50 protein-coding genes, 2 tRNA genes and 2 pseudogenes (1 of these 54 cut by a window edge) are annotated in these 56860 nt (G+C 68.6%); 26 read left to right on the top strand and 28 right to left on the bottom strand.

Translation table 11 applies throughout. The annotated features are described in order from the left end of the window. The 4 genes in view from rsmA to FH610_RS24885 are tightly spaced (at most 59 nt apart) and all read right to left on the bottom strand, a layout consistent with a single transcriptional unit that may run on beyond the window. A protein-coding gene (rsmA, locus tag FH610_RS24900; RefSeq protein ID WP_139577256.1) for a 16S rRNA (adenine(1518)-N(6)/adenine(1519)-N(6))-dimethyltransferase RsmA crosses the window boundary here: on the bottom strand, window positions 1-637 show its 5' portion. It extends 251 nt beyond the left edge of the window; only the first 637 of its 888 coding nucleotides appear in the window; its start codon is at window positions 635-637; the stop codon falls past the left edge of the window. A gap of 19 nt (window positions 638-656) precedes the next feature. After that, the gene (locus FH610_RS24895; protein ID WP_139577255.1) at window positions 657-1514 is read right to left on the bottom strand and encodes a TatD family hydrolase; all 858 of its coding nucleotides are present in this window, start codon (window positions 1512-1514) and stop codon (window positions 657-659) included. Between the two features lie 2 nt (window positions 1515-1516). After that, window positions 1517-3103, bottom strand: a complete 1587-nt coding sequence (gene metG / locus FH610_RS24890; protein WP_139577254.1) for a methionine--tRNA ligase — start codon at window positions 3101-3103, stop codon at window positions 1517-1519. A gap of 59 nt (window positions 3104-3162) precedes the next feature. Next, window positions 3163-4401, bottom strand: a complete 1239-nt coding sequence (locus tag FH610_RS24885; protein WP_205826036.1) for a glycosyltransferase family 2 protein — start codon at window positions 4399-4401, stop codon at window positions 3163-3165. Window positions 4402-4796: 395 nt separating this feature from the next. On the opposite strand from FH610_RS24885, the gene FH610_RS24880 reads away from it, so the two are divergent. Further along, window positions 4797-6305, top strand: a complete 1509-nt coding sequence (locus FH610_RS24880; protein ID WP_205826035.1) for a hypothetical protein — start codon at window positions 4797-4799, stop codon at window positions 6303-6305. A gap of 96 nt (window positions 6306-6401) precedes the next feature. Here the strand turns inward: FH610_RS24880 and rsmI are convergent, their stop codons facing one another. Beyond that, window positions 6402-7223 (bottom strand): 16S rRNA (cytidine(1402)-2'-O)-methyltransferase, encoded by an 822-nt coding sequence (rsmI, locus tag FH610_RS24875; RefSeq protein WP_139577252.1) that lies wholly within the window; start codon window positions 7221-7223, stop codon window positions 6402-6404. A 106-nt stretch (window positions 7224-7329) separates the two neighbouring features. Between rsmI and FH610_RS24870 the strand changes: the two genes are divergently transcribed. Together FH610_RS24870 and FH610_RS24865 are read left to right on the top strand one after the other, a co-directional pair. Next, the gene (locus FH610_RS24870; protein WP_139577251.1) at window positions 7330-8937 is read left to right on the top strand and encodes a dolichyl-phosphate-mannose--protein mannosyltransferase; all 1608 of its coding nucleotides are present in this window, start codon (window positions 7330-7332) and stop codon (window positions 8935-8937) included. Window positions 8938-9053: 116 nt separating this feature from the next. Further along, window positions 9054-10427 carry a hypothetical protein gene (locus FH610_RS24865; RefSeq protein ID WP_139577250.1) on the top strand — a complete coding sequence of 458 codons (1374 nt, stop codon included), beginning with the start codon at window positions 9054-9056 and terminating at the stop codon, window positions 10425-10427. A 70-nt stretch (window positions 10428-10497) separates the two neighbouring features. Here FH610_RS24865 and FH610_RS24860 read toward each other — a convergent pair whose 3' ends face one another. Continuing rightward, complete coding sequence (locus FH610_RS24860; protein WP_338104579.1) at window positions 10498-10896, bottom strand: VOC family protein; 399 nt, start codon at window positions 10894-10896, stop codon at window positions 10498-10500. A 91-nt stretch (window positions 10897-10987) separates the two neighbouring features. On the opposite strand from FH610_RS24860, the gene FH610_RS24855 reads away from it, so the two are divergent. Continuing rightward, window positions 10988-11944, top strand: a complete 957-nt coding sequence (locus FH610_RS24855; RefSeq protein ID WP_139577248.1) for a helix-turn-helix transcriptional regulator — start codon at window positions 10988-10990, stop codon at window positions 11942-11944. Window positions 11945-11955: 11 nt separating this feature from the next. Next, window positions 11956-12873, top strand: a complete 918-nt coding sequence (locus tag FH610_RS24850; RefSeq protein ID WP_139577247.1) for an amidohydrolase family protein — start codon at window positions 11956-11958, stop codon at window positions 12871-12873. Window positions 12874-12892: 19 nt separating this feature from the next. Here the strand turns inward: FH610_RS24850 and FH610_RS24845 are convergent, their stop codons facing one another. Continuing rightward, on the bottom strand, window positions 12893-14335 hold the full coding sequence (locus FH610_RS24845; protein ID WP_240809173.1) for a sensor histidine kinase: 1443 nt from the start codon (window positions 14333-14335) through the stop codon (window positions 12893-12895). Window positions 14336-15038: 703 nt separating this feature from the next. On the opposite strand from FH610_RS24845, the gene FH610_RS24840 reads away from it, so the two are divergent. Then, window positions 15039-15344, top strand: a complete 306-nt coding sequence (locus tag FH610_RS24840) for a hypothetical protein (RefSeq protein ID WP_139577246.1) — start codon at window positions 15039-15041, stop codon at window positions 15342-15344. Between the two features lie 2 nt (window positions 15345-15346). Beyond that, on the top strand, window positions 15347-15637 hold the full coding sequence (locus FH610_RS24835; protein ID WP_139577245.1) for a hypothetical protein: 291 nt from the start codon (window positions 15347-15349) through the stop codon (window positions 15635-15637). Window positions 15638-15863: 226 nt separating this feature from the next. On the opposite strand, the gene FH610_RS24830 is transcribed toward FH610_RS24835, so the two are convergent. Continuing rightward, the gene (locus FH610_RS24830; RefSeq protein ID WP_205826034.1) at window positions 15864-16385 is read right to left on the bottom strand and encodes a DUF5958 family protein; all 522 of its coding nucleotides are present in this window, start codon (window positions 16383-16385) and stop codon (window positions 15864-15866) included. A 1941-nt stretch (window positions 16386-18326) separates the two neighbouring features. Here FH610_RS24830 and FH610_RS45295 point away from each other — a divergent pair. Further along, a complete protein-coding gene (locus FH610_RS45295; RefSeq protein WP_276607701.1) occupies window positions 18327-18668 on the top strand; it encodes a tyrosine-type recombinase/integrase in 342 nt (113 codons plus the stop codon). Between the two features lie 40 nt (window positions 18669-18708). Next, window positions 18709-19101, top strand: a complete 393-nt coding sequence (locus tag FH610_RS24820) for a ribonuclease E inhibitor RraB (RefSeq protein WP_139577244.1) — start codon at window positions 18709-18711, stop codon at window positions 19099-19101. Between the two features lie 72 nt (window positions 19102-19173). Here the strand turns inward: FH610_RS24820 and FH610_RS24815 are convergent. The 7 genes from FH610_RS24815 to galU form a co-directional block, all read right to left on the bottom strand. Further along, window positions 19174-19250: transfer RNA gene (locus tag FH610_RS24815), tRNA-Ala, on the bottom strand. Window positions 19251-19300: 50 nt separating this feature from the next. Then, window positions 19301-20014 carry a divisome protein SepX/GlpR gene (gene sepX / locus FH610_RS24810; RefSeq protein ID WP_139577243.1) on the bottom strand — a complete coding sequence of 238 codons (714 nt, stop codon included), beginning with the start codon at window positions 20012-20014 and terminating at the stop codon, window positions 19301-19303. 387 nt (window positions 20015-20401) lie between these two features. After that, window positions 20402-21043, bottom strand: coding sequence for a GNAT family N-acetyltransferase (locus tag FH610_RS24805; RefSeq protein ID WP_139577242.1), 642 nt, complete (start codon window positions 21041-21043; stop codon window positions 20402-20404). Window positions 21044-21110: 67 nt separating this feature from the next. Further along, a complete protein-coding gene (locus FH610_RS24800; protein WP_240809172.1) occupies window positions 21111-21587 on the bottom strand; it encodes a MogA/MoaB family molybdenum cofactor biosynthesis protein in 477 nt (158 codons plus the stop codon). Window positions 21588-21591: 4 nt separating this feature from the next. Beyond that, window positions 21592-22068, bottom strand: coding sequence for a cyclic pyranopterin monophosphate synthase MoaC (gene moaC, locus FH610_RS24795; protein ID WP_139577240.1), 477 nt, complete (start codon window positions 22066-22068; stop codon window positions 21592-21594). After that, window positions 22065-23249: a molybdotransferase-like divisome protein Glp gene (gene glp, locus FH610_RS24790; protein WP_139577239.1), complete on the bottom strand. Its 1185-nt coding sequence runs from the start codon at window positions 23247-23249 to the stop codon at window positions 22065-22067. Before glp ends, moaC begins: the two co-directional genes overlap by 4 nt. A 4-nt stretch (window positions 23250-23253) precedes the next feature. Beyond that, window positions 23254-24159, bottom strand: coding sequence for a UTP--glucose-1-phosphate uridylyltransferase GalU (galU, locus tag FH610_RS24785; protein ID WP_139577238.1), 906 nt, complete (start codon window positions 24157-24159; stop codon window positions 23254-23256). Window positions 24160-24192: 33 nt separating this feature from the next. Between galU and FH610_RS24780 the strand changes: the two genes are divergently transcribed. The 3 genes and pseudogenes from FH610_RS24780 to FH610_RS45500 all read left to right on the top strand — a co-directional run. Next, entirely contained in the window at window positions 24193-24759 is a 567-nt protein-coding gene (locus FH610_RS24780) for a 5-formyltetrahydrofolate cyclo-ligase (RefSeq protein WP_139577401.1), read from the top strand. A 33-nt stretch (window positions 24760-24792) separates the two neighbouring features. Then, on the top strand, window positions 24793-26298 hold the full coding sequence (locus tag FH610_RS24775; protein ID WP_139577237.1) for a potassium/proton antiporter: 1506 nt from the start codon (window positions 24793-24795) through the stop codon (window positions 26296-26298). Between the two features lie 122 nt (window positions 26299-26420). After that, window positions 26421-26618: pseudogene (locus FH610_RS45500) on the top strand (FmdB family zinc ribbon protein); the annotation flags it as partial. Window positions 26619-26680: 62 nt separating this feature from the next. On the opposite strand, the gene FH610_RS45495 reads toward FH610_RS45500, so the two are convergent. Next, entirely contained in the window at window positions 26681-26851 is a 171-nt protein-coding gene (locus FH610_RS45495; RefSeq protein WP_338104582.1) for a hypothetical protein, read from the bottom strand. 75 nt (window positions 26852-26926) lie between these two features. Between FH610_RS45495 and FH610_RS24765 the strand changes: the two genes are divergently transcribed. Both FH610_RS24765 and FH610_RS24760 read left to right on the top strand, forming a co-directional pair. Beyond that, window positions 26927-27733, top strand: a complete 807-nt coding sequence (locus tag FH610_RS24765; protein ID WP_139577235.1) for an S-methyl-5'-thioadenosine phosphorylase — start codon at window positions 26927-26929, stop codon at window positions 27731-27733. Between the two features lie 12 nt (window positions 27734-27745). After that, window positions 27746-28471: an SAF domain-containing protein gene (locus FH610_RS24760; protein ID WP_139577234.1), complete on the top strand. Its 726-nt coding sequence runs from the start codon at window positions 27746-27748 to the stop codon at window positions 28469-28471. Window positions 28472-28591: 120 nt separating this feature from the next. Here the strand turns inward: FH610_RS24760 and FH610_RS24755 are convergent, their stop codons facing one another. Both FH610_RS24755 and FH610_RS24750 read right to left on the bottom strand, forming a co-directional pair. Next, complete coding sequence (locus FH610_RS24755; RefSeq protein ID WP_139577233.1) at window positions 28592-29728, bottom strand: D-alanyl-D-alanine carboxypeptidase family protein; 1137 nt, start codon at window positions 29726-29728, stop codon at window positions 28592-28594. A 129-nt stretch (window positions 29729-29857) separates the two neighbouring features. After that, entirely contained in the window at window positions 29858-30445 is a 588-nt protein-coding gene (locus tag FH610_RS24750) for a hypothetical protein (RefSeq protein ID WP_139577232.1), read from the bottom strand. A gap of 160 nt (window positions 30446-30605) precedes the next feature. Between FH610_RS24750 and FH610_RS24745 the strand changes: the two genes are divergently transcribed. Together FH610_RS24745 and FH610_RS24740 are read left to right on the top strand one after the other, a co-directional pair. Continuing rightward, a tRNA-Arg gene (locus FH610_RS24745) sits at window positions 30606-30678 on the top strand. 532 nt (window positions 30679-31210) lie between these two features. Continuing rightward, the gene (locus FH610_RS24740) at window positions 31211-36154 is read left to right on the top strand and encodes an RCC1 domain-containing protein (RefSeq protein ID WP_161628073.1); all 4944 of its coding nucleotides are present in this window, start codon (window positions 31211-31213) and stop codon (window positions 36152-36154) included. A gap of 261 nt (window positions 36155-36415) precedes the next feature. Here FH610_RS24740 and FH610_RS24735 read toward each other — a convergent pair whose 3' ends face one another. Both FH610_RS24735 and FH610_RS24730 read right to left on the bottom strand, forming a co-directional pair. Next, window positions 36416-38383: a DUF4132 domain-containing protein gene (locus FH610_RS24735; RefSeq protein ID WP_139577230.1), complete on the bottom strand. Its 1968-nt coding sequence runs from the start codon at window positions 38381-38383 to the stop codon at window positions 36416-36418. Further along, entirely contained in the window at window positions 38380-38823 is a 444-nt protein-coding gene (locus tag FH610_RS24730) for a hypothetical protein (RefSeq protein WP_139577229.1), read from the bottom strand. Before FH610_RS24730 ends, FH610_RS24735 begins: the two co-directional genes overlap by 4 nt. A gap of 939 nt (window positions 38824-39762) precedes the next feature. Between FH610_RS24730 and FH610_RS24725 the strand changes: the two genes are divergently transcribed. From FH610_RS24725 to FH610_RS24715, 3 genes are all read left to right on the top strand, one after another. Beyond that, window positions 39763-40305, top strand: a complete 543-nt coding sequence (locus FH610_RS24725; protein ID WP_139577228.1) for a DUF4396 domain-containing protein — start codon at window positions 39763-39765, stop codon at window positions 40303-40305. 323 nt (window positions 40306-40628) lie between these two features. Further along, window positions 40629-41009, top strand: coding sequence for a BlaI/MecI/CopY family transcriptional regulator (locus FH610_RS24720; RefSeq protein ID WP_139577227.1), 381 nt, complete (start codon window positions 40629-40631; stop codon window positions 41007-41009). 868 nt (window positions 41010-41877) lie between these two features. Further along, window positions 41878-42447 (top strand): MarR family winged helix-turn-helix transcriptional regulator, encoded by a 570-nt coding sequence (locus tag FH610_RS24715; protein WP_240809171.1) that lies wholly within the window; start codon window positions 41878-41880, stop codon window positions 42445-42447. 88 nt (window positions 42448-42535) lie between these two features. On the opposite strand, the gene FH610_RS24710 is transcribed toward FH610_RS24715, so the two are convergent. The 6 genes and pseudogenes from FH610_RS24710 to FH610_RS24685 all read right to left on the bottom strand — a co-directional run bounded on the left by FH610_RS24710 (window position 42536) and on the right by FH610_RS24685 (window position 49811). Beyond that, window positions 42536-43789: an MDR family MFS transporter gene (locus FH610_RS24710; RefSeq protein WP_139577226.1), complete on the bottom strand. Its 1254-nt coding sequence runs from the start codon at window positions 43787-43789 to the stop codon at window positions 42536-42538. After that, window positions 43786-44838, bottom strand: coding sequence for a PLP-dependent cysteine synthase family protein (locus tag FH610_RS24705; RefSeq protein ID WP_276607704.1), 1053 nt, complete (start codon window positions 44836-44838; stop codon window positions 43786-43788). The genes FH610_RS24710 and FH610_RS24705 overlap by 4 nt, the downstream gene beginning before the upstream one ends. 740 nt (window positions 44839-45578) lie before the next feature. After that, window positions 45579-46622 carry an aminotransferase class V-fold PLP-dependent enzyme gene (locus FH610_RS24700; protein WP_240809170.1) on the bottom strand — a complete coding sequence of 348 codons (1044 nt, stop codon included), beginning with the start codon at window positions 46620-46622 and terminating at the stop codon, window positions 45579-45581. Window positions 46623-46795: 173 nt separating this feature from the next. Next, window positions 46796-47785, bottom strand: coding sequence for a C40 family peptidase (locus tag FH610_RS24695; protein WP_139577399.1), 990 nt, complete (start codon window positions 47783-47785; stop codon window positions 46796-46798). 387 nt (window positions 47786-48172) lie between these two features. After that, window positions 48173-48951 (bottom strand): annotated as a pseudogene (locus FH610_RS24690) (HAD-IC family P-type ATPase); the annotation flags it as partial. A 23-nt stretch (window positions 48952-48974) separates the two neighbouring features. Continuing rightward, window positions 48975-49811, bottom strand: a complete 837-nt coding sequence (locus FH610_RS24685) for a methyltransferase domain-containing protein (RefSeq protein ID WP_205826031.1) — start codon at window positions 49809-49811, stop codon at window positions 48975-48977. On the opposite strand from FH610_RS24685, the gene FH610_RS24680 reads away from it, so the two are divergent. After that, window positions 49804-50208 (top strand): MerR family transcriptional regulator, encoded by a 405-nt coding sequence (locus FH610_RS24680; protein ID WP_205826030.1) that lies wholly within the window; start codon window positions 49804-49806, stop codon window positions 50206-50208. The genes FH610_RS24685 and FH610_RS24680 overlap by 8 nt on opposite strands. A 51-nt stretch (window positions 50209-50259) precedes the next feature. On the opposite strand, the gene FH610_RS24675 is transcribed toward FH610_RS24680, so the two are convergent. Then, window positions 50260-50619, bottom strand: a complete 360-nt coding sequence (locus FH610_RS24675) for a BlaI/MecI/CopY family transcriptional regulator (protein WP_139577224.1) — start codon at window positions 50617-50619, stop codon at window positions 50260-50262. 380 nt (window positions 50620-50999) lie between these two features. Here FH610_RS24675 and FH610_RS45665 point away from each other — a divergent pair, with 380 nt between their 5' ends. The 6 genes from FH610_RS45665 to FH610_RS24650 all read left to right on the top strand — a co-directional run bounded on the left by FH610_RS45665 (window position 51000) and on the right by FH610_RS24650 (window position 55230). Further along, a complete protein-coding gene (locus FH610_RS45665) occupies window positions 51000-51458 on the top strand; it encodes a DUF6153 family protein (RefSeq protein WP_420813737.1) in 459 nt (152 codons plus the stop codon). A 74-nt stretch (window positions 51459-51532) separates the two neighbouring features. Next, window positions 51533-52144, top strand: coding sequence for a DUF305 domain-containing protein (locus FH610_RS24670; RefSeq protein WP_139577223.1), 612 nt, complete (start codon window positions 51533-51535; stop codon window positions 52142-52144). A 455-nt stretch (window positions 52145-52599) separates the two neighbouring features. Further along, window positions 52600-53169, top strand: coding sequence for a M56 family metallopeptidase (locus FH610_RS42945; RefSeq protein WP_161628072.1), 570 nt, complete (start codon window positions 52600-52602; stop codon window positions 53167-53169). 369 nt (window positions 53170-53538) lie between these two features. After that, the gene (locus tag FH610_RS24660; RefSeq protein ID WP_139577221.1) at window positions 53539-53754 is read left to right on the top strand and encodes a DUF2933 domain-containing protein; all 216 of its coding nucleotides are present in this window, start codon (window positions 53539-53541) and stop codon (window positions 53752-53754) included. 56 nt (window positions 53755-53810) lie between these two features. Next, the gene (locus FH610_RS42940) at window positions 53811-54071 is read left to right on the top strand and encodes a transposase (RefSeq protein WP_161628071.1); all 261 of its coding nucleotides are present in this window, start codon (window positions 53811-53813) and stop codon (window positions 54069-54071) included. A 265-nt stretch (window positions 54072-54336) separates the two neighbouring features. Then, window positions 54337-55230 (top strand): F510_1955 family glycosylhydrolase, encoded by an 894-nt coding sequence (locus FH610_RS24650; protein WP_139577219.1) that lies wholly within the window; start codon window positions 54337-54339, stop codon window positions 55228-55230. A gap of 441 nt (window positions 55231-55671) precedes the next feature. On the opposite strand, the gene FH610_RS24640 is transcribed toward FH610_RS24650, so the two are convergent. Continuing rightward, on the bottom strand, window positions 55672-56860 hold a 1189-nt coding region (locus FH610_RS24640; RefSeq protein ID WP_139577218.1), incomplete at its 5' end, for a multicopper oxidase family protein.

Below are 56860 nucleotides of genomic sequence, written 5' to 3'. Positions count from 1 at the left end.
TCGCCGGCGGCTCCCGCCGTACGAGCGAGACCAGGCCGGAGTCGACGTTCGGCGCGGGCCAGAAGACGTTGCGCCCGACCGGACCGACCCGGCGCACGTCGGCATACCAAGCGGCCTTGACCGAGGGAACGCCGTAGATGCGCGACCCCGGCGCCGCGGCGAGCCGGTCGGCGACCTCCGACTGCACCATCACCAGCCCGCGCCGCAGCGACGGCAGCACCTCCAGCAGGTGCAGCACGACCGGCACTGACACGTTGTACGGCAGGTTGGCGACCAGCGCGGTCGGCTCGGTCCCGAGCTCGGCGGGCCCGACCTTGAGCGCGTCGGCGTGCACCACGGTCAGCCGGCCGGCCACCTCGGGGGCCCGCTCGGCGACCGTCAGCGGCAGCTGCTCCGCCAGCACCGGGTCGATCTCCACGGCGACGACCTCGGCGACCTCCGGGAGCAGGGCGAGGGTGAGCGAGCCGAGCCCCGGCCCGACCTCGATCGCCACGTCGTGCGGTGCGACCTCGGCGAGCCGGACGATCCGGCGGACGGTGCCGCCGTCGATCACGAAGTTCTGCCCCAGCTTCTTCGTCGGCCGGATGTTCAGCTTCTCCGCGAGTGCACGCACTTCGACCGGCCCGAGCAGACTCATGCCTCCAGTGTCCCCCGCGCTACCAGGCGCCGAAGACGGTCTCGCCGTTGGCCGTGATCCGGGCGGCGAGGTCGGCGACGTCCATGCCCTTGACCTCCGCGAGACAGCGGAGCGTGAGCGGGATCAGGTAGGGCGCGTTGGGCTTGCCCCGGTGCGGCGTCGGGGGCAGGTAGGGGGCGTCGGTCTCGACCAGCATCAGCTCGGGCGGGGCCACCGCCGCCGCCTCGCGCAGATATCCGGCGTTCTTGTAGGTCACCGGGCCGGAGAACGACATGAAGTAACCGGCGTCCACGCACCGCTTGGCCATCTCGGCGTCGCCGGAGAAGCTGTGGAAGACCACCACGTCGGGGGCGCCCTGGTCGGCGAGCACGGCGAGCACGTCGTCGTGCGCGTCGCGGTCGTGGATGACCAGGGCCCTGCCGGTCCGCTTGGCGATCTCGATGTGCGCGCGGAAGCTGGCGTGCTGGTCGTCCTTCGACGCCCAGTCGCGGAAGTAGTCGAGTCCGGTCTCCCCCACCGCCCGCACGTGCGGCCGCCGCGCGAGGTCCTCGATCTCGGCGAGGACCTCGGGCGTGGAGGCGTGCGCCTCGTTCGGGTGGATGGCCACGGCCGCGTAGACGTCCCGGTGCTCGCCCGCCACCTCGGCGTTCCACCGCGAGGAGGGCAGGTCGTATCCCACCGTCACCAGGCGCGTCACGCCGACCGACCTCGCCTCGGCGAGGATCGACGCGACGCTCGCCCCGGCCGCCTGGGCCGCCAGCGCGACGGGATCGCCCGAGGACGCCTGCCGGTTGCCGACCATGATGTCCAGGTGGCAGTGGCTGTCGAACACCTCCGCCGGCAGCGCCTCGGGCGGCGCGGGACGCTCACGCGACATGGTCAGGCGTTCTCCAGCCGCGGGAAGAGGATCTCGCCCTTGACGACCTGCGCCCCGGCGGGCAGCCTGCCCCAGGTGGCGACGTCGGCGATCCGCTGGTCGGCGAGCACGCCCAGGTGCGGCTCCGCCCCGAGGGACGCCCACAGCTTGGCGCTCGTGGCCGGCATGATCGGGTGGAGCAGGACCGCGATCGCGCGCAGCGACTCGGCCGCCGTGTAGAGGATCGTGGCGAGCCGCGCCTGCCCCTCGGGCGAGTCGTCCTTGGCCACCTTCCACGGCGCCTGGTCGCTCAGATAACCGTTGACCTGCTTGACGAAGTCGAAGACGGCGCCGATGCCGCCGGCGAAGTCCAGGTTGTCACCGATCATGGTGTCCGCCTGGGCCGCCGCCGCGGCCAGGCCGTCCGCGATCGCCTGCTCCGCGGGACCCGCGTCCTTCGCCTCGGGAAGGGTTCCGTCGAAATATTTGCCGATCATCGCCGCGACCCGGGATGCCAGGTTGCCGAAGTCGTTGGCGAGTTCGGAGGTGTAGCGGGCGGAGAAGTCCTCCCAGGAGAACGAGCCGTCCTGGCCGAACGGGATCGCCCGCAGGAAGTAGTAGCGGTAGGCGTCCACGCCGAAGTGGCTCGTCAGATCGCGGGGCGAGATGCCGGTGAGGTTGGACTTGCTCATCTTCTCGCCGCCGACCATGAGCCAGCCGTTGGCGAACACGCGCCCCGGCAGCGGCAGGCCGTTCGCCATGAGCATGGCGGGCCAGATGATCGCGTGGAACCGGAGGATGTCCTTGCCGACCAGGTGCACGTTCGCCGGCCAGGTGGCGTCGAACTTCGCCTGGTCGGAGCCGTATCCGACGGCCGTGGCGTAGTTGAGCAGCGCATCGATCCACACGTAGATGACGTGCTTGGAGTCCCAGGGGATCGGGACGCCCCAGTCGAAGGTCGACCGCGAGATCGACAGGTCCTGCAGGCCCTGCTTCACGAACTGCACGACCTCGTTGCGCGCCGAGGCGGGCTGGACGAAGTCGGGGTTCTGCTCGTAGAACTCGAGCAGGCGCGGGCCGTACGCCGAGAGCCTGAAGAAGTAGTTCTCCTCCTTCAGCCACTCCACCGGGCGCTTGTGGATCGGGCACAGGTCGCCCTCCAGCAGGTCGCCGGGGGACTTGTACTCCTCGCAGCCGACGCAGTAGGGCCCCTCGTAGCCGCCCTTGTAGATCTCGCCCTTGTCGTACAGGTCCTGCACGAACTCCTGGACGCGGTCGGTGTGACGCGGCTCGGTGGTGCGGATGAAGTCGTCGTTGGCGATCTGGAGGTGCTCCCAGAGCGGCTTCCAGGCGTCCTCGACGAGCTTGTCGCACCATTCCTGGGGTGACACGCCGTTCGCCTCGGCCGTACGCATGATCTTCTGACCGTGCTCGTCCGTGCCCGTGAGGTACCACACCTTCTCGCCGCGCTGGCGGTGCCAGCGGGTGAGCACGTCGCCCGCGACGGTCGTGTAGGCGTGGCCCAGGTGCGGGGCGTCGTTGACGTAGTAGATCGGCGTCGTCACGTAGAACGCCGACTCCCCGGATGCAGTCGTTCCTGTAGCCGCCATGTGCGAATCCTATCGGCCCCGGGGAGATGACTCCCCGGGTTAAAACGCCGGTGGCGTCCCTAGGCCACGGACTCGCGACCGGCGGTCTCGGACTCGCGGCTGACGGCCTCGGCGGCCTCCTCGGCGGCGGACGCCGCGATGTCGACCGGGTTCTCCCGCGTACGGCGAATGCCGAGGATGCTGATGAACAGCGACGCGAAGATCGTCTGGAAGCTCATGACGAACGCGGTCGCCGAGGGCACGACGAGGCGCAGCGACTCGGCCGGGATCAGCTCGCCGAAGCCGCGGCCGCCCCAGTGGGCGAGCGAGGCCACGAGGCCGACGAGACCGGCCACGGCCAGGGCGCCACCCGCGAGCAGGCCCTTCTCCAGCGTGACGACGTCCACCAGCCTGCGGATGCGCCGGTCCTCGGGGAGGAAGCCCTCCTCGGCCGCGTACACCTTGGTGAACAACGCGAACAGCACGGCCTGGAAACCGCTGACCACCATCGCGGACGCGCCGACCAGCGTGTCGACGTCGAAGGCGAGCTTGCCGATGTAGACCGGGCCGAACGTCAGCGCGGCCCCGGCGACGAGACCGAGGCTCATGAGCACCAGGCCCGGGATGAAGAACAGCCAGCGCGGGCTGTAGAGCAGCAGGAAGCGCAGGTGGCGCCAGCCGTCCCGCCAGGAGCGCAGGTGCGGCGGGCGGGAGCGGCCGTCGGGCGACAGCGTGGTCGGCACCTCGCGGACGTCGAGCCCCTGCAGGGTCGCCTTCACGACCATCTCGGAGGCGAACTCCATGCCGCCGGTCTGGAGCCCCAGCCGCAGGATCGAGTCACGGCGGAAGCCGCGCAGTCCGCAGTGGAAGTCGCCGATCGCGCTGGGGAAGAACAGCCGGCCGATGAACGACAGGACCGGGTTGCCCAGGTAGCGGTGGAGCGGGGGCATGGCCCCCGGGGCGATGCCGCCGCGGAACCGGTTGCCCATGACCAGCTCGGCGCCGTCCCGGAGCTGCTCGACGAAGGGCATCAGGCTGGTGAAGTCGTAGGAGTCGTCGGCGTCGCCCATGATGACGTACTTGCCTCGGGCGGCGCGGATGCCGCCGATCAGGGCGTTGCCGTAGCCCTTCTCGTCAATATGGACAACCCGGGCGCCCGCGTCACGGGCCAGCTGTTGCGAGCCGTCGGTGCTGCCGTTGTCGGCGATGACCACTTCGCCGTCGATTCCGTTCTCGCGCATGCAGGTGAGAGCCTTGCGAACACAGATCTCAACGGTCTCGGCCTCATTGAGGCATGGCATGACAACGGTAAGTTCCACGTCGCAACTCCTCGCATATGACGGCAGGACACCAATGATGCCCGCTTCCCAGTAGCGTCCGAGTCAAGTCCGCGAAACGGCTGGCATTCTGTAACCGTGACTCCACCCACCGCTGGAGCGGCGGGCTCCCCGCGTCGCCGGCCAAGCGGCGTCGCAGAGGACGAGCCCGGCCCGGAGAATTCTCAGCGCGCCGGCCACGTCGGCGTGCGCGGTATGCCCGCAGGTGAAGTGCCGGAACTCCGGCCGGGTGGCGTGGTTTTCCGCCACATGCCCGCGGGTGTCCATTCGAAGGAACCGGCGAAATTCGAGGGGAGGAAGCGCGGACGCACCCGCCGGCTGAAGCAGGCGGTCGGCTCCGCGCGACTTTGATGGTCGCGATCGCGGATCCTCCGTCGGTGAACGCCTCCCCGGTCGGCGGCTGGGGCCGTCCGCTCGCCCTGCTGCGCCGCCACCGGGTCTTCGCGGTCACGCTCGGCGTCGCCTTCGTGCTGCGGATCGTCACGATGCTGGGTTTCGGCCCGGCCATGTGGTTCAACGACTCCTACGACTACGTGTCCGTGGCGCTGCGCCCGCGTCCGCACCCGATCCGCCCCGACGGGTACAGCTTCTGGCTGCTGCTGCTCAAGCCGTTCCACAGTTTCTCGCTCGTGGTGTTGACCCAGCACCTCATGGGCCTGGCGGCGGCGTTCCTTATCTATGCGCTGCTGACCAGAAAATTTGGGATGCCAGGCTGGGGGGCGACGCTGGCCGCCGCCCCCGTGATGTTCGACGCCTACCAGATCCAGCTCGAACAGCTGATCATGTCGGACACCATGTTCATCCTGCTCGTCGTGGGCGTGGTGACGCTCGTGCTGTGGCGGGAGCGGATGACCTGGCAGGGCGGGACCGTGGTCGGCCTGCTGCTCGCGCTGACGGCGCTGACCCGGAGCATCGGCCTGCCCATCCTCGCCCTGGTCGTGGCCTATCTGGTGATCAAGCGGGCGGGCTGGAAGCCGATCGCCGCCATGATCGCCGCGTGCGCGCTGCCCGTGCTCGCCTACATGGGCTGGTTCAAGGCGGTGAACGGCCAGTTCGCGATGACCAACAGCGACGGGGTGATCCTCTACATGAGGACGTCGCTGTTCGCCGACTGCCACAAGATGAACATCGACGAGCGCCGCGAGCTCGAGCTGGCGCTGCTCTGCATCAACGTCGCGCCCAAGGACCGCGGCCTGTCCGCGCAGGCGTACCTGTGGTGGGACGACCAGAACCAGCTCCACGTCTTCGGCTCGGGCATGAAGTTCACCCCGGAGATCAACGCGAACGCCAGCGCGTTCGCGAAGAAGGCGATCCTGTCCCAGCCGGGCGACTACCTGGCCGCGGTGGCCAAGGACTTCTTCCGCGCCTTCCAGTGGGGCCGCCCGCGGTTCCCCGACGCCAAGACCTTCCTGCAGTACGAGTTCGACAACGAGTACACCCGCAAGCTGCCCAAGTGGAGCTCCTACCACAGCACCACGGACAAGGACGCCGAGGCGTACGAGAACGGCCCGGCCGCGACGCACGTGGTCTCGCCGTGGTCGGACATCATGATCGGCTACCAGAAGGTCGTACGGCTGCCGGGCATCGTGCTGGGCCTGCTGCTGTTGTTCGGCCTGTACGGCGTGGCGCGACGCTGGCGCGACCTCGGCGGGCCCGAACTGCTGCCCTGGCTGGGGGCGGTGGGACTGATCCTGGCCCCGGCGGCGACTGCCGAGTTCGACTACCGCTACCTGCTGCCCGCGGTGCCGCTCGCCTGCCTCGCCGCCGGCATCACCGCCGCCGGTCTGCTGGGCCGCCCCTCGCCGCGGCTGTCCTCCCTGCGCCTGTCGCCACTGCGCCCGTCTTCACTGCGCCCGTCATCGCGGCGCCGCCCCTCGCTCCGCTGACCCGGCACGCGGCGCCCGGCCCCCGTCCGGGGGTCAGGCGCCGCGGATCGCGTTTCCCGGGGTCGGGCGTTTTCCCGGGGTCGGCGTTTCCCTGGGTCAGACGCCGTGGACGGCGTTGTAGAGGTCGCGCTTGGGGACGCCGGCCGACTTGGCCACCTCGACGATGGCCTGCTTGCGTGGCACGCCCGCGCCCTCGCGCCTGGCCACCTCCTCGACCAGTTCCTCGATGCCCGGCGCGGCCTCCTCGGCGGTCCGTCCCGCCACCACCAGCGTGATCTCGCCCCTGACCTCGCCCGCGGCCCATTCGGCCAGCTCGCCGAGGCCGCCGCGCCGCACCTCCTCGTAGGTCTTGGTGAGCTCCCGGCAGACGGCGGCGGGCCGCTGCGCGCCGAAGGCCTCCGCCATCGCCTCCAAGGTCGCGTGCAGGCGGTGCGGCGCCTCGAAGAACACCATCGTGCGCTCCTCGGCCGCCAGCGCCGCCAGCCGCCTGGCCCGCTCCCCCGGCTTTCGCGGAGGGAACCCCTCGAAGCAGAACCGGTCGCTCGGCAGGCCGGAGACGGCGAGGGCGGTCGTCACCGCCGACGGGCCGGGCAGCGCCGTCACGGGCAGACCGGCCTCGACCGCGAGGCGGGTGAGCCGATAGCCGGGGTCGGAGACGCCCGGCATCCCCGCGTCGGTGATCACGACGACGGTCCGTCCCTCGCGCAGCGCCTCCAGCAACTCGGCGGCCCTGGCACTCTCGTTGGCGTCGTAGTAGGACACCACGCGGCCCCCGATGGCGATCTCCAGGTCGGCCGCGAGCCGCCGCAGCCGGCGGGTGTCCTCCGCAGCGATCACGTCGGCCGCGGCGAGCACCTCGCGCAGCCGTGGGGACGCGTCTTTGGGCTGGCCGATCGGGGCTGCGGCGAGAACGAGCACGCATCCACCCTATGGCGGGCGTGAAACATTCATCGACGAGCGGCCGGTTGGCCCAATCCACGCGCGACCCGTGTCCTTGGCGGGGACTCACCAGTAATCTGTCGGCGTGGCCGTGACCGACTATTCTCACAAGGCGTTCGAGCAGCCGGAAGAGGGACCACAGGACAACGCTCCCGCGGTTTCCCTGCGCGACCGGCTCGTGCCGCCCATGCCCGGCAGCGCCATGTGGGGCTGGCTCGGCCCCATCCTGGTCGCCCTCTTTGGCGGGTTCCTCCGGTTCTACCGGCTGGGCACACCGCATTCGGTCGTCTTCGACGAGACGTACTACGCCAAGGACGCCTTCGCCACCGTCAAGTACGGCGTCGAACGGCAGTTCGTGGACGGCGCGGACAAGCTCCTGCTCGCCGGCAACGAGCACATCTTCAAGCAGTGCGGCTCGGTGGGCGAGTGCGCCTCCTACGTGGTGCACCCGCCGGTCGGCAAGTGGCTGATCGGCTTCGGCGAGATGATCTTCGGAGCGAACCCGTTCGGCTGGCGCTTCACCGCCGCGCTGCTCGGCACGCTGTCCATCCTGATCCTCGCCCGCACCGCCCGCAGGATGACCCGCTCGACGCTGCTCGGCTGCGCGGCGGGCCTGCTGCTGTCCCTCGACGCCCTCCACTTCGTGCTGTCCCGTACGGCGCTGCTGGACATCTTCCTGATGTTCTGGGTGCTCGCCGGTTTCGCCTGCCTCGTGGCCGACCGGGACTGGTCCCGCGGCCGGCTCGCGGACTGGCGCGAGGCGGGGTCGCCCGCGGACGGTCCGCGGCTGGGCCTGCGGCCTTGGCGCCTGGCCGCCGGGGTGTGCCTCGGCCTGGCCATGGCCACCAAGTGGACCGGCGGCTTCTACATCGCCGCCTTCGCGATCATGTCGCTGCTGTGGGACGCGGGCGCCCGGCGGGCCGTCGGAACGCCCCGGCCGTACGGCGTGGTCGTCCGACGCGACCTGCCCCTCGCCGCCGCGTGGATGGCGGTCGTCCCGATCGTCACCTACGTCCTGTCGTTCACGGGGTGGTTCGTCACCGACAAGGGATACGGCCGCAACTGGGACCAGGCCACTTCGAGCGGCCCGGTCTACTTCGTCATCGACTCGCTCCGCTCGTGGTTCGACTACCAGAAGCAGGTGCTCACCTTCCACACCGGTCTGGAGACGAGCCACCCGTACCAGTCCGAGCCGTGGCAGTGGCCGCTGCTGCTGCGCCCGGTGGCGTTCTTCTACGAGTCGCCGAAGAACTGCGGCGCCGCCTCCTGCTCCTGGGCGGTCCTCGGCACCGGAACGCCGGTCATCTGGTTCGCCGGTGTGCTCGCGCTGATCGGCATGATCGCCTGGTACGTCGCGACCCGCGACTGGCGGGCGGGCGCGGTGCTGCTCGGCTACGCCGCCGGATGGCTGCCGTGGTTCTACTTCGCCATCGCGGACAACCGGACGATGTTCATGTTCTACGCGATGCCGATGGTGCCGTTCATGATCCTGGCACTCGTGCTGGCCTGCGGGCTGATCATCGGCAGGGAGAATCCGGCCCAGCCCAACCGGCGTGTGACCGGCACGGCCGTGGTCGGCGCGTTCGTGCTCCTGGCTCTGGTGAACTTCGGGTGGCTCTATCCCGTGATCGCCGCCGAGTCCATCCCGTACGACTCCTGGCACGCGAGGATGCTGTTCGACTCGTGGATCTGACACCCCCGTATGGTTGGGCGCGTACGTCGCGCCCTAAGGTGCACCCAGAGGGGGGGTGGTCGCGAGTGATGCCGGGTCGTCGTCAACGATGGGGTCGATACGGCAGACTGCGGGTCATGCCCGCACCTGACGTCGCCGCGCTCCTCGCCCAACTGGAGCGCTCCGAGCCGGACATCGCCGAGCCCGCCCGCGTCGCGGTCGAGTGGCTCGCCGGCGGCGAGGCGCTGGAGACCATCAGCCAGTTCGACGTGTGCGAGTTCCTCTGGTACACGCTGCCGATCAAGGTGCCGGGCGACCAGGCGACCATCGCCAGGGCCCTCGGCCGGCTGCTCAGGCTCGCGGGCATGGAGCGTTACGCCGCCCTGTGCGACTCCCCGGCCACCGCCCGGATCCTGCTGACGTACGCCAGGGAGGGCGAGGAGGCCGGGGCCGCGGCCTACCACCGTGAGCTCGAGGCCACCGGGGTGCTGCCCCCGGACGTCGCCGAGCTGTCGTGGAGCTCGATCATGGGGCCTGAGGAGCTCGGGGCGCACGTCGCGTGCGCGGCCGCCCTGGAGCTGGCCATCGTCACCGGCGACCCGGTGGACCGTGAGGAGCTGACCCGCCGCTGGCTCACCGCGCCCCGCGCCGAGCTGGGCGGCGACTGCTGGCTGCACCGGGTCCACGGCGAGCGGCTGAACCGCTGGGTGCTCGGACGCGGCACCGCCCGCCGCGAGCTCGCCCAGCCCTTCGAGGTGCGGCTGCACGCCCCCATCGCGGCTCCGGACGAGCCGCACCTTGAACCGCTGCGCTGGCTGCTCGGCCTGGCCCGCACCGGGGTCCGCCTGACCGAGCGGCTCAACGTCGGGCGTGCCGTGGCCGCCGAGGCGGCCGACCGGTTCGGCTGGGGCAATCGGACCAGGTCCGGGGTGGTGCGCGGCGAGGCCGACGTACCCGCTCTCACCGAGCTGCGGCAGATCGCCGTACACGATCTCGGGGCGCTGCGGCGCAGCGGCCGGAGGCTGGTGCTCACCACCACGGGCAGGAACCTGCTGGACGACCGCGCCGCGATGTGGGAGGCGGCCGCGCCCACGCTGCTCGTCCCCGCCCCCGGGGAGCACGACTTCGAGGTCTCCATCCGCGAGTCGGCACTGATGATCCTGGTGGACCGCGACGTGGTGCGGGACGGCGAGCTGCGCGACCGGGTCGCCGAGGTGGTCAACGGCGAGGGCTGGCGCGCCACGGACGGCGGCCGGGTCGGCGGCGCCGACCTCACCGGCCCGCTCGCCCGGCTCCGGCACCGCCTCGACGCCCTCGGGCTGGAGGCCGCGGCCCACACGCCGGAGGCGACGGGCCCAGCCCTGGAGACGGCGGTGGGCCGAGCGTCCGAGAGCGCGAGGCGTGCGGCGGGCGCCGTGCCGTGGCGGCTCACGGACGCCGGGCGGCGCGCCGCGCTCGCCGCGCTGCGCGCCCAGGCCCTGCGCCCCCGCCAGTACGCCGGCCTCGGCTGAACCCGGCCGGGCACCCCGCGTTCTGCGATGGCCGTATGCGCCTCGTGGGCGGCGCACGGTGCTGCGACTTTCAGGCGCGGCCGTCGAGGACCTCCAGGTAGTGGGCGTTGTACATGATCCCCACGATGTTGCCGAACGGGTCGGCGACCGAGGCGGTGACGAACCCGGGGCCGCGCTCCGTCGGCGCCTCGTGCTGGGCGGCGCCCATCGACAGCAGCCTGGCCAGGCTCGCCGTCACGTCGTCGACGTGCCAGTAGACGACGGCCCCGCCCGGCCCGCCCGCGTCGTGCGGCGCGTAGCGGCGGTCGATCAGTCCCAGTTCGTGCTGGTAATCACCGAGGCGGAACTCGGCGTAGGCGAGCCGCCCGTCCGGTCCCCGGCGCTCGAAGTACGCCTCCACACCGAGCAGCTCCGCGTACCACCTCTTCGCCTGCTCGACGTCGTCCGCCCGGAAACTCACGGTCGTCATTCCGCGCAACATTCGTGCTCCCTTCGTCGGAGATGAACGCTAGGAGGCCTTGAGGAACGTGCGGTTCCGCAACGCGCGGGAGACTGTGGCCATGCTGGAAACCTCCGTACGGCTGCTGCGGTTGCTGGCGCTGCTCCAGGCGCGGCCCGGCTGGTCCGGCGCCGAGCTGGCGGACCGGCTCGCGGTGACCACCAGAACTGTGCGCAACGACGTCGAGCGGCTGCGCATCATGGGCTACGAGATCCACTCGACGACCGGCACGGCCGGCGGTTACCGGCTGGGCGCGGGGTCCGCCCTGCCCCCGCTGCTGCTAAACGACGAGGAGGTCGTCGCGGTGGTCGTCAGCCTGCAGGCCGCCGCGGGCAGCACCGTGACCGGCATCGAGGAGACCTCGCTGCGCGCGCTCACCAAGCTCCAGCGCATGCTGCCGTCGCGGCTGCGGCACCGGATCGAGGCCGTACGCGCCGCCACGGTCGCGGTGCCGGGCCACGGCCCCACCGTGGATCCGGAGACGCTGACATCGATCGCCGCGGCCGTCCGCGACCACGAGACCCTGCGCTTCGACTACCTCGACCACCGGGGCGACGAGGGGCGCCGCACGGCCGAGCCGCACCGGCTCGTGTTCACCGGGCGGCGCTGGTATCTGCTGGCCTGGGACGTCGACCGGCGCGACTGGCGGACCTTCCGCGCCGACCGCGTGCGGCTCCGCACCCCCAACGGCCCCCGCTTCACCCCGCGCGAACCACCCGAGGGCGACGCCGCCGCCCACGTCGTACGCGGGGCGGGCTCGGCCGCCTGGAGGCACCCTGCCGTCGTGAGGCTGCACGCGCCCGTCGAGGTCATGGGCGCGAGGCTCACCGCCGCGGCCGGCCTGCTGCGCGCCGACGGCGCGGACGCCTGCGTGCTGGAGACAGGCGGCGACTCACTTCACAATCTGACGGCCTTCCTCACCGCGCTCGACGTGCCCTTCACCGTGCTCGACCCGCCCGAGCTGCGCGCCCACCTGCGTGCGCTCGCCGAGCGCTACCGGGCGGCGGGGGGCGGGTAGCGTCTGAGGTCATGCCGGACGAGACACTTGCCGCGGACGACGACATCCGACACGTGAACGCGTTCTGGCGGAGGCTGGGCCTGCCCGGTCTGATCGACGTCCACACCCATTTCATGCCGGAACGCGTCCTGACCAAGGTGTGGGCGTACTTCGACTCCGCCGGGCCGCTCGTCGGCCGGACCTGGCCGATCACCTACCGGCTGCCCGAGGACGACCGCGTCGAACGGCTCAGGGCGTTCGGCGTGCGGGCGTTCACCTCCATGCTCTACCCCCACAAGCCCGGCATGGCGGAGTGGCTGAACGACTGGGCCGCCGGCTTCGCCGCCCGGGTGCCCGGCTGCCTGCACACGGCGACGTTCTTCCCCGAACCCGGCGCCGCGCGATACGTCGCGCGGGCGGTCGAGGCGGGTGCCCGGGTGTTCAAGGCGCACCTCCAGGTCGGCGGGTACGACCCGAACGATCCGCTGCTCGACGAGGTCTGGGGGCTGCTGGAGGATCACGGCGTCCCGGTGGTGACACACTGCGGATCAGGCCCGGCCCCCGGCCCGCACACCGGGCCGGAGCCGATCGCGGCCCTGCTCGCCCGGCATCCCCGGCTGCCGCTCGTGATCGCCCACATGGGCACTCCCGAGTACGCCGAGTTCCTCGCCCTGGCCCTGCGTCATCCGGCGGTCTGCCTGGACACGACGATGGCCTTCACCGGCTTCACCGAGGAGACCGCGCCCTTCCCCCGGGATGCCGTCCCGCTGCTGCTGGAGCTTCAGGACCGCGTCCTGCTCGGCACCGACTTCCCCAACATCCCCTACCCGTACGCGGAGGCGCTGTCGGCCCTCGCCGGCCTGGAGCTCGGGGACGGGTGGCTGCGCGCGGTCTGTCACGACAACGCCGCCAGGATCTTCGGTCTGTCCGAGGTGGAAGGCCGAAGGTGATTCTCGCGGACCGGGGGGTTCAGGAAGACAGGCTGTCGTCGGCCGGTGCCGTCGTCACCTCGGCAGGGGCGGACGGGAGGCACAGGACGAAGCGGGCGCCGACGGGGCTGTCCTCGATCGTCAGGCTGCCGTCGTGGGTCTGCGCGATCTGCCTGGCGATCGGCAGTCCCAGCCCCGCGCCCCCGGCGTCCCTGCTGCGAGCCGCGTCCAACCGGGTGAACCGGTCGAACACCATCTCGCGCTTGTCCCGTTCGATGCCCGGCCCGTCGTCGACGACTTCCAGCACCGCCCTCCCCTGGGGGAAGCGGCGATCGCCGCCGTCGCCGCCGGGCTCGTGCCGTACGGACACGGTGATCGTCGAGGAGGCGTGCCGTTCGGCGTTGTCGAGAAGGTTGGTCAGCAGGCGGGCCAGACCCACCCTGTCGCCCAGCACGAGCGCCCCGGGCTGGAGGGCGGATTCGATCCGCTTGGCCGGGTGACGGCGGTTGCGCAGCTCAGCGGCCACGACCTCGGCCAGATCGAGCCGGTGCTGATCTCCGCGCATGCCGTGGTCGAGTCGTTCGAGGGTGAGCAGGTCGTGCACGATCGCCTGCAGCCGGTCGAGGCTGGGCAGGAGGACCGAACCCAGCTCGGGCACGCTGGTCTCCTGCGGCGCGAGAAGCCCGTCCTCCACCTCCGCGCGCATGGCCGCTATCGGAGTGCGCAGGTCGTGGGAGGCGTTGGAGACGAACTCACGCTGTTGCCGCAGCGCGCTCTGGACCTGCCGCAGCGCGGTGTCCAACCGGCCGAGCGTGTGGTTGACGCTCTCGGCCATCCCCTGGATCTCGTCGTCCGTGGCCGGCACCGGCACACGGCGACTGGGGCAGTCCCCGTTGATCTCGTCGAGCTCCGCCCGAATGGCGTTCACCGGCCTGAGCGATGCCCGTACGTTCCGGTAGCCGAGGTAGGTGATCGCCGCGGCCAGCGCCGCCGCGCCCACTCCCACCAGCCCGGCCAAGCGGGGGTCGACCCACGGGGGCACCTCCGGGGAAGCGCTGTAGACCATCCACCTCTCGCCCGCGCGGTGCGCCCACTGCGCCACGACGATGTTGCAGTCGGCAGCCGCGAAGATGCCGCCGCACACGACGCAGGTCGCGCTGTTCCTGCTGTCCCGCGGAATGAAGCGCGCCATCCTCGGCATGCCCCGCACATCGGGGGTCGAAGCGACCACGCGGCCGGACGGGTCGACCACCTGAAGGTGGCGGAACTCGCGCTCGGCAAGGGGGTAGGCCAGCTGTCCCCGCTCCATCTGGACGGCCACGCGGCCGCCCGCCGCCGCGACCTCCCTGGTGACGGTGTCGCTGGCGTAGCGGTGCACGGCCGTCATGAGGAGCAGGGCCAGCAGCGCGCACAGCAGGGTCGCCACCACCCCGGTGAACAGGGTGATGCGGCTGGTGATGGAGAAGCGGCCCTGCAGGTTCATCCTGTCCCCTCCGGCCAGTGGACCACATGGGGCGGAAAGGGCCGGGAAAGAGGCGACCCCTCAATCTCCACGGAGCGTCAAGGCCCTGCCCGCATCTCCTGTGGAACACCAAGGGTTCCTCCGCGTCTCCTCCACGTGACTCCACGGGAGACAGCCGCCGACCGCGGCCCTGCTCTCCTCGGCCTCCAGCCGGCGCCGGCCGACCAAGGCGCGGGAAACCAGGCTTCCCACTCACCTTCAGGGGCGTTGACAGAGCGCTAGCCGCAGGTGGCATCCGGCTCCCGAGCAGCGAAAAGGCCCGCCAGGTGGATCACCTGACGGGCCTTCGTCGTGGTGGAGCTATGGGGATTTGAACCCCAGACCCCTTCGATGCGAAGCCAATTCGCGGGTGATGCGATCTGGAGGAAGGTGCTGCCTGAGCTGCCAAGACCGTTCATTGTCGTTCGCGTAAGGCCGTGGTTGTTCGTGCCGGTCGTCACCCAGTTAGTCACCTTCCCTCGCGTGCCTGGAGATCGGGGGGCTTGCCTTGCTCGACGCTACGACTGGTTAGGGATCTTCGCCCGGGCGGAACCAGGCTGGACCGGCTCCGCCAGCGGAGCACTGGGAGGTCGCCGAATCTTGCCAATTTGGTTGTCCCGCCCCGATCATGCAGCGCGTCCCCTTATGGTGAGCGAGAGCCGTTAGTCGTCACGGGGAGATCAATGTGGCAGATGTAAATATCCCTCTGGGTGCCGAGAGTGAAGATTTGGACATCTCTCGCGCATTAATGGTCTATGACGAATTGAGTGACGCGGAGCGCCGTGAGGTCTTCCGTAACCTCTACAGTGCAATAGCCGCCTTCAGACAAACATCTAACGTTGACCACCTCATCACATTCGCGGACAGTGTTGAGCTGATGGTCAACCTCAAGCCGGAGGATCGGCAGGCTCTACGCATCGCCGCCTCAACGCCGGTGCGGCCTGAGGAGTTGATCGACCTAGACGAGGTGCGGAAGATCCTCAAGGAGTAACGATGGCGAAGCTGCTGCGGGTCACTCCACAAAGTCTGCGTGTGATCACAGAGTGGAGGGAGCGAGCCGCAGTAAGCGATCGGGGATTGATCGATGAACTTCTCTCGACACTGGACGACGAGAAGACTTGGGAAAAACGCTGGCATAGCGCGGATTATCCTGCTGATCGGTCGATCAAAGTAGTTTCGCCTCGTAAGGGCTTATGGGTATACCTCCGCTTTCCCATTGGTGCCGTCGATATCATCACTATCAGTTATGGCAACGGAGATGAATTTGATGGTGACTTCGACTAGCTAGCAGTCCTAATCTGCGCTATGCCGTCATTTTGCCTCGGCCTTCGGTCCAACTTCTGTAGGGCCCTGTCCCTCTGCTGCCTGGTTGCAAACGGGAGCCAGTCATGACGTGGTGGGCTCGTCGCCCTACTGAAGAGGCAGTTACGGGCCGGTGGTGTGTGGTCGTGTGAGGCGGCCTTGCTGTAGCGGTTGCTGTACAGCACCAGGTCGACCAGGTTCATCTCACTCAGGGGTCCACACCCCTTTTACGATTGGGCAGTGGCCGTTCCGTTTCGCGCCGGTTCCTCAGTTGGTGCCATGCGTGGCTGCATCCGCCTGCGCAGTAGCGCTCACGTCGGCGCCCGTCCGCGACAGCCAGAAGCGCGACCAGAAGACGGAATGCCTTGACGCGCTCGTCCTGTGGCAAATTGATGATCTTCGCCAGTTGCTCAGCCAGTCGCCCCCGCGTTATCAGCACCGCCGGAGTGTGGGTGACCCGTATCCCCGCCAAGAGGACACTCTCCGGCCCATCCTCGACGACGGCACCAGCCTGAATGCAGTAGTAGGCGAGATCGCGTAGCACGACCAACTGGTCCTCAGCTGTTAGCCCCTCGAACCAGACGACACCCCACGACACCGGACGAATGTCCTGCGCCAACTCATTCAGAATGACCGCATGCTCATGCACGTCACCCTGACTATCATGACCAGCCGGATTGCTGTACGCGGCCCCCTCGCTGAGCACCGGTTTGGGCACGCAGTTGGTCACGCATCCAAGGTAGGCGGAGCGCGGTGATGCGGACCAGTCGATCTGTAGGCCGGGTTCGATTTCCGCGCGCTCTCTACCTGCGGCGAATCGCTTCGCATGACAGGTGACCTGCGTTAGCGCTTCCGTTCGCTGCCATCGCTTGACAGCGTTTTCCGAGAGCGTGTGCCCCCGCTCGGCGGAGGCAGTGCCCAACTTAGACCTCTCGATCGGGCTTCCCGAGCAACGAGTGGTAGTCATATCCGAGCTCGTCAAGACGGGTGCGGACCCATTGAGTATGTGCGTCGTCTGCTCCTTGCAGAAGGAGTCTCAGGCTCTCACTGGCCCTTCGCTCCCGTTGCCGCTTGCTGCGCGATCCAAGACTTCCGGGCAAGTTGTGGCATATGTCGGCGATCACCCGTATCTGCTCGTGGTAATCCTCCGGGCCGTCAATCCACTCCAGGAGCGTCGGATCGCGACGGTAACTCACGGTGCGGATCTCTATGAATGCCAAGCTCATCAGACCTATGACGGCCTCCTGCGCCGAAATTCGCATTCGAACCACCGGGTTCTCCCACGCTCGTGCGGACCCGCACATTATCCGCTGGCCTGATCTCTCGTCTGCCGTCGACCCATCGCGAAACGACAGCGGGCCGGGGACGGAGGGTCAAGCCCTGCCTTGCGTGTACCTGCCTCCCGGTGACCTTCCTCGCGCGCTGGTTGTCCTGCTGGCACGGCTGGGCTTGACCTGGAGGAGCCGGGCTGCTGGGCTCTGCCTGGGTCGATGGCGGGCGAGCGATCAGGACTTCCAGCCCAGCCACCTACGGCGCCAGCTCTGCGCGGCCCCCTCTCGGAGTCGGAGGCCCCGGGGTTTGGGGCAGCGCCCCAAGGCCCTTTCTCCTGCACCTTCCGCCCCGCCCCCTCTTCCCGCTCCTTCTTCCTCTCTCCTTCCGTCTGCCAGCGTCGCCCTTGTGGTCTCCGGGTTCTTCGGCGTCGTGGTGCCGCTCGTGGCCAACGACCCGTTCACCTTTTGGGGAGAGAGATCACTTTTCGCACATTGCCGCTTTGCCGCCATCGGTTGAACACCGCGCCGCTTGTCGGCGCAGGGTGCGCGCCGCCTGCCGGCGGGACCGGCCGGAGAGCCGCAGCCCGCCGGCGGGGCGGGCGCGCGGCCCAGCGGTAGACACAACCTGTGTCCGCGTGCTTTCCCCTTCGGGAGTGCGGGCCGTGATGGCTTCTTGGCTGCGCTGTGCCTCCCACCGTCGTTCGACCCCCTCACGGTGTCACTGGAAGACAGCTCTGGAAACAGCCCTCTCCTCTGCCGATTCCTTCCCCGGCGGGTCCTCCCCCTGGTGGCCCGCCTTCTGCTCTGGATCGTCGAGCCCGCCGCCCCTCTTGTGCTTGCGCCCTTCCCTCCCGTCCCTGCACATTAAAGTGATCTCATCCCGACAAGCGGTGTAGAGAGGGCGCCCGAGGCGTGGCCAAACCGGCGGGAGTACGAGGCGGTAGACGGGAGGTCCGTACGCGTGATGCACGACCGGCATCCTGAATAGTCCCCGCCGGACCTCTTCTCACGGCAATCCGCCGAAGGCGGCTTGATCCTCGTCCGTGCGGTCTCTCGCGCTCAGGCCCGGGACAAGGTCAAGCGCAACGTGGTCATGCTGTGCGAGATCCCCAAGGGCAGACAGGGGCGCCCGTCGAAGTCGCTCACGCTCGACCAAGCCGAAGCGGTGCTCGCGGCGGCCGAAGGAACGAGTATGCACGCCTACATCGTGGTTTCACTCCTGACCGGCGCCCGGACCGAGGAGTTGCGCGCGTTGACCTGGTCACATGTGGACTTGGAGGGCGAGCCGCCGTCAATCATGGTGTGGCGGTCCGTCCGGGCTGGCGGGGACACGAGAACCGAGAAGTCTCGCCGGACGCTCGCCATGCCGAAGCGCTGTGCGGACGCGCTCAAAGCTCACCGTGAGCGGCAGGCCGTCGCGCGCAAAAGCGGCTGGCGCCCGATGGCAGGACCATGGCCTCGTCTTCGCCTCTGCGGTGGGGACTGCTCTCGACTCTCATAACGTACGGCGCGCCTTCCGCAAGGTGGTAAAGAAGGCGGGACTGAACGAGAAGGAGTGGACGCCCCGGAAGATGCGGCACAGCTTCGTGTCGCTGCTGTCGGCCAGCGGAGTGCCGATCGAGAACATCTCGCGCCTGGTGGGTCACAGCAACACGAAGGTCACCGAGACCGTCTACCGCAAGCAACTCCGCCCGGTGCTCCTTGAAGGGGCTGAAGCCATGGATCAGCTTTTCTCCGACTGAATAAGATCTTCAGGCCGACCAAGATTACGAAGGATGTCGCATGTGGCCGTTTCGGAGAAAGAAGCGTGAGCAAGTCGATCTGGAGGAGCGGTCACCCCAGCTTGGGATCAAGCACAAGGACCTAATGGTGATGAATCAGCTGGTCAAGGCCGGTGCCGATCTTGAGCAGCCTCGACACGTGATCTTCTATCTGTACGCCCCGACTCTCGAGGCTGCTCAAAGCATCGCCAAGGATGCCGACAGTGCCGAGTACAGCTTGCGTACTGAGGTCGGCAAGCCCTCCCCGGAGTACCCAGACAGCTGGCCGGTGACCTGTGAAACAAACGCGGTGGTCTCACCCGACTTCGTACGGGAGACGGGCAACCTCTTCGATGCCCTAGCTGCTCGGTACCACGGTGAGTACGACGGTTGGGAGGCCGCCGCCTCCCCGTGAGGCTTAGTCACTCAGTTAGTCACTCAGAGAAGCAGAGAGGCCGGTCCCGCTGGGCGGAACCGGCCTCTGTCGTGGTGGAGCTATGGGGATTTGAACCCCAGACCCCTTCGATGCGAACGAAGTGCGCTACCGGACTGCGCTATAGCCCCAACGACCTCGACTAGATTAGCAAACTCTCCGGGGTGTTCGCGCCACCGACTCAGTCTCCGGCCGCGCGGCGCCCGTCGGCGTACTGGTCGAAGACCTGGACGCGCTTGCGCGCCTCGAACTTGATGATCTCCGCCTCGCGGGCCGCCGCCGCCAGGGCGCGGCGGCGTTCCCGCCGGCGGCGCAGGTGCTCGGCCCGCGCCCGGGCGGCCTTCTCCCGCTGCTCCCTATCCGCGCGTACGGCCACGCGCAGCACGGCGAAATAGCCGACGAGGAGCACGCCCGAGGGCGCGACGGCCCACCAGGGCATCACGCGGACGGCCGCGGTGACCACGGAGGCCAGCACGAGCAGGATGCTCCACAGGAGCCGCCGCCGGCGCCGGGCGAGGATCCTGGCGCGGCGGTGGGCGGCGACACGGCGGGCCCGTGCGTGCCGCTCCGCCGCGATCTGGTCCGGGGTGACGGTCTCCGCAGCGGAGGACGCGGCGGGATCGGCGGAGCCCGCGGACACGGCCGGCGGGGTGACGACCGTGTCGGCGTCGCCGCCGTCCGCGTCACCGGTGCCGCCGGAGGCGCCGTCGGAAGCGTCGTCGGAACCGGCGGCCTCAGCGGAGTCGTCCACGGCGGGCGGCTCGGACAGCGTGAACGCCTCCGCCTGCTCCTCGAACAGCTCGTCGTCGGTGTGCCGGTCCCGGCGCAGCCACATGGGCAGCAGGACGCTGAGCCACATGACGACGATGGCGAGGTAGAGCAGGGCGCTACCCATGCGGCCACCTCCGGACCGCCGTACGGGCGCGCCCGAGGGCATGGTGAACACGTCCGTGGCCCTGTGTCGGCGGAGAGGTGTTCACGTCACGCACCGTAGGACTGTGTGTCACTGAATGACGAGCATTCAGTCCGGTGTGTCGCGAGATCGTCAAAGCTCTTCATGTAATTCGATCCCGTGCGAGCCCGTGGTTCCCACAGGCCACGCGCGTCGCTCGCGATGAGGACCCGCTACCGGTGGGCCAGCGGCGGCCGGGGTGCGATGGACGGAGTCCGGTTCCTCATGCGGATGCCTCCCGTGGCGCGGTTTCGGTTACCGCCACGGAGCATCACAGCGCCCGCTAGTGATCGGCTTGCCCTTCGATTGCAGCCGGCCGGGCGCCGTCTCCTAACCGGGGCTGGACTCGCTGCGGCGGGCGGCCGAGTTCATGGTGCGGCGCCACTGGACGAGCAGTCCGCGCGGCACGTCCTCGACGGTCAGCGCGTAGCAGATGTGGTCGCGCCAGGCGCCGTCGATGTGCAGTTGACGCCGGCGGATGCCCTCCTCGCGGAACCCGAGCTTCTCCACGACTCTGCGGCTGGCGTGGTTCTCCGGCCGGATGTTGGCCTCAAGCCGGTGTAAACCGGTCGTGAAGAAGCAGTGGTCCACCGCCATGGCGAGCGCCGTCGGAATGATGCCCCGCCCGGCGAGCGCACCGTCGACCCAGTAGCCCACCTGCGCGGAGCGGGCCGACCCCCACACGATCGCCCCCACGGTGAGCTGCCCGGCGAAGCGTCCCTCGTACGTGACGACCCAGGGCATGGCGAGCCCCTGGCGGGCCTCGCGGCGCAGCGTGCCGACCATCGAGACGTACGGCCCGAGACCGGTGCGGAACAGCGGGGTCTCCGGGTTGCTCGGCTCCCAGGGCCGGAGCCATTCGGCGTTACGCAACCGGGTGTCGCGCCAGTCCCGCACGTCACGCAGGCGCAGCGGCCGCAGCCCGACGGGCCCCTCGGCCATGGATGCCGGCCAGCCGCGAAGTCGATCCATTCGTCAATCATCCACCGGAACGCGGTCAACGCGCCACGCGGGACGCGCCCCGGTCTCGGCGGACTCCTCAGCGGGCATGGTCGCCGCCGTGGATCTGATCGACCACGTGACCCAGGATCGTGGTCAGCACGGCCATGCCGTCCCGTACGCCGCCGGAGGACCCGGGCAGGTTGACCACCAGCGTCCTGCCGGCCTGCCCGGCGAGACCGCGGGACAGGATCGACGTCGGCACCTTCTCCCGGTTGAACTGGCGTATGGCCTCGGCGATGCCGGGGATCTCCCGGTCCAGCACCCGGCGGGTCATCTCCGGGGTGAGGTCGAGGGGCGTCACCCCGGTGCCGCCCGTGGTGACGATCACGTCGTAGCCCTCGGCGACGCCCTCGCGCAGCGCGGCCTCGACGGCGTCCCCGTCGGGGACCACGCGGGGCCCGTCCACCCGGTCGCAGCCCGCCTCCTCGAGGAGGGAGGCCAGCAGCGGCCCTGAGCGGTCCTCGTAGACGCCCGCGGACGCCCTGTTGGACACCGTCACCACCAACGCGCGCACGCCCTCACTCCTGTCCGGACCGGGTCCAGTGGCCCGTCTTGCCGCCCGTCTTCTCCTCGACCCGAACATCGCTGATCACCGCTGTCGGGTCCACCGCCTTGACCATGTCCACCAGCGCGAGCGCCGCGACGGTGACGGCCGTGAGCGCCTCCATCTCGACGCCGGTCCTGTCGGCCGTACGGACCCGGGCGGTGATCTCCACCCCTTCGTCCACGACGGCCAGGTCGACCTTCACGCCGGTCAGGGCGATCGGGTGGCACAGCGGCACGAGGTCGGGGGTGCGCTTGGCGCCCATGATCCCGGCGATCCGCGCGACGCCGAGCGCGTCGCCCTTGGGCACGTCACCCGCGCGGAGCACGGCCACCGCCTCCGGCGACAGCAGCACCCGGCCCGTCGCGACGGAGGTACGCGCGCTGACGTCCTTCTCTGAGACGTCCACCATCCGGGCGGCGCCCGACTCGTCCACGTGAGTCAGCTTCATAGCGGTATCACCTCCACCTCGGCGCCCTCGGGCAGCGAGGTCACGTCCTCCGGCACCACGATCAGCGCGTTCGCCCCGGCCAGCGCCGCGAGCTGGTGCGAGCCCTGCCGGGTCACCGGCGCCACGGTCTCCCCGGCAAGCACGGCCCGCAGGTATGACCGCTTCCCCTCGGGAGACCGCAGCGGCGCGGTCACCGTGGCCCGTACGGTCGGGGGCGGCCCGGCCGGGAGACCCTGCATCGCCCGCAGAGCGGGCTTGACGAAGAGCACGAACGACACGAACGACGAGACCGGGTTGCCCGGCAGCGTGAAGATCGGCACGCGGTCGGGCCCCACGACGCCGAAGCCCTGCGGCATGCCCGGCTGCATGGCGACCTTCTCGAAGGTCACCGTGCCCAGCGGGGACAGGGCCTCCTTGACCGGCTCGTACGCCCCCATCGAGACGCCGCCGCTGGTGATCACGGCGTCGGCCCGCAGGAGCTGGGCGTCCAGCGTGTCCATGAACTCCTTGGGGTCGTCGGTCACCGAACCGGCCCGGAACCCCTCCGCCCCGGCCTCGCGTACGGCCGCGGCGAGCATGAAGCTGTTGGACTCCCAGATGCGGCCCGCGCCCAGCGGGGTGCCGGGCTCGGCGAGCTCGGCACCCGTGGACAGCACGACCACCCTCGGCCGGGGCCGCACCAGCACCCGGCGCCGGCCGACCCCGGCGAGGATGCCGATCTGGGCGGGCCCGATCCTGGCGCCCTCGCGGAGCACCACGTCGCCCGCCCGCACGTCCTCACCCGCCCGCCGGATCGCGTTGCCGACCGGCGCCGGCCTGTCGATCCGTACGCGGGCGGTGCCCCCGTCGGTCCACTCCACGGGCACGACGGCGTCGGCGCCGACGGGCATCGGCGCCCCGGTCATGATGCGGGTGACCAGGCCGGGGCCGAGGGCGTTCAGCCCGCCGTCCCCCGCCGCCACGTCGCCGATCACGGGCAGTGTGACGGGCGTGGCGGCCACGTCCTCGGCCCGTACGGCGTAGCCGTCCATCGCCGAGTTGTCGAACGGCGGCAGCGCGACGGGCGAGGCGACGTCCTCGGCCAGCACGGCGCCGAGGGCGGCCTCGATCTCGACCTCGAGCGGTGCGAGCGGGCGCACCGTCGCGAGGATGCCGGCGAGATGGCGGTCGACGGGCTTCATCGGCTCACTGTCCGGACTTGTTCAGGAACTCCCGCAGCCACGGCAGGAACTCGGGGGCGAGGTCGTCCCGGTTCGCGGCGAACTGCACCACGGTCTGCAGATACTCCAGCTTGTTGCCGGTGTCGTAGCGACGGCCGCGGAACAGCACGCCGTGCACCGGACCGCCCTCCTCCGGGCCCATCGAGGCCAGGGTGCGCAGGGCGTCGGTGAGCTGGATCTCGCCGCCGCGCCCGGGCGGGGTCCGCTCCAGCACGTCGAACACGGCGGGATCGATCACGTACCGCCCGATGATGGCCCAGTTCGAGGGCGCCTCGTCGGCCGGGGGCTTCTCCACGAGGTCGGTGACGCGGACGACGTCGTCCTCGTCGGTCGGCAGGATGGCGGCGGCGCCGTACAGGGAGACATGCTCGCGTGGCACCTCCATCAGCGCGACGACGCTGCCGCCGTAGGTCGCGCGCACCTCGATCATGCGCTTGAGCAGCGGGTCGCGGGGGTCGATGATGTCGTCGCCGAGCAGGCAGGCGAACGGCTCGTGGCCGACGTGCTGCTTGGCGCACAGGACGGCGTGGCCGAGGCCCTTGGGCTCACCCTGCCGCACGTAGTGCATGGTGGCGAGGTCGACAGGCTCCTTCACCTGGTTGAGCCGCTCCTCGTCGCCCTTGGCGCGAAGAGCGTCCTCCAACTCGTACGCTACGTCGAAGTGGTCCTCGATCGAGCGCTTGTTGCGGCCGGTCACCATGAGGACGTCGAGCAGCCCGGCGGAGACGGCCTCCTCCACCACGTACTGGATGGCCGGCTTGTCGACGATGGGCAGCATCTCCTTGGGGGTCGCCTTCGTCGCGGGAAGGAAGCGGGTGCCGAGACCCGCGGCGGGCACGACGGCTTTGGTCACGGGATCGAAGTCAGCCATGAGTAGACACTAACGGAGCAGTCTTTGGACAAGATGAACCTGCGTCGGCGTATCCTGCGCGGCCGGTCGGAACTCGATCCCAGGACGCTGCGCGAGTCGTCGGCGGCCATCAGGGAGTTACTCCTCGACCAGCCGTGGGTGCAGATGGCGGGGCTGGTGGCCTGCTACTGGTCGACCGGCACCGAGCCGTCCACCCAGGGGCTGATCCTGGCCCTGTGGAAACACGGCGCCACGGTGATGCTGCCGGTGCAGCGGGCGGACGGCGAGCTCGACTGGGCGGTGTACGACGGTCCCGACTCGCTGGCGCCCGGCCCGAACGGGATCATGGAGCCGGTGGACGTCCGGCGCGGCGTCGACGCGATCCGCACCGCCGCGCTGGTCATCGTGCCGGCCCTGGCCGTGGACCGGGTCACCGGCGTACGGCTCGGCCGCGGCGGCGGCTTCTACGACCGGGCGCTCGCCCGCGTGGGGCCGAACGTGCCGACGGTGGCGCTCCTGCACGAGGGCGAGCTGATCGAAGGGGTTCCCACCGAGCCCCACGACCAGCGCGTACGCTTCGCCGCCCTCCCGAGCGGAATCGCCCGATTGGTACAGATGTGACAAGATTGGCCTAAGGGACGGCGAAGGGAGCGGGTGGGTCTGAACGTCTGGCTGCTGCTGTCCGCCGCCGTCGTCATCGCGGCCATCGCGTCCGTACGGATCGCGCACCGCACCGGCCTTCCCACGCTGCTCATCTTCCTCGGCATCGGCCTGCTGCTCGGTGAGGGCGGCATCGTCGGCATCAACTTCGACAACGCCCAGACGGCCCAGCAGCTCGGCATGATCGCCCTCGCCGTGATCCTCGCCGAGGGCGGTCTCACCACCAACTGGAACCACGTACGCGACGCCGTGCCGACCGCGCTCGTGCTCGCCACGGTCGGGATCGCGGTCAGCGTCGTCGTGCTCGCGGTGACCGTCGCCGCCCTGCTCGGCATGGAGTGGCGGATGGCGCTGCTGCTCGGCGCGTTCCTGGCGTCGACCGACGCGGCGGCCGTGTTCTCCGTGCTGAGACGGCTGCCGCTGCCGCCCCGGCTCGCCGGGATCCTGGAGGCGGAGTCGGGCTTCAACGACGCCCCGACCGTCATCCTCGTGATAATGCTGAGCGCGGGCTCGTCGCTGACCCTCTCGCTGCCGCACGTCCTGCTGGACACCGCCGTCGAACTGGTCATCGGCGCGGCCCTCGGCCTCGCCGTGGGCCCGGCGGGGGTGTACGCGCTGCGCCGGGTCGCGCTGCCCGCCTCCGGCCTCTACCCGATCGCGGTGCTGGCGCTGGCGTTCGTGACCTACAGCGGGGCGACGCTGCTGCACGGCAGCGGGTTCCTCGCGGTGTACCTGACGACGCTGATCCTGGGCAACGCCCGGCTCCCCCACCGCGCCGCCACGCGCGGCTTCGCGGAAGGCGCCGCCTGGCTCGCCCAGATCGGGCTGTTCGTCATGCTCGGCATGCTGGCCGATCCGCGCGAACTGCCCGGCGTGATCGTCCCGGCCCTCGTGTCGGGCCTGCTGCTCGTCCTGCTCGCCCGCCCGGCGTCGGTCCTGGTGTCCGGCGCGGTGGTGCGGCTTTTGCGGCTCGGCTCGCTGTCGTGGCGCGAGCAGGTGTTCCTGTCGTGGGCCGGGCTGCGCGGCGCGGTGCCCATCGTGCTGGCCGCGATCCCCTGGGCCGCCGGCCTGCCGGGGGCGAAGGGCCTGTTCAACGACGTCTTCATCATCGTCATCGTGTTCACGATCGTGCAGGGGCCCACTCTGCCGTACCTCGCCCGGCTGCTCGGCCTGGCGGCCGAGGGCGAGGCCCGCGACCTCGACGTGGAGGCCGCGCCGCTGGGAGAGTTGAACGCCGACCTGCTGCAGGTCCGCATTCCGCCCGGCTCGCTCATGCACGGCGTGGAGATCTTCGAGCTCCGGCTGCCCGCGAACACCATGGTCACGCTCGTCGTGCGGAAGGGACAGTCGTTCGTGCCCACGCAGACGACCCGGCTGCTGGCGGGCGACCAGCTTCTCGTGGTCACCACGGCCGCCCAGCGGGAGACGGTCGAACGCCGCCTGCGCGCCGTCAGCCGCCGTGGCAAGCTCGCCGGCTGGTACGGCGAACGCGGCGGCTGACCGCCGCCGCCCGGGGTTGTCTGGAATTTTCGCGAGCGGATGCGGGCCGGATCGCAGGCCGGATCGCGGGCGGTTCGCCGACGGTTCGCCGACGGTTCGCCGACGGTTCGCAGGGTGAGCGAATGGGACGGCGCGGGGCAATAAACCGGGCTGGAGTGGCGTTTGGGCTTGTTGACTGCTTACCATTAGCAATCGACCCGGTCGAGTGCCAGTCTCAGGAGGAGCGAGTGCCTACCTACCAGTACGCCTGTACCGCTTGCGGTGAGCAGCTGGAGGCCGTCCAGAAGTTCTCTGACGACCCGCTCACGGAGTGCCCGGCCTGCCAGGGCAAGCTGCGCAAGGTCTTCTCCGCCGTTGGCATCGTGTTCAAGGGCTCCGGCTTCTACCGGACCGACAGCCGTTCGTCGAGCTCGTCGACGACCACGTCCACCACGACGACGTCGTCCTCGAAGTCGTCCGGCGACTCGGGCAAGAAGGAGCCCGCGACCTCCACGAGCTCGTCGAGCACCTCCTCGCCGAGCACGTCGTCGAGCACGTCGTCGTCCGGCTCCACCGCCGCCGCCTGAGGTTATCCACAGGGGCCGGCGGGACACGGCGGGTGTGCGGCGCCGTTCGCTAGTGTCGGCCCATGGTCAATCGCGCAGATATCGGGGTCATCGGCGGCTCGGGGTTCTACTCGCTGCTGGAGGACGCCGAAGAGATCGACGTGACGACGCCGTACGGCCCGCCGAGTGACTCGATCACCGTGGGCCGCATCGGCGAGCGGACCGTCGCGTTCGTCCCACGGCACGGCCGCGGCCACACCTTTCCTCCCCACCGCATCCCCTATCGGGCGAACATGTGGGCCCTGCGGTCCCTCGGCGTCCGCCAGGTGCTCGCGCCCAGTGCGGTCGGATCCCTGCGACCGGAGATCGGGCCGGGCGCCCTCGTGATCCCCGACCAGCTCGTGGACCGCACACAGAGCCGCGAGCAGACCTACTACGACACGGGCGGGGCCGTTCACGTGTCGTTCTCCGACCCCTACTGCCCCTCCGGCCGGGCGGCCTCCGTGGCCACGGCGCGCGAGACGGGCTGGGACACGGTCGACGGCGGCACTCTGGTCGTGGTCGAGGGGCCCCGCTTCTCCACCCGGGCCGAGTCGAAGTGGTTCGCGGGCGCGGGCTGGTCGATCATCGGTATGACCGGGCACCCCGAGGCCGTGCTCGCCCGCGAACTGGCCCTCTGCTACACGACGCTCGCCCTCGTGACCGACCATGACGCCGGCGTGGAGGCCGGTGAGGGGGTCACCCACGAAGAGGTGCTGGCCTTCTTCGCCGCCAACGTGGAGCGGATGCGCACTCTGGTCGCACAGGTCGTCGAGGCCCTTCCGGAGGAGCGCCCCTGCCCCTGCGGCAACGCCCTCGACGGGATCAAGCTGCCGATCGAGCTCCCCTGACACGAGATGGTCATGCGTGATCTGAGACGGCTGACGGCGCGCCGTCGCCGTCCGATCGCCGCCGTCCTCGCCGGTCTGGCGGTGGCCTGCGTGCTGCTTGCCGTCCGTTCCCCTGACGGGGTGGAGGTCCTCGCCGCCGCCCACGACCTCGCCGGAGGCCGGCTGGCCGCCTCCGACGTGGTGGTCGTACGGCTTCCGCCCGACACGGTGCCCGCCGGGGCGTACGCGCCCGGCGCCCCGGTCTCGGGCCGCGTGCTCGCCGGCTCGTTGCGCCGAGGCGAACTCCTCACCGACGCACGGCTGCTCGGTCCGGGCCTGTTCCGACAGACCCTGGCCGGGCAGCCGTCCGGCCGGCACGAGCCGAGTGGGGAGGGCTCCGACGGTCAGGTGCCCGACGGGTCGGCCGGTGGTGGTCAGGCAGCGGCGCCAGGGACTTCGACCGCGCAAGCGGGAGCTTCGGCCGCGGAGCCGGGGATGGTCGCGACGCCGGTCAGGATCGCCGACCCCGACGCCGCCCGTCTGCTGTCGCCGGGAGACGTGATCGACATCCTGGCGGCCTTCGAGGACGGCCCGTTCCAGGCCCGGACCGTCGCCCAGGAGGTGCGAGTGATCGCCCGGCCACCGGGCCGTACGGACGGCGGCGCGCTGCTCGTGCTGGCCACGACCCCCGGGCAGGCGGCCCAGCTCGCCCAGGCACAGGCACAGGGCAGGCTATCGATGACCATTCACCCTCACTGATCGGCCTTGTCCGGCGGCGGATGACGCCGATCAGGCGGTGCTCGCCCCGGCCTGCCGCCAGGCCCGCTGGTCACGCGTGACCTGCGGGAGCATCTCCTTGAACCCGGCGTAGCGCACCCGTCAGAGCTGTGCGCCGAGCTTGGGGTCGTACTCCCAGTGCCAGGGCTCGAAGGGGCTGTGATACGACCAGTCGGGGTGGATCCAGCCATACCGCTTGCTGTTGGCCTCCAGCCAGTTGAACTGCACAGAACGGAAGCTCTGCACTCCGCCGCACAGGTCGACGGCGAGTCCCAGACCGTGGTTGCTCTTCCCTGGAGTGGCCGCGAAACCGGGCCGCCGATAGTAGATCGACTGCTGCTCACCCAGGTTGCGATAGCTGTCGGAGATGCACATCGGGGCGCCGAAGCGCTTCTTGTAGGCGATGTTGAGATCGGCGAAGGCGATCGCCGCGTCCGCCCGCAGCTCCTCTCCGGCCTGCGGCAGGGGGCACAGGATGTTCTTGGGCAGCAGGCCGTTCGGGTACTGCTCCGCCTGACCGATCCTGGTCGGGTCGCAGCCGCCGGCCCTTCCATCGCCGATCTTCACGCCGAGCTTGATCAGCGCCTTGGTCAGCGACCGGACCAGCGTGGTGGAGCGTTTGCGCAGCGCGGTGACCTGCGCGCTCAGCTGCGCCTCCTGCAGGAGGCTGGCCGCCCGGAGCTCCTGCGCCTCCTGCGCGAGCTGCTGCTGCCGTTCCAGCAGCTTCACCGCGTCGCCGAGCACGTTGTTCCGCCCTGCGACAAGGTGATCGAGGTCGGCGATCCTCCGGAGCGTCTCCGTGCCGTTTCCCGCCCTGAAGAACGGGCTGAGTCCGTCGAGCGAGGGGTCCTGATACATGGACGAGGCGAGGTCGGACAGCGGCTTGCGCAGTTTGTTGAGCTCCGCCGTGGCCTGCTGGAGACCCTGCAGCTTGGTCGCCAGCTCCTTCTCGACGGCGCCGAACTTCTTCTGCCGCGCCACCAGCACCCTGTTCGCGTCCTCGATGGACTTGTACGCCTTCTGGGCCTCTCGCCGCAGCTCGGTCAGCGTGGTGGGCTCCTTGTCGAGCACGCCGGCCCGGGCGCTTTCCCCGGCGGCCTCCGTGCGAGCGTTCGCGGAGCCCTCCGCGGTCGTGGTGCCGGCCAAGGCCGCCGCGGCCGTGCCGTGCGGCGCGGAGACGGCCAGCGAAGTCATCACCGTGACGACCGCGATCAGCCTGGCTGATCGAGGAGATGGCACGATCGACTCCCCCGTTTGCGAACTCGTGACCTGGGTCAGGGACGCACGTTACTACAGCGCCCTCTGTGCCCGAGCCCCGGTTCGCATAAGTGCTATCGACCGGTCACGTCGCATTTGCGCGCTTCCAGCTCATCGCCCGACTTCGGGTTGGCCCTCACGTTCGCGGCAGAGCTCCCACAGCCACGTGTCCCGCCACTCCGGCGCGCACGTGAAGGTCGTCTTCTCACGAGGTTCCGGCTTCTTCACCGGCCGGCTCACCTTCGGCGCGTCCCCGTGGACGACCTCATGGACGGGTTGGGCGATCGGCAGGATCCGTACGAGCCCCTCGTAGAGACGCGCGGGACCGGACGGTTCGGGCACCGGGGTCGGGTTCAGCAGGGGCTTCCGCGCCGTCCCCGCCATCGGAACCACGTCGGCCCTCCGGACCTCCTGTCCATCCGCGAGATTCGGCAGCACAGTCGGCCGCGTACCGGGCGTGCCGGCGAGAGTCCGGTCTCCCGCGGTCCCGCCGGCTGCTCCGGCGCCTTTCTCATCCGCCGTCCCCGCCGGTGTCGCACGTACGGCCGCGGTGCGTGAGAAGTCGCTCCGCACCCGTTCCCCGTAGCCGGCGAAGTGAGCCATGAGCATGCCCGAGGCAAGGATCGCCGGCACGAGCAGCGCCGCGACGAGCACCACCGATCGCAGCCCGCGCACGGATCCACGTCGCGTTACGGTCACGGCCAGCGACGGTAACCACCCTCCCGCGGTCGGCGTACAACCACTTGCCATGCCTTTACCGCAGGTCAGCCCGCTGATGACCGGCGACCTCGAAACGACACCCCCAGGGAAGGCGCGAGCGGGCCCAACCTTTCGCTAGGCTTACTGGTGCACATCGTGCGCCTCCGTAGCTCAGGGGATAGAGCACCGCTCTCCTAAAGCGGGTGCCGCAGGTTCGAATCCTGCCGGGGGCACTCACCAAATCTTCGGCACAGGTGCCTGCCTCCGGCAGGCGCCTGTTTTCGTTTCCGGGAAGTTCTTCCGCCCTCGCCGCGACTCCTTCGATCGTCTCGTGGTCCAGGCTGATTCGGATCAACGCCACCCCAAGGCGGGCGTCATAGCGGATCTCCAGACGGAAGGCCGTGAGCAGCTCACGCTGGAGCTCTTCGGGCAGCTCAGCGAGCTTCGTCTGGAGCATGGGGATCTTGTGGAGCAGGCCGGTTGGGTGGTCGCGAGCGGGCGGACTCGCCTCGGCATCGGCAAGCTCCTGCGCCTTGGTCCGGCGCTCACGTTCCAGCTCTGTGAAGCGGGCCCGCAGACGTTGGCAGAACGCATAGTCCGCATCTGTATCCCCCAAAGCCGCCTTAAGCGCCTCCCAAGTGGCTACCAGGCCTCCTCCGTCACTCTCCCGTTGACAGGTCGAACGGATGCCGGATGGAAACGGGAGTCGGTGAGGTTCGGGTGAACCGGTGGAGACGGGCGGTAACGTCCCTATTGGCGATGGCGATGACCGTCGCGACAGGCGTGGTGGTCTCGGCGCCACCAGCCAGGGCAGACGGGATTCTCCTCAGTGGGAACGGCGTGTACGGCCCCAACAGCAGGATCGAAATCGCGTCGACCGTGCTCACGTACAAGGACGACTGCGACGGCGGGCTGAATGACTTCGTCTACCCGGTCAGTGACATCTACCTGGTGCCGGATGGGCCGCCCTCAGAGGGGCAGCACCTCGACGACGTCGTCGGTACGCCCAACGCGGTGGTGCAGGACGAATCCCTTGTCATGGGCGAGGTGATCGGCATCACCTCGCCCGCTGGAAATCTCCCTCCAGGAAAATACGCCGTTGTCGTCGACACCTGCCAGGACGGGTACTTCGACGCGGCGGACGACAGCTGGTACAGCGGCCAGATCGAGGTACTGGCCCTCGCGCGGACCCCTGCGCCCGACGCCGCGCTGGCGAGTCTGAAAAGCGCGGCGTTGGACGAGTACCAGGCGTACAGGGAGCGTTGGCTGGACGCCCGCGCGGCAGGGGACATGCTTGACACGGCGCTTCAGGGGGGTTGCGCTCTCGGCAACCCCGTCGCGTGTGCGCTGGAGAAGAAAGACTTTTCCACCCCCATCCATCGAAAGTTCGCCAATCTGCAGTTCAGTCGGGCGATACATTACATCGGCATCTATGCCGACCCACCGAATCCCGAATTTGATCGGCCGGTGATTCCCGAGAAGGTCGACGACGACGTCTCGACTGATGCCATGGCGGGTGAGGCGTCGCTGCTTCAGGCCTTGTTGCGCGGGGTCGAGGCGTACAAGGGCGCGCAGCAGGCGGGTGACGGGGAGTGGGCCCTGGTCCACGCGCGTGAGGTTCGTGACCTGCACCAGGCGCTGGCCGGGCAGTTGGCGCGGACCTCGGCCCAGCTAAACGACATCAAGGCGCTGTTCGGCGAGGACGCCGACAAGGCGTTCGCCTTCGCCGCGGATTTCGGGAGCCGGGTCAAGCAGCGGGGCCTCACCCCGGACGAGCGGCGCGTGCTGCGGGAGAGCGGGCTGACCGGCGCGCAGATCACGGAGTTCGAGAACCGGATCCGCGCGGCCGCCGGCCCCTACACCGCGCAGACCGTGCGGGACGCGCTGGCCGCGCAGATCGCCGCGCATGCCAAGACGGCCGCGGCCGTGCAGGAGGGCCTCAGCGGCTGGCAGGCGATCACCGACGCGCTGGCGGGCGACGCGGGAGTGCCGGACACGCATCCTGTCGCGCAGGCGGGAGGCCCGTACACGGCGCCCGAGGGGCAGTCGATCAGGCTGGACGGGTCCGCTTCGACCGCGGCACAGGGGGCGACGATCTCGTCGTACGCCTGGGATCTGGACGGCGACCGCGACTTCGACGATGCGGCCGGGCAGACCCCGTCGGCGATGTTCGACGAGCCGGGCTCGCCGGTCATCGGCCTGCGGGTGAGCGACGACGCCGGGCGGGTCGCGTACTCCTGGAGCGGCGTGACGGTGACGCGCAAGGGCGACGACCCGAAGATCGACCGGAGCGCGCCGGAGAGCGCCCAGATCACGGTCGAGACCGGCAAGACGGCCGAGTTCTCCGTCACGGTGAGCGACGACGGCGGCGCGCCCGAGGTGAGCTGGGCCGTGGACAGGAGGCCGGCCGACGGGACCGAGTCGCTGTCGTGGAAGGCACCGGACACACCGGGAAGCCATGAGGTCGTCGCCACAGCCACCGATGCCGACGGACACCGCGTCACGCGCGGCTGGTCGGTCCTGGTGTTCCGGAAGGACGCCGACGGTGACGGCTGGACGGCCACCACCGACTGCGACGACAGCGACGCGGCGGTGCACCCCGGACAGATCGAATTCATCGGCAACGGTGTCGACGACGACTGCGACAGCGGCTCGCCGGACGCGCCGCCGGGCGGCTTGACCGCGAAGCCGTACGGCTGGGGTCACAACACGCTGGGCCAGGTCGGCACCGGGACGCTGGGTGGCGAGTTCGACGCCCCGCAGCAGACCGTCCTGCCCGGCACCGCGGTCCAGGTCGAGTCGGGCTTCCGCGTCAGCTTCGCCGTGCTGAGCGACGGCACGGTGCGCGCCTGGGGCATGAACGACCACGGTCAACTGGGAGACGGCTCGACCGTGTCGCAGCGGGCGACCCCGGTGTCGCCTCTCGGCGTCGGCGGGGCCGGCACGCTGGCCGGTGTCACCCGGATCTCCGCCCACGGCGACCAGGTCGCGGCGGTGCGAACCGATGGAACGGTCGCGACCTGGGGGTTCAACGGCAACGGGCAACTCGGCGACGGCTCGACCATGACATCGCGCAACGTCCCGGGGCTGGTGCTCACCGGGCCGGACACGCCGCTGCGGGGTGTCCGTGACATCGAGGCGGGTGAGCAGGCCTTCTACGCGCTCATGGACGACGGAACCGTCACGTCCTGGGGTGTTCAGAAGTGCCTCGGCACCTCCTCCCAGAACAAGCCGTACGCGACGGCGATCCCGGGGCTGAGCGACATCCGCCAGATCGCCGCTGCCTCGGGCGTCGTGTTCTTCCTCAAGAAGGACGGCACCCTGCTCTCCTGCGGCGACACCGATCCGGTCCTGGGGCGGCCGTGGGCGCTCAACACACCGACGTCGCCGTACCTGCCCAACACGGTGACCAACCTGGGTCGCGGCAGCGGGGTGGTCGACGTGTCCTCCTCGGGTGACTCAGCGGTCGCGTTGAAGGAGGACGGCTCGGTGTCCATGTGGGGCCAGAACACCAACCACGAGCTGGACGCCCTCGGCTTCGCCGGCGGCCAGAGCACCAGCGTGCCGACCTCGGTGGCCCTCCCCGAGGGCGCGCCGGTCGTCGCGGTGGATCACGACGACTCGATGAACACCCTCGCGATCCGCGCCGACGGCTCCATGCTGGCCTGGGGCGGAAACCTCTTCGGAGCCACCGGCACCGGCGGAAGCGCCCCGGTCGGCATGCCGGCGGTCGTCAACCTGCCCGGCCGGGTGTTCCTCCAGGTGTCGGCCTCGAAGTGGAACGCCCTCGCGCTGACCCGGCCGGCGTCCGACCCGGACCTCGAGCTGCCGGCGTCGTGGGTGAACGCGACCGTCGAGGACGCCGCGTTGAGCGAGGCGGACGACGGGGCGTTCATTGTGAAGCTGGATCACGCCCTGGGTGACGACGTCGCGCTGACCTGGTCGCTGCGGCCCGGCAGCGCGGGCGAGGACGACGCGACGCTGGGCACCGGAACGGTGGTCGTATCGGCCGGTGAGACGCAGGCGTCGATTCCGGTCGACGTGGCCGACGACGCGATCGACGAGGACGACGAGACCGTGACGCTCGCGCTGACGGGGGCCCGGCTCGGGCTGACGATCACGCGCGCCCAGGCGACGGGCACCATCGCCGACAACGACGAGGGGCCCGTCGTCTCGGTCGAGCCGGCGACGGTGACCGAGGGGGGAACCAGCCTCACCGACACACCGATCACGTTCCATCTGTCCAAGCCAAGCGGCAAGGAGGTCGTGGCCGCGTACGCCACCGCCGACGGCTCGGCCAAGGCGAACGACGACTATGTGGCCTCGGACGCGACGATCCGCTTCGCCCCAGGCGAGACCGAGCACGTGGTTCACCTCGCGGTGAACGGCGACGCGATCCCGGAGGCGGACGAGACGTTCACCGTCTCGGTCGGCGAGGTCGCCAACGGCAGCGCCGGGCAACCCGCCACGATGACGATCCGGGACGACGAGGTGCTGGGTGTGTCGGTCTCCGCGCCCAGGATCGCCGAGGGCACGTCCGGCGACTTCACGGTGACCGTGAACCCGGCGCCGCCGGCGGGTGAGAGCGTGTCCGTGCCGTGGTCGATCGTCGAGCCGGCCGCCGGCCCGGACGACGGCCCCGGCGACGTCGGGCCCGCCACCGGGACGCTGACGCTGACGAGCGAGCATCCCAGCGGCGTGGTCACCGCGACCGCGATCGACGACACCGCGGTGGAATCTCCTGAGCCGTTCCGGCTCAAGATCGGCGCCATGACCGCGTCCGACGGGCGGAAGGTGCTGCCCGGCGAGGTCGGCATGGCGTGGATCACCGACAACGACAAGGCCGACAGGCCGCCGGTGGTCGAGGCCGGAGACGGTGTGTCCGGGGTCGAGGGCGCGGCCCTTCCACTCTCCGGCACCGTCACCGATGACGCCGCCGGAGTCACGTCGTCGTGGACGGTCGACGGTCCGTGCGACGTCACGGGGGACGGCCCGCAGGCGTCGGTCACCTGCTCGGACGACGGCGTTTTCACCGCGACACTGACCGCTGTGGACGCCGAGGGCGCCTCGGCGTCGGACACCACCATCCTGACCGTCGGCAACGCCGCCCCGGTGCTCGGCACGGTGGCCGTGGACGGGTCCGGCGCGCGGATCGAGTTCTCCGACCCGGGCATCGCCGACCAGCACACCTGCACCGTCAGGTGGGGGGACGGGACGGCGCCCGGCGTGCTCGACGGGGCCCTGTCGCCGTGCTTCCTGCCCCACACCTACGGTCCGGGCACGTTCACCGCCACAGTGACGGTGAGCGACGGCGACGGCGGGTCGGTCTCCACCTCCCGTACCGTCAAGGTGGCGTCGGCGCCGTGGCCCTTCCGTGGATTCCTGCCACCGGTGGACAACCCGCCTACGGTCAACGCCGTCCAGGCCGGCCAGGCGATCCCGGTGAAGTTCGGCCTCGGCGGTTACCGCGGGATGGACGTCTTCGCGGCGGGCTCTCCGGCGTCGGGCCAGGTTTCCTGCTCCCTGGGTCAGACGGACTCGGTCGAGCAGGCGGTCACCGCGGGTGGATCGCCGCTGTCGTACGACGCGGCGAAGGATCAGTACACGTACGTCTGGAAGACCGACAAGGCGTGGGCCGGCCAGTGCAGGCGGCTGAACGTCACATTGGCCGACGGCACCCAACATTGGGCGCTGTTCCGGTTCCGCTGACAGAGCCGGATCAAGGGAGAGTCCCGCCGTCGCGTCAGCGTCCCGGCGGGACCCTCTCCGTGTCGGCTCCAGTACTTCCCCAATGGCGCAGACCCGAGCCGGCACAGCCGAAGTGATCTCGGCGCCGTCGCCGGACCCTCCGCTCCCGCCCCAGCAGGAGCCTCGGCTGGAGGACCCGGCCGTAGCCTTCCGTGTGCACGGCAGCGCCGAGGGCTCAACTCTGTCGCATGGTGCCCGCTCCGATCGGTGCGGCCATCTTGATCAAGCAGGGCGCTTTCGCTGGATCTGCCGGAGGATCGCCTCGTCGGTGATCGTGCTGTCGTTGGCGAGAAGGAACGCCTTGCTGAGGATGAGGGACAGTTGGCCGTTCTCTTCGAAGGGCAGGAACAGTCTGGCGTCGCGTTTGCGCGCGGAGACGATGCACAGGTACACGTCGCCCGGATCCATGAGGATGTTGGCACTGCCCAAATGGATCTTGTAGGTGCACAGGTCACCCCGGACCACCAGGAAACGGTCGGTGAGGGTGCAGCGGTCGGCGACAGCCGTACGGGGAAGCAGCCGCGCCAGCGCGTCGCGGCGCACCTGGGCAGACGGCGGCAGTACGCCGAAGGACGTCTCTCTCCAATAGGCATGGTGCGGGTCCTCGCCGCGGTCCACCCATTCCGGGTCGGTGGCGATCGAGGTGACCGCCACGAACAGGTCCACATCCCGCATCGCCTCGCTGAACACCAGCGGCGGCACCTCGGCCAGGTCGACCTGGCGGAAGGCACGCCCCTCCCGCCGGTCGAAGCGCACCTGGTCGGTGGCGGCCAGAATCACCTCATGGCCGGCATCGACGGCCGCGGTCTCGTAGCGGAATCGGACCCGCCATGCACCCTCGGCCAACTCCTTCTTGGCCTCCGCGTCGTAGCCGCCGTCGAACGGCCCCAGCCAGTTGGTCTGCCAGTCGCGCTCCTTGAGCAGCGCGTACAGCCGGGGGTGGTCGACGATGTGAGCGGCGAAGCGGTTGGAGTAGACGCGGGTCCGTTCCTCGGCGGGGGTGCGCAGGTAAATCTCGCGGAAGGCCTGCTTGAACGGCTGGCGCAGCCGCCGCTCGGTCACCGTCTCGCGCCAGGCGACGACCTCCTCCACAGTGGCGCGGGCGGGGTGCCACAGCCGGACGTGAGACCCCGGCTCGGCCTCGGCAGGCAGGGAGCTTCTCCCATCCACCTCCCAGATCAGCCCACGCGCCACGGCCCCCGTGATCGGATGGTCCCGGTAGTACCTGGCCCACTCCTCGTACGGCCACGCCCGGTCCACAGTGAACAGCCCCTCCAGACGCGCCCGCTCGGCCGACAGCGTCTGGCGGATCTCCTTCCGCAGGGCCTTGAGCGCCTTCAGGTCGGCGGTCTCCTTCAGTGCGGCGGGCGCGGTGCCGACCGTGGTGCCGTCCGGCGATCGGAAGCCGAGCCGTACGGTCATCGCGTCCTCGACCGCGAGCACGGCGGTCCAGTCGCCGATCGTGCGCTTCAGCGTCCCGTCGGGGCCGAGACCGTGATCGGGGACGCTGCGCTCAAGCAGTCGGCCGGGTGTGATCCCCTGGCGAGCGGCGGCGGCGTTGAGCGCGGTGTCGACCTGTTTCCGCAGTGCCCGATGCCGGATCGTCCGCTGCAGCCACCACAGCGACTCCATGGCCGCCGGATCCCCGCAGTCACCCAGCGCGTTGATCGCGGCCCCCGCCAGCTTCAGGTCCTCCCGCACGTCCCGGCGGACCCCCGCGGTGCGAAGGGCGAGCTCCGTCAGCGCCGGCACGACGTTTTCCGCCTGTAGGAGGGTGGCGGCCCAGACGAACCCGCGGGCCACGTCCACGTTGGCGTCCGAGACGGTCAGCCGGGCCGTGCCCCAGTGGGTGTTCCATTCGGTGATCCGGTCGAAGGCGCCCAGTGCGACCCGCACCAACTCCTTCGCACCGTCCGGCCGGAGCAACTCCAGGCACCGCTTCCGCCACGCCTTCGTGGGTCGTGGCCCGTTGAGCGCGCAGAGGTGGTCGACGAGCCGCACCAGCTCCGCCGCCGGCGTGTCGCCGAGGTGATCGCGCAGAACCATGGCCCATTCGTCGCAGAGCACGAGCGCCGACAACGGCAACGCCTCCGGATCCGTCTGAAACACGCTTGCGATCAGGCGATGCAGCCGGCGGCGCTTGCCGGCCTCGACGCCGCTGTCGGTCACAGCCTGGATGAGCGGCTTCACAGGCTCCCATCGCCGAAGCTCAGCGCCAGCTCCAGCACCCGCGACAGCCACACGTCCTCCCCGTACTGAAAATCCCGGTCTCGCATCACGGTGAACAGCGCGGCCACCTCGACGACGGTCCACCCGTCCGAGCCGGAGAGAGCAAGATCGAGCTCCTCGGCGTAGCCGTTCAATGAAGGCCGCGCGAGACAGATCACAGCAGCTCGCCGGGCGGCACCCCGCTCCCGAGAAAGCCGGTCCACCATTTCGCGGCGGACCTTCCTGGCCTCGATCCGCAGCCTGACACCGTCCGTTTCGGTCCAGCCGGCCGGACGCGACCAGGGCTGCGAGAGGCTCTCCAACTCCCGTTCCCGGGCAATCGCCTCCATCACCCAGCTTCCTGAGGTAAGGGCGGCTGCAACCGCCTCATCCACCTCAAAGTTCACCGCGAGTTGGCTCATGGCGAGATCATGCCGCGACCCGCCGACAGAATCCGGTCGATCCGGCCAGTACCGGTGCTCTCAAGAGCGGCGGTCCAGCGGCTTCAGGCCGCAGCGCGGGCTCGTGAATACGCCGCCGGAACGACACGACTGCGGAGATCACGGCCAGCAGAGTCACCGAAGCGGTTGTTGTCCCGAATGCGGGTATCCACCCGGAACAGGGGACTTATCGGGCCCCGCCTCCCCTGCCCACCTCGGCGCGGGCCTCAACGACGAGACGGCCGAGGGAAACCGCAGGTTAGAGCGCCGCAGATTTGCGGCGTCCCTGGCCGGGGGCACCTAGAACAAGGGGAAACTTCTCTGGACGCCGATCCTCCTTCGGGAGGGTCGGCGATCTCTTTTGCGGCCGTGTTGATCGCGGGCAAGTTGTCCTCGACCCGCCGCGCAACGGTGACATCCAGGGCGTGAAGGTGGTCGACCCTGAGCATCGCGGGTGGCGGGGCGGTCTCCGGCCAAGCGGCGATTCGAGAAGCCCAATCTGACGGACGAGGTGGTGAACGGCACCGCTCCCGGCGAGGTCGAGCGTGCTCTTCCGCTCGATCCACCTGGCTTCGTCGTTGTCGGACGCCTCGTGCACAGCGCGGACGAGCCTGGTCAGCTCGCTGGGCTAGCGGAAGGGGTTCGATGTATCGATCGCCAGAGCCACGACAGCCGAGACTAACGCCTGGGACCGACAGACTCAGAGACCCGACCCGCCCAGCATTAGGCCGCTTTGCTCGACGGCCCCGCCACCGACTTCGAGGGCCACCTGCCGCCTTCGCCATGCCGGCTTACTGCTACTCCCTCAAATCTCTTTGGGCGCAGGCTGCATCCCACGAGAACTTGCCAGAGATACCCCCGGGGGGTATAACTTGTGGCAAGTAATCGCCACGTCCCCCTAATCGGCCCTCTGGAGATGTCATGACGGAGCAGCAGCACCACGACCACAACGGACATGACTACACCGGACAGCACCTGGCGGCGCATGTTCACAGCAACCATGCGCAGCATGACCCCTCCATGGGGAAGGTGTCCTGGCGTATGGCGGCATCGGCGACGCTGCACTGCCTAACCGGATGCGCCATCGGTGAGGTCCTGGGCTTGGTGATCGCCACTGCGTTCGGCTGGGGCAACGCCCCGTCCATTGCCGTGGCAGTCGTGCTCGCCTTCTTCTTCGGCTACCTCCTCACCCTGCTCCCCCTGCGCAGGGCCGGGGTGGGCTGGGGCAGCGCGATCAAACTGGCGCTGGCAGCCGATACCGTGTCCATCATCGTCATGGAGATCGTGGACAACAGCGTCATGCTGGCCATCCCCGGCGCCATGGAAGCCACCCTGACGTCCGCAGTGTTCTGGACTTCCCTGGCGCTCTCCCTGCTCATCGCCTTCTTGGTCACCACACCGATCAACAAGTGGATCATCAGCAAGGGCAAGGGACACGCCGTCGTCCACGCCTACCATCACTGAACAGGTCGCCTCTCAGCTCAGCAGGCCCCGAACATGCCGGCCACGGTTCTTACAGCGGTGGCCGGCATGTGCATGCCGCTCCGATGTTGCGGGGCGCCAGGGGACTAACCGCCAACGCCACCAGTTCGCCAATTCGAGGTCCCAGTCGTGATCGTTCACATCGAGGAGTGCCACCCGGGCGATGCTGAGGTCGTCCTGGCTCACTCCTGGTACCGCTGAGTTGCCTCAGACCCGGCCGGCGGACACGATTACTGTGGTCCGTTTCAGGGTCGCCACCGGTGCGGCAATGGCGGCGGGCATGGCCGGAGAAGTGGAGGCCTTGGATGGCCGAGTTCGGGCCGCTGGAGCGAGCAGTCATGGAGTGCTTTTGGGCAGCGAACCGGCCACTCCTGATCCGCGAGCTACTTGAGCCTCTCAACACCGGACGCGGCCAAGCCCTGGCTTACACGACCGTCCAGACGGTCGCCGATCGGCTTTCCCGGAAGGGCATCCTCACGCGCAACCGCACAGGCACCGCCATCGCCTACGCGCCGGTGCGGACTCGTGAAGAGCACGTCGTCGCCGTGATGCTCGATGCACTCGCCGACCTTCCGGAAAGAGGACCCGTCCTGACGAGGTTCGCTGAGAGCGTCGACCCGGATGACGCTCAGAGACTCCTCGACGCTCTGACCGACCGGACCACGAACAACGAAAACGACGAGTGATAGTCCGAATGGTTTGGTCCTGCCTCTGGCGTTGTACCTGATCACGGAAACCTCCCCGGCCCTTCTGTCGCACCGGCGCCATGCCTGCGTCACCGGCTGCCCCTCGCCGTCACCGCAAAGTTCCGCATTCTGACCGCTGTGGTTGTCGCCCTCTTGGCCCCGTCTTCGCTTAGTCGCCCGGTCCCATGCGCGTCGGCCGTACGGTCAACCTCGGTGATCGGCGCGCTTCATCGGCTCAACCTCACTCCCCGCTCCCCAGGCGGCGAGGGAGATGCCTTAGAGCCTGCTGGCCCAGCGAATCGCCCGACTCCAGGTTGGAGTGAGAGTGGCGGTAAGGCTGTCGTTCACACCTCCTCCTACGCAATGTAGGAGAAAGTCTTCCCACAGACCGGCATCGGACCTTATGTTCCCGTTACCGCCTCTGGTGCTCCATCACGGAGGAACATCCCCTCATGGCCAACAAGGTCTGCCGTCCTGCGGCAGCCGCAGTCATCGCCGCATGCGCAAGTCTGGCAACAGCGGCATCCCCCGCCGTCGCTTGTGACGGCGCGATCGGCTTTGACGATGCGATAGACCAGGCGATCACGCGTGATCGTGATCGGTATGGACGCACGACCGCCTCGACATCAGTCGGGGCGGCATCACCTCCGTGTTCTGTGAGTTTCAGCGTCGCAAGGCGGCCGCGATCCCGCTGCGTCGGCAGAGTCAGGACTTGCCCTGCCGGGCACGTGAGGGTCGGCATTCGCCGAGGATGGGTGCTCTCCGGGCAGCGGGGGACAACAGAGCGGGTATGAGGGCTCCTTTCAGCAGCAATAACCCGATGGGTCAAGAGGACTTGAAGGAACGCGCAAGCAGACAGCCTCTCCTGGTGGCAACCAACGAGTCAGATCCGAGTGGTCTCGTCATGCCACCAGCCGATGCTCAGGAGTCGCCCGAGGAGGTCATCGAGGGGGCCGCGGAGCACAACGACGCGCAGCCGAGGTGGCTCACAGCGGACGAGCGTGCGGCGTGGCTCGCTGCGGTCGCGTTGATGACCGAGCTTCCCCCTGTGCTGGATGCCCAGATGCAGCGCGACGCCGGGCTGACCTTCTTCGAGTACATGGTTCTGGCGCTGCTGTCGGAACAGCCGGACCGCACCCTGTCGATGAGCGAGCTGGCCCAAGCCGCGTCGGCATCCCTGTCACGGCTCTCGCACGTCGCCGCTCGCCTTGAGAAGCAGGGCCTTCTTCGGCGCATCCGCCGCCCAGGCGCCGGTCGGCGGACAAACGCCACGCTCACCCATGCGGGGTACGCCAAGGTCGTCAAGACCGCACCCGGGCACGTTGCCGCCGTACGCAACCTCTTCATTGACGCCCTCACGTCGCCCGAACTCGCAGCCCTTGAAAGCATCGGCAGCAAAGTCACCAGCAGGGGCGGTTCCCCCCACAAGGAAATCTGACCCTCGCCACGCGATACCGCGCCGCTCGGAGAGATCCCCTCGGCGACGTCCGGTGTGGCCCGGCGGCTTTCGACGCCGGGCCTTCGGGTCAACCGGTGGAAGTCAGGTCCGGCGCCGTTCTGGTTCGGAGCCGTCCTGTCTGGTTCAGTCTCCGTATGGTCACCGCTGAGGCGAAGCCAGTGGTCACGAGTAGGAGCCAGGGCAGTGCTGGTACGCCGTGGCTCTCGCCCTGGTCCATTGCCCAGCCGCTGGCCAAGTTGCCCAGGAGAATGCCGAGCCCGGAGAAGGCGTTGTAGAGCCCGTAGTAGGTGCCGGTCAGTTCTTGCCGTCCCAGCGTAGCGATCATGGCCATCTCGAACGGGAAGACCAGCATGCCCCCGGCTGTGAGGACCATGGCGGACAGAAGCACAGCCGTGGTCGTCGCCGCCGTGCAGCAGGGCGTATGCGGGAGCTGCGCGGTGAGCAGTGTGGGCAGGAAAGCGATGCCCATCACGGCCAGGCCACGCGTGATGGCCTGCTCCGGCTGCCACCTGGCCTTGGCGAACGAGGTGAGGCGGACCTGGCCGGCCACTGCCAGTAGCGCGGTGAAGGTATACATCACCGCTATCGATGCCTGACCATGGCCGAGCCGGTGCAACTCCAGCGGGAGCGCCAGGTAGATCTGGTAGGACAGGGCGTACGAGGCGAACATCGCGGCCGAGAACGTCACGAAAGGCCGGTTGGTGGCGACCTCCTTCCAGTCGGCGAGCACGGGCCGCGCCGAGCTCGCGGTGGTGCCGCGGCGTCCGGGTAGCCAGCAGGCCTGCAGTGCCGTCAGCGCGGCGAAGACTGCGGCGGCCGCAAGGCAGGTGAGCCGGAAGTCGACCGAGATCAGCAGGACGCCGACCAGTGGTCCGGTCAGGATGCCCGCCTGGTAGAAGACGTTGAACAAGGCGAAGGCCTCGACCTTCCGGTCCGCAGCCTCGACGGAGACGTAGGCCCGCACTGCCGGGTTGAACAAGGCTCCGGCGAGCCCGGTCAGCACCGAGGCGCCGACAAGGGCGGGAACGGAGGTCGAGACGGCGAACAGGGCGAATCCGACCGTGCGCAGGCCACATCCCGCCATGATCAGGCGCTTGTAGCCGTACCGGTCGCACAAGGTGCCGCCGAGCAGAAACATGCCCTGCTGGCTGAAATTGCGCAGGCCGAGCAGCAGCCCAGTCAGCCACACCGCCAGGCCCAATTGACCGGAGAGGTGATCGGCGAGATAGGGCACGAGCATGTAGAAGCCGACATTGATGCCGAACTGGTTGATCAGCAGCAGGCGGACGGCCGGGCTGAACGAGCCGAAGGCGGCGATCATGCCCGGACCCCGATCGGGTCGATCACCGCGGTGCAGCGCGTCCAGCGGGCGACTTCCCGTTCCGAGGGTTGAGAGATCTCGTCGGGATGTTCCGCCGGGGCGGCTTCCAGCAGACGGTTGGCTGTGCAGTACTCGTCGTCGAAGACGGTGTTCCAGTAGCGCCATGGTCCGTCGGGAAAGATCGCCACGATGGCCGTCCCCGGAGGGCTTGTTCTGGCGACCCAGTCGGCGACCAGTGCGACCGCTCCGGTGCTCCAGCCGCCGGAGACGTAGTGCTGGGCCGCCAGAGCACGGCAGGTGTGCACCGCTTCGGCGGGGTTGACCCAGTGGACTTCGGAGAACGCCGGGTAGTCCACATTGCGCGGGTGGATGCTGCTGCCCAGTCCGCGCATGAGCCGTGGCCGGGCAGGCTGTCCGAAGATGGTGGAGCCGATCGTGTCGACGCCGATCAGCATCAGGTCGGGAAAGGTCTGCCGCAGCGCCCGGGAGATTCCCGCGCTGTGGCCGCCGGTACCCACCGCGCAGACCAGGACGTCGATCCACGGCAACTGCGTCACGAGTTCGGCGGCCAGTGTCGTGTATGCCGCGACGTTGTCGGGGTTGTTGTACTGGTCCGGGCAGTAGGCGTCGGGGAGTTCGTCCATCAACTGCCGGACCCGTTCCCTCCGCGCTTCCTGCCAGCCGCCGACCGGATGGGGCGCCGTCACGATCTCCAGGCGTGCGCCGTACGCGCGCAGCAGCCGCGCCATCAGCGGCTCCAGACCCGGATCGGCGACCAGCGTGACCGGGTGTCCGTGGACGATCCCGGCCAGCGCCAAGCCGAGCCCGAGCGTGCCGCTTGTGGACTCGACGATCACGCCTCCCGGCCTGAGCTGTCCACGGCGGCGGGCGCTGCGCACCATGTGAAGAGCCGGCCGGTCCTTGATACCCCCCGGATTGAACCCTTCGAGTTTCGCCCAGAACCCGCTCTCCTGGGATTTCACCGGGATCCACATGACGGGTGTGTTCCCGACACGGGGTGTCGCCTGAATCGGAGCAGGCACGCCCATGAATGAGGGCAGCATGGAATGAATCGTTGTTTTCATTGTTGTCAACCCACCGAGGTCGTGGCACCAGCATAGGAAATACGGGTGCCGGACGGTTCCTGCCTTGCCTTGCGCTCACTGACGGCGAGCAGGCGGTGGGTTTATATGCGCAACACGCACAAAGCGTACGGTTCCACTGCATGCGGGATATGGGAGGGTTCGCGCCGGACGGGCGGGCCTGAAGCAGGTGGTTCCTCTGTCAAAAGGGCTCTGACGATCGCCTCAAGATGGAGAGGGTCGTCGCCGTCGAGAGCCCGGACCCAGAGACCGTCGGACTCCTCACAGCATTCCGGATGTGGTGAGGAGTGATCGCATCCATCGTCGTCCGTGGAGGCTGCGCCGATGCCGACGACATCGTGGTGGCGCGGATGAACCTGATCGATCGTGCAGCAGGTGATTACGTGCAGGAAGAAGAGCCCGAGTACCATCGCGATGGCGATCGGCACCCGGCTCTTCCGCACTCGTCTCAGGGCACTCGGCTGCTCCGCCGTCGTACCCGAGAATTCCCCGTTACACATCACCGATGTTGTGCCCAGCGGCAGTCGATAGCCACGCGAACACAGGGTATTGCAGCCCGACAATTTACCCGATCATGGTCCATTACCGGAAAGATAAAACATGACGAATAATGAGAGAAGATGCTGCATGTAACCAGACTGAAGGTTTCGCATATCCACCAGCGATAAACACGCGGGACGAATCTGTCAGGCGAAGAAGCGCCTGGCGACGTCTCGTATGGCTGTGGCGAGGAGGTCCACGTCATCGCGTGAGGTGAACAGCGCGGGGGTCACCCGTACGCAGTCGCCCCTGGCGGGTCCTCCCCGGCGCACGGTGAAGATCCGGTAGCGGTCGAGCAGATACTTTCTGATCGCCACGTTGTCGGCCTCGGAGGTCCGGCCCGTGATACGGAACGCGGTGATCGTGCCGTACATGGCGGGGTCCTCGGGAGTGAGGATCTCCACGTTGGGGATGTCGAGCACCTGATGGACCCAGCGGTCGCGGAGAAAGCGCAGCCGCGCCTGTTTGACGGCAGCTCCCAGAGTGTTGTGGAAGTCCAGCGCGACGGGGGCCGTGAGGATGGGAGCCACATCCAGCGTGCCGGAATGGACCCGTGAGCGGATGTCGTTCGCGGGATAGGTCTCGTCGCAGAAGGCGAGATCGATGTCCGGCAGGCGCCCCTTGCGGATGTAGAGGAACCCCGCGCCCAGCGGCACCCCCATCCACTTGTGCAGGGAGAAGCCGGCGAAGTCGGCTCCGAGGTCGTCGATCGTGAAGTCGAGCTGTCCCCAGGAGTGGGCGGCGTCGACGATCACGTCAACGCCTTCAGTGCGATTGTTCATGTGGCTGAGCAGGAGCAGCCTGACCCGCGGATGCTCGCGCAGCGCCCGCTCATACGCGTCCAGTACGGCCTGACGCGTCGCGGGTTCGGGAACGACCATGCGCTCCACCCGCACACCCCGGCGGTCGGCCAGCCAGTTCATGGCGTACTGCATGCTGTGGTAGTCGAGGTCTGCGTACATCACGGCGTCACCCGGCTGGAGCCGCCGGTAGCCGGCGATCAGGTTCTGCAGCGCCTCAGTACCGCCGCGGGTGAAGGCGATCTCGTCCCTGGACGCACCGAGCGCCTCGGCCACACGCTGCCTGATCTGGTCGGCCTCAGGCTTGTAGGTAGTGCGCAGCAGGGAGGAGTTCTGTTCATTCAGCAGGTCCACGTTGCGGTGATAGGCGCGCCGGACCGGCTCGGGCATGATCCCGTAATAGCCGTTCTCCAGGTTGACGAAATTCGGGCTGACCCGATACTGCCGAGTGACAGCTCGCCAGAACCCCTCGTCCCGAGCGACCTGGTCCGGGCCCCCGCCTGCCTTCCCTGCTGATCAATGGCTGAATGCAGCGAGCACCCATGTTCAAGCAGGAGTCACCGTCAAGGACGGACGGCACCCGCAAGCCGTCCCCACCAGTAGTCATCGAGATCGACGACCTTGACGACGTCACCGGTCTGCGGAGCGTGCACCATCTTGCCGTCACCGGCGTAGATGCCCATATGCCCCAGTCCCTTGCTGAAGAGCAGATCACCCGGCTGCAACTGGCTCAGGTCCAACGGGACCCGTCTGTTAGCACCCCAACTCCACTGCTCGTAGGTCGTGCGGGGCAGTTCAACCCCCGCCTGACGCCAGGCGGCCTGGGAAAACCCTGAGCAGTCATACGAGTTCGGTCCTGTGGCACCCCACTGGTACGGCTTCCCGATCTGCTTGTACGCGAACTGCAGCACGACCCGCGCGTTCCCCGAGGCAGGGCCGGTGTAGGCAATCCCGGGGCTGTTCGGGTCTCCAGCCCGGAATTGGCCTAATCTGCGCAGCAACCTCGTCTGCTGAGCGACCATGCGCTCTGCCTTGGCCTTCTCCTCCGCCAGCGTGTCTCGTGCCTTGCCTGCCTCGGCCAATGCCTCTTTCGCCTTGCCGTACTTGTACTTGAGCGCCTGGTTGGCGGTTTCGAAGGTCCGTAGGGATTCGGCGCGGTCGGCCGCCATGTAGTCGAACAAGGCCATGCCGCTCAGCACGGACCGCGGGTCGTCGCTGGTGACGAGTCTTCCGCTACTCATGCCACCGAACTGATACGTGCTGATCGCAAGCCGGACGAGATCGTCCCGTAGCAGGTCGACGGTCTTCTGCTGCTGCTTGTAGTCCTTGTTCAGGCGGCCGTAGTCTTTTCTGATCTTCTTCCACCGCTCGTTGGCCAGGTTGTAGCGGTCGACGACCTTTCCCGCCAGGTCGTTGAGCTTCTCAAGTTTCGCTCTGGCCTGGGCGATGGTGGGTTGCGGTTCGGCGGCCGCCCCATTGAGCGGTAGCAGCACGATGACGGCTAGGCCCGCCGCCCCGACCACCCGCCCAAACCTCACCGGCACGCCCGCCATGGCCACGCTGACGCCTTCCTTTGTCCAACTACTGGGCGGAATGCTACAGAAGGGGCGGTTGGTTAGTCGCGTTTGATCCGTATTCGCACCATTGCTGGGGCATCTCACCGCGTCGACACAACGTGAACTGGCGATCGATAGGATCCGGAGTTGGCGACAAAATGCCTGCTCACGATGGTGCACGGGCACGATCTGGCCGATCCCGCGCCTACTTTCCGGCGCACACTCTGAGGAGACAGATCTACGGCATCTCATAGTAGGTTGGGTCTGTCAACGGTCTGTCAACCTTTGCGGACACTCGATCCGTACGCAGTCGACAAGGCCGCCTCGCTCCTCTGTGTAACCGAGGGGCCTCCGGCAGACTGCCGGAGGCCCCTCGGCCAGCGATCAGCGGAAGCTGCGCAGGCGCAGGCTGTTGCTGACGACGAAGACGCTGGAGAACGCCATCGCCGCGCCGGCGATCATGGGGTTGAGCAGCCCCGCGGCGGCCAGCGGCAGGGCCGCGACGTTGTAGGCGAACGCCCAGAACAGGTTGCCCTTGATCGTGCGCAGCGTGCGTCGTGACAGCCGGATCGCGTCGGCCGCCACCCGCAGATCACCCCGCACCAGGGTCAGATCGGCGGCCTCGATGGCCACGTCGGTGCCGGTGCCCATCGCCAAGCCGAGGTCGGCCTGGGCCAGCACCGCGGCGTCGTTGACCCCGTCGCCGACCATCGCGACGGTCTTGCCCTCGGCCTGCAGCCTCTTGACCACATCGACCTTGTCGGCGGGCAGCACGTGCCTTGCCGGTCTGGGCGTCTTCCACCAGGCGCGCCATCTGGGCGAGCTGGGTGTCGGAGCCGACCCGGGTGGCCCGCACGACCAGCCGGCCTCCGGCATTGACCGTGGCCCCGGTCACCGCATCCCCCGGCCCGCACCTCGACCGGGACCGACTCACCGGTGAGCATCGAGGCGTCGACCGCAGAGCTGCCTTCCTCGATGACGCCGTCGGTGGCGATCTTCTCCCCGGGCCGGACGACGAAGTGGTCACCCACCGCGAGGTCACCGGTGGGGATGCGCACCTCGGCCCCGTCGCGGAGCACGGCCACATCCTTGGCGCCCAGTTCCAGCAACGCACGCAACGCCGCACCCGCACGCCGCTTGGACCGCGCCTCGAAGTAGCGTCCAGCGACACCGGTAGCCGTTCTCGTCAGGGCCGGCCTGCCGAGGCGAGGAAGAGCGGTATCGCAAGGAAGAGCCGCCCCGCCTTGGCCCGCGTAGCCTGCTCGGCGGTCCACATGTCGGCCTGCTCCCGGTCGAGCGCGCCGGCCGCGGAGGCTCCTTCGGCGATTCCCGACAGCATCGGCAGCATGGTGGCGTCGGTGAAGATGCCGGTGCGGACCTCTACCGCCACGTCCTCGAACCCGGCGTCGAGCAGGAGATTGCGGTAGCGGCGAGCGGCGCGAGGATTCGGAACCGTGTCCGCGCGCGCCTGGACGATGGTGCGGGTGATCGCGGGAGTGTCCGAGTCGATGATGAAGCTCTCCCAGTCCTGGCCGATCAGGGCGATTCGCCCGCCGGGAGTGAGCACACGGAACGCTTCACCGAGCGCTTTCGCCGGGTCGTCGAGCTCGTGGTACACCTTGTCGGCCCGGTAGGCCGCCACAGAGCCGTCCGGCAGGGACAGCTCGTAGGCGTCGCCCACCCTCAGGTCCAGATCCGGCCGGCGCCGACGGCCCTCATCGATCATCTGCACGCTGGCGTCGATGCCGACGGCTTCGGCCCCACGCTCGTTCATCTCCGCCACGGCGCGGCCGGTGCCGCACCCGACATCGACCGCTCGGACACCGGGGGCGATGTGGAGCAGTTCATAGGAGCGGGCACGGAGGGCCGCCGCTCCAGCGGATGCGTCGGCCACGTCGAGCAGCCGGATGAGCGGGTTGAGATCTTCGGTTGGCACAGGGGGCATCTCGTCGTTGTACATGTGCCCCACCATGCGACTTAATGTCGACATGAAGTCAAACTCGAACCCTCCGGCGATGAGCATCGGACAGGTGGCGGAACACTTCGGCCTGGCCACGCACGTCCTACGCCACTGGGAGTCCGTCGGCCTGCTGGAGCCGGCGCGGATCGGAGGCGACCGCCGCCGGTATGGTCCCGATGATCTGTACCGAATCGCGGTCATCCTGCGGGCGAAGGAAGCCGGGTTCGGGCTCGACGACATCCGGGAGATGATCGCAGCCAGGGAGCCGGCGGAACGGCGTGTCATTCTACGGCGTCTCGAGAACGATTTGAGGCGGCGCATCGCCCAGGCGGAAGCCTCGCTGGAGCTCATCCGATGCGCGCTGAACTGCGACCATGAGGACTTCACCTCATGCGCGCACTTCCAAGAAATGGTCACGGACAGGATCGGCATCGAAGCGCGGCCGCACGTACCAGTGTGATCACCAGATTGCATCCACAGCGCCTGGATCTTCGACCCAGCCGAGCAATATTCAGGCCGGCGGCACAATCTTCAGAGCCTGGCGGAGCGCGTCCACCTCGGCCGGAGTCAACTCGGAGAGGAAGTGCACGAATGCGGCGGCCTGGTTGCTGCTCGTGGCGAGCGCATCTCGCATCAGACGGGCCGTGTACGCCTCGCGCGAGGCCACGGCCTCATAACTGTAGGCACGACCTTCCTTCCGACGACGCAGCCAGCCCTTGCCGTGCAAGGTGTCCATCACCGTCATCACCGTCGTGTAGGCGATATCGCGGCTCTTCTGCAGCTCGGTCAGCACCTCACGTACGGACACAGGTCGGCCGAGAGCCCAGACGCAGTCCATCACCGCCGCCTCGAGCTTGCCGAACTCCCGCACGTCCCCTCCGCCCTCAGCTCTCTTCCCCTAAATACGATAGTAGATCAGCCCCATTACCACAAAGCTGGTATTCCTGACCATAGGCAACACGGGTCAAGGCCCTGAATTACGCGCCACCGTCCCCTGTAGGCGCTGAAATCACCGGCGACGTCACCTCGATAGGAGGCCTGCGGTTGGAGTGGCATGGCCGTATGGCGGTGCCTTGATCTCTCCGCCTGCTTGACCCACCGAACAGGCCGCGTCGAGAGTGGGCGCGTACCTGTCGCCGGTAGTCCGGTGCCCTGAACGAGCCGTACTACCCAGACCGCGAGCGCCCAGCCACCCAACTCCAGCTCACTACTGCAGTTAGTAGCCGCGACGGCGCGACGCTTTGCCCCGTGATGCGGAAAGCGTACGTCCCTATCAGTAGGGTGTCCGCTGTGACTACGGGCAACGTGGCGCGCAGGCTGGCTCCTTGGAGCGGCCTGCTACTGCTTGCCGCAGTCTTGTGCGGACTGTTCGCCATGCATGGCTTGCAGCCCTCACCTGGCCCTCTTTCCGCTCCGAGCATCCTGACCCTCCATACCGCTCACACCGGCGACTCCGGCATGCCGACGGCGGCAACGGACACGCGTCATGACGGCGGGCAGAGCTTCCCCCACGACGGCCATAGCGGTAGCCAGGTCTGTCTCGCCTTCCTGCTGGCCGGCTCGGTCCTACTACTTCTCTTCGTCACCGCGGCAATGAGCCGCTTCGTCGCGTTGCCGGCCCGCCTGCTTCTGCAACGGTCAATCCCTCACGGGCCAACAGTCCGCCCTCGAGGGCCGACCCTCGCTCAACTCTGCGTGATCCGGGTGTAGAGGGCGCACTCGACGGTATGTCCACCGTCGAGCTAGCGCCACCTGTATCCAACTAAACACGGAGAGCATCCACCATGAAGCGTCTTGCCATTCCCATGGCCCTGCTCGGGGCCGGCCTCCTGGTCAGCGCCTGCGGCTCCACTGACAGCGCCACCCACGACATGTCCTCCATGTCATCGATGTCCGGAACGCCCACCGAGTCACCAGCTCCTGCCACAAGCGCCGCGGCGGACCACAACGACGCCGATGTCATGTTCGCGCAGATGATGATTCCGCACCATCGCCAGGCGCTGGAGATGGCCAAGCTGGCCGAAGAGCGCGCCGCCAGCAGCCAGGTCAAGGAACTGGCCAAGCAGATCGAAGCCGCCCAGGATCCCGAGATCAAGACGATGACCGGCTGGCTCGAGAGCTGGGGCGTGCAGGCACCCGGTGAGGACGCGATGCCGATGGACCACGGCATGCCGGGCATGATGTCCGAAGAGGACATGAAGAAGCTCGAGGGCCTCAAGGGTGCCGCCTTCGACAAGGCGTTCCTGCAGATGATGATCCAGCATCACGAGGGCGCCGTTTCCATGGCCAAGGAGGAAGTGGCGGGTGGTGCTTACGAGCCGGCCAAGCAAATGGCCGAATCCGTCATCTCCAGCCAGTCCGCGGAGATCAGCAGGATGAAGAAGCTCCTGCAGTAAGAGTCTGGCGGGTGGGCGGCGGCGACATCCCCGCCGCCCACGGTTCCTGGGAACATTCAGCCTGGGCAGGAGAAGGTGGAGGACTGGGAATGATCGCTGCGCTTATCGCCCTGGCCGGATGCGTGTTCCTGCTCGGACATCTCGCCGGCCCCCTGCTTCTGCGCGCACGCTGGTCTGCAGGCCTGCCCGCAACCACCGTAGCGCTGTGGGCCGCCGCGGTCGCCGGCGCCGTCCTGGCTCTGGCGGGACTAGCCGGCCTGGGACTGATATGGCCTTCCACGCCCGGCCATCGCCTCATCGACTGGATCGCGGACTGCTTGCCCAAGGATGGGCATCGCATCTCACCAGTGGCTGTGCTTCTAACAGCTCTACTCCTAGTAGCGGGGGCAACAGCTCTCCGGCTGGCCCTACCGAGAATCGCCCGTACGGTTCGGGGGCGGCGCGAGCATCGGGAGATGCTTGATGTGGTCGCGCGCGATCTCGTTACGGAACCGGATGTCCGCGTACTCGAGCATCCGCTGCCATTGATCTACTGCCTGCCGTCGCGAGAACGGCCTATCGTCGTGACGACTGGCGCACTCAAACAATTGGAGCCGGCCGAAGTCGAGGCAGTGCTGGCTCACGAGCGCGCTCACCTACAGCAACAGCACCATCTGATTCTGGTGCTGGCTGACGCGTTGCGCTCTGCCATTCCCTGGCTCCGGACGCTGCGTCTCGCGCATACGACGTTGCCCGGCCTGCTGGAGTTGGCCGCCGATGACCATGCCGTGCGACACCATGGAAGAGCGCCACTCATCGGTGCACTGCAGAAGTTGGCGATCACGTCCTGCTCGGCGGGGGCGCTTGCCGTGAACCCTGCCACGGCCGAGGTGGCCAGGCTGAGAATCGCCCGACTGAGCAACCCTTCGGCACTCCCACGGGCGCCGCATGCGAGGCCGCTGTCCTGGTTGGCCATCGCCGCGGCCCTCGGCGTCCCGGCAACCCTGGCGACCCTGGCCGTCATGATGCTGCCTCTACCCTGCTGAGCGAGCCCGTTCTGCTCTGTCTCACCCTTGATGATGGCGTCCGCGTCTTCGATGTCGACCCACAGATGCCTTATCCACGATTCGGAACCGAAGATTGGTCAGGGCCGTGGACACGAGCGCCAGCAGCAGCCCGGCGGGAATCACCGCATCACTGGGGCTCCACAACCCCTCACGGCCAGCCTCCCCACATGTCTGCAGCGCATGAGCACTGCTATTTGAGATAGCAGACGCGCAGTTCGCATAGGACGCAGGGCTCTCGCCGCACGCAGGCGAGGACCTCTCCACCCATGGCCCAGGACCTTCGCCCCTGGGCACATCTAGTGGCGCAGGAGGAGAGTGAAGCTGCCACGGATTGGAAGGGAGGCCGCAATGAAGGTCAACTATGGCTTGGTCGCCATCGCGGTAGCCATCCTCGTCGTGGGAGCGCTCTGGTTGGGAATGCCTCTCGGCACCTTGCTCGTGCTCGGTATCGTCCTCGTATGCCCGATCATGATGATGGTCATGATGAAGGGGATGCACGGGGACGAGGGCGGGCGGCGCGATCACCCCGAGAACAACGCGAATGACCAGACGATCCGACGCTGACACGGCCGCCTCTGCCCCAGGAACTGGGCTTCGGTTCGAAGCTGCACGCCCCGAAGTTGCTGTATGCCGACCGCGGCTACGACCACGACAAGTACCGCCGCATGGTCTGGGCCACAGAGGTCAAGCCCGTCATCACCCGCCGGGGCACCCCGCACGGCTCCGGCCTCGGCGTGCGTCGGTGGGTGATCGAGCAGACGATCGCGCTGCTGCACTGGTTCCGCCGCCTACGCATCCGCTGGGAGATCCGCGACGACATCCACGAGGCCTTCATGACCCTCGCCGCCGCCATCATCTGCTGGCGACGCCTCACCCGCTGATCATTCTGTAGGACCTCTTAACCAGTAAGTCGAACATCCAGGTACGAATACTTGCGCACTATCGGCCTGGGCCGTTGCCTATGCTCCGGACAACTGCCACGAATGCCTGGAACGGACGTCGCGATCGTCATCGAACCCCGACGGACGCCGCCCCGGCCTCGACCCACAGCCGAGAACCAGACACGTTCGATGAGCGAGAACCGCGATCTACTACTATCCCTAGTAGCATTTGTGATAACCGGATGGTTCCCGAGACGAGGATTCCATGCTTCCGACCCGGCGTCGCCTCTCTGGCATCGTCGCCCTGCTGGCTCTGTTGGTGACCGGGTGCCAAGTCGGCCAGGCCGATCAGGTCGACCAGACCCGAGCGCAAAGAAGCGATTCGATGGATCCAGGCATAGGCCACGTCCATGGTCTCGGCATCGACCCGGCAGACGGCTCGATCTATGTTGCCGGCCACTTCGGCCTGTTCCAGGTTAGGGCAACGAACACCGCCGTCAGAATCGCCGACCGGGTTCAGGACCATATGGGCTTCACGGTCGTAGGGCCCAAGACCTTCCTGGCCAGCGGCCACCCTTCCGCTGTCGACCTGGCGGCTGGGTCGCCCGCCCACCTGGGGCTGATCCGCACCACCGACGCCGGCCTTACCTGGAAGACGGTATCGGAGGCAGGCACTGCCGATTTCCACGTCCTGCAACCCGCAGGCGCCAGCCTGTATGCCTACGACAGCCAGAGCGGGCGGATCCGCCGCAGCACCGACAACGGCGTCACCTGGGCGGACGGCGCACAGCTACAGGTGGCGGACCTGGCCGGCTCCGCCGACCAGCCCGATCGCCTCTACGCGACCACTCCGGAGGGCCCGGTAGTGAGCCAGAACGGCGGAAAGACGTTCGCTGCGCTAACGGGCGCACCCCTGCTCACCTTCCTGGATGCACCGGGCAAAGGCCTGCTCGTCGGGATCGCGACCGACGGAACAGTTCGTAGAAGCGAGGACGGCGGGAAGACCTGGAAGAATCAGGGAACCGTCCCGGGCCCCGCCACAGCCTTCTCCACTACCGACGGGCGCCGGCTGCTCACAGCGGCAGATGACGGCACCGTCTATCAGTCCCAGGACGGGGGCCGAACCTTCTCGCCGGCGTACAAGCCCGCCCCCGCCTGATAGGTCGCGGAGCTCCAACAGCGATTCCGCTGACTCGAACACTCCCCAACAAGCCGGAGTGATCGCGGCGTCCACGGCGCTCCTGGCCTTGGCCGGGCCTCGGCTATGCCGTTGCTCTGGCCGGTGAGGTGCTGCAACGCGTCCGGTTATCCCCTGGCGAGATCGGCCTGTCCCTTGACGTCACCACGACAGCGGCCGCGAAGGTGGACAGGCCGACGAGGCAGGGCCGCTTGGTTCGGCTTCCCAGCAGGTAGATCGTCAGCGGGATCCCGTACATCTCCGTGAACAGGGCCACCAGAAACGCCGAGAACGCGCCCATCGCACGCCGATCTCGTCCGGTACGAGGACGGAAGAAAGTGAACGCAACACGATGAACAGCGCCGTGTTGAGCACGACCAGCGGCCATAGCGAAGGGCGCACCACCGCCCCGGGGAGGGACGATCAGGCCTGGAGGTAGCCAAGCGTTGTCATCATGCCGACCTCGGCGTGGTAGACGTTGTGGCAGTGGATCATCCACGTGCCAGGGTTGTCGGCGTCGAAATCGACGTCCAAGGTGGTGTTCGGCAGCACGATCGCGGTGTCCTTGCGGATTCCGTTATCTGCCAACGCGAATGTGTGACCGTGCAGGTGCATGGGATGCCACATGGTCGTGCGGTTGACGAACGACAGCCGAACCCGTTCACCGGTTCGCACCGCATGGATGACCTTCGGATCGTACGGCTTGCCGTTGATGGCCCAGTTGTAGGCCATCATGCTGCCGGTCAACTCCAACCTGATCGTGCGGTCGGCCCCCTTCGACGGCAATCTCGCGGTCTGCGCAGGGCGAAGCTCGTCATAGCGGACGATCGTCCCCTTGAGCTGTGCCGGTTGCGCGTTCACGCCAGGCGCCCGGCCCGTCGCACTGGTGCGGATCACGGCACGGGCTGCACCGTTCTTGCCCTCCGCGACGGCGACCAGCGGGAACGCGCCGTCCTTCAGGGTCACCAGTACGTCATAGCGCTCCCCCATGCCGAGCAGCAGCGCATCCGTCGGCACTGGCTCAACGGGAAAGCCGTCCGTGTGCGTGACAGTCATCTTGTGCTCGCCGAGAGCCACTCGGAAGGCGGTGTCGGCACCGGCGTTGATGAAGCGGATGCGCACCCGCGTGCCGGGCTTGGCGCGGAAGGTCTCCGGTGCCGCCGGCAGACGGCCGTTCAGGACGAAGTAGGGGTAGGCCACGTCGCCAGCGTCCCCGCCGAGCAGGTCGCTGGCGGCGCCCATCAGCATGTGGGAGCCGCCCCCTGGGCTGGGCGTGCTCATGTCCGTGCCGCCCATCGCCCCCATGTCCATGCCGTCCATCCCGGCGTGGTCGCCGGTGGAATGGCTCATCCCGCCCATCATGCCCTTGCGAAGCTCGGCGAGGACCTGGTCGGGAGTGCCGGTGACGCCGTCCAGCCAGTCGTCGAGGACGACCACCCACTCCTTGTCGTACGACAGCGGCTCGTGGGGATCCTCGACGATCAACGGCGCGTACAGACCGCGGTCGAGCTGCGGGCCGGAGTGCGGGTGGAACCAGTAGGTCCCGGGGGTGGGCGCGGTGAATTCATAGGTGAACTCCGCACCGGCCCCGATGGGCGGCTGCGTGACGCCG

Source organism: Microbispora catharanthi (genome assembly GCF_006334915.2).
Taxonomy (GTDB): Bacteria; Actinomycetota; Actinomycetes; order Streptosporangiales; family Streptosporangiaceae; genus Microbispora; species Microbispora catharanthi.
Note: the sequence above shows the minus strand (reverse complement) of the source record. Positions and strands in the feature narration are given on the sequence as shown.

Excerpts from the sequence above, each read along its gene's own strand:
- FH610_RS24895 (WP_139577255.1), bottom strand. The coding sequence starts at position 1,514 with ATGTCGCGTGAGCGTCCCGCGCCGCCCGAGGCGCTGCCGGCGGAGGTG.
- FH610_RS24705 (WP_276607704.1), bottom strand. The coding sequence starts at position 44,838 with ATGGGCGTGCCTGCTCCGATTCAGGCGACACCCCGTGTCGGGAACACA.
- FH610_RS24740 (WP_161628073.1), top strand. The coding sequence starts at position 31,211 with ATGACCGTCGCGACAGGCGTGGTGGTCTCGGCGCCACCAGCCAGGGCA.
- FH610_RS45665 (WP_420813737.1), top strand. The coding sequence starts at position 51,000 with ATGCGGAAAGCGTACGTCCCTATCAGTAGGGTGTCCGCTGTGACTACG.
- glp (WP_139577239.1), bottom strand. The coding sequence starts at position 23,249 with ATGAAGCCCGTCGACCGCCATCTCGCCGGCATCCTCGCGACGGTGCGC.
- FH610_RS24660 (WP_139577221.1), top strand. The coding sequence starts at position 53,539 with ATGAAGGTCAACTATGGCTTGGTCGCCATCGCGGTAGCCATCCTCGTC.
- FH610_RS24725 (WP_139577228.1), top strand. The coding sequence starts at position 39,763 with ATGACGGAGCAGCAGCACCACGACCACAACGGACATGACTACACCGGA.
- FH610_RS24860 (WP_338104579.1), bottom strand. The coding sequence starts at position 10,896 with ATGACGACCGTGAGTTTCCGGGCGGACGACGTCGAGCAGGCGAAGAGG.
- FH610_RS24760 (WP_139577234.1), top strand. The coding sequence starts at position 27,746 with ATGCGTGATCTGAGACGGCTGACGGCGCGCCGTCGCCGTCCGATCGCC.
- FH610_RS24805 (WP_139577242.1), bottom strand. The coding sequence starts at position 21,043 with ATGGATCGACTTCGCGGCTGGCCGGCATCCATGGCCGAGGGGCCCGTC.
- FH610_RS24835 (WP_139577245.1), top strand. The coding sequence starts at position 15,347 with ATGGCGAAGCTGCTGCGGGTCACTCCACAAAGTCTGCGTGTGATCACA.
- moaC (WP_139577240.1), bottom strand. The coding sequence starts at position 22,068 with ATGAAGCTGACTCACGTGGACGAGTCGGGCGCCGCCCGGATGGTGGAC.
- FH610_RS24695 (WP_139577399.1), bottom strand. The coding sequence starts at position 47,785 with ATGGCGGGCGTGCCGGTGAGGTTTGGGCGGGTGGTCGGGGCGGCGGGC.
- FH610_RS24850 (WP_139577247.1), top strand. The coding sequence starts at position 11,956 with ATGCCGGACGAGACACTTGCCGCGGACGACGACATCCGACACGTGAAC.
- FH610_RS24845 (WP_240809173.1), bottom strand. The coding sequence starts at position 14,335 with ATGAACCTGCAGGGCCGCTTCTCCATCACCAGCCGCATCACCCTGTTC.
- FH610_RS24710 (WP_139577226.1), bottom strand. The coding sequence starts at position 43,789 with ATGATCGCCGCCTTCGGCTCGTTCAGCCCGGCCGTCCGCCTGCTGCTG.
- FH610_RS42945 (WP_161628072.1), top strand. The coding sequence starts at position 52,600 with ATGCTTGATGTGGTCGCGCGCGATCTCGTTACGGAACCGGATGTCCGC.
- FH610_RS24700 (WP_240809170.1), bottom strand. The coding sequence starts at position 46,622 with ATGCCCGAGCCGGTCCGGCGCGCCTATCACCGCAACGTGGACCTGCTG.
- FH610_RS24650 (WP_139577219.1), top strand. The coding sequence starts at position 54,337 with ATGCTTCCGACCCGGCGTCGCCTCTCTGGCATCGTCGCCCTGCTGGCT.
- metG (WP_139577254.1), bottom strand. The coding sequence starts at position 3,103 with ATGGCGGCTACAGGAACGACTGCATCCGGGGAGTCGGCGTTCTACGTG.
- FH610_RS24765 (WP_139577235.1), top strand. The coding sequence starts at position 26,927 with ATGGTCAATCGCGCAGATATCGGGGTCATCGGCGGCTCGGGGTTCTAC.
- FH610_RS24820 (WP_139577244.1), top strand. The coding sequence starts at position 18,709 with ATGTGGCCGTTTCGGAGAAAGAAGCGTGAGCAAGTCGATCTGGAGGAG.
- FH610_RS24720 (WP_139577227.1), top strand. The coding sequence starts at position 40,629 with ATGGCCGAGTTCGGGCCGCTGGAGCGAGCAGTCATGGAGTGCTTTTGG.
- galU (WP_139577238.1), bottom strand. The coding sequence starts at position 24,159 with ATGGCTGACTTCGATCCCGTGACCAAAGCCGTCGTGCCCGCCGCGGGT.
- FH610_RS24680 (WP_205826030.1), top strand. The coding sequence starts at position 49,804 with ATGAGCATCGGACAGGTGGCGGAACACTTCGGCCTGGCCACGCACGTC.
- FH610_RS24865 (WP_139577250.1), top strand. The coding sequence starts at position 9,054 with ATGCCCGCACCTGACGTCGCCGCGCTCCTCGCCCAACTGGAGCGCTCC.
- sepX (WP_139577243.1), bottom strand. The coding sequence starts at position 20,014 with ATGGGTAGCGCCCTGCTCTACCTCGCCATCGTCGTCATGTGGCTCAGC.
- FH610_RS24670 (WP_139577223.1), top strand. The coding sequence starts at position 51,533 with ATGAAGCGTCTTGCCATTCCCATGGCCCTGCTCGGGGCCGGCCTCCTG.
- FH610_RS24730 (WP_139577229.1), bottom strand. The coding sequence starts at position 38,823 with ATGAGCCAACTCGCGGTGAACTTTGAGGTGGATGAGGCGGTTGCAGCC.
- FH610_RS24855 (WP_139577248.1), top strand. The coding sequence starts at position 10,988 with ATGCTGGAAACCTCCGTACGGCTGCTGCGGTTGCTGGCGCTGCTCCAG.
- FH610_RS24780 (WP_139577401.1), top strand. The coding sequence starts at position 24,193 with ATGAACCTGCGTCGGCGTATCCTGCGCGGCCGGTCGGAACTCGATCCC.
- FH610_RS24685 (WP_205826031.1), bottom strand. The coding sequence starts at position 49,811 with ATGCTCATCGCCGGAGGGTTCGAGTTTGACTTCATGTCGACATTAAGT.